Origin of the sequence: Roseovarius nubinhibens ISM (assembly GCF_000152625.1) — a bacterium.
GTDB classification, from domain to species: domain Bacteria; phylum Pseudomonadota; class Alphaproteobacteria; order Rhodobacterales; family Rhodobacteraceae; genus Roseovarius; species Roseovarius nubinhibens.
The window spans coordinates 178,114-231,613 of record NZ_CH724156.1; the positions used below are offsets into that span (position 1 = coordinate 178,114).

Here is a 53,500-nt window from a genome sequence, read left to right on the forward strand (position 1 = left end):
ATCGAGTAGCATCTGTCTGGGTTTGAAGGGGCGGTTGAGAAGTTCTTGGGCTGTCGTCGAACGCAGCTTCGATAGAGTTTTTTTAGGCATTGAAGTACTCACCATTTCTAGAGATTTAGAAGACTAACGGCTCACGCCACCAGCCGAAGAGGGACGATCCCTCTCCTAGTGAGTACATTTGTTGAAACAGGAGGAGTTGGGCTTCCCGTGGCCTGACCACCTCAGCGCCCCAACTGGAAGCCATTTCTAACGTAGGGACAAATGGAGTATTGAGTGCTGCATGGTAGGTTTCTGACGTAATGGGCCCAAAGCCATCCTTCGAGAAAAAATCTGCGTTGCGACACCGCTTCATCAAGACGGACCTTGAAGGCAACTCCAGCATGGCTATGGATTGCCCCTATATCCCGCGAGGTAAACATGAGTGAAGTCTTCCGTTTCGTTGGTCGCGTCGTTCCTGACCATAAGCCTCTTACAATTGCCTACTCGCCCAAATTCAACCGCAAGCCGAGTGTAGAGCATGAACCTGAGTGTATCTTTGAGGTATCTATTTCAGAGGGCAAGTTTCAGGTCGCGATTGAGATTGAGCGCTACACTGATCAAAATGCTATGGCCTTGTTTCAAGCAGGATGGGATGCAGCGCAGCGCTTGGCCGATACAGCAGGTTTCATCGATGCAGTTCCATACAACACCATTGTCGATTCCATCGAGAAACCGGACGGCTCTATCCAACAACTTGCTCTAGGTGATATCCACTTAAGAAACCTTGGTTCTTTCACGCATAAAGACATAGAGACCATCGCTGACTTGCTGATTGGGGATCTGGCATTTGGTCAAGCGATGTCGGACCTTCTTTCAATGCTCATCAAAACCCACTACGCACCGATAAGTTACGGCAGAGTCACGGAAAGCATCGCGCGGCTGGTGGCTCCATCTGAAAAGCCAAGCGTCATGTGGTCCAAAACACGCAGCGAGCTTAGGGTCAGCGAGGAATATTTACGAAAACTGACAGAAGTCTCCACAGATCCACGGCATGGGAAAAGGACGCCGGTTAGTGCCGCGGCGAATCGTGAATTGAGTGAAATGTCATGGCGGCTAATGAACCGTTACGTACACTACCGAATTCGCGGTACCGACCTGCCGGAAGAAGACTACCCCGAGCTCGCCGTATGATTTGGCACTTGCGATACAACAGCTTATGGCAAGTCACCGACGGCCCTGAGCTGAGCTTGGCCTCCTAGCGCTTCTGCTGCAGTCGCAGCCCAGTTTGTAGCCATTCGCAACAGTTGTGTGGCGCAGTCTAGTACTCGTCGTCAAAATCCATATCCGTCCCTTGATCCGCTTCCTCTTCATCAAACTCTAGCAAATCAATATCAAAGTCATCGAGGAAATCCTGTCGAAGAATTCTCGCTCTTGTGTTTTCAGCTCTGCGAAGCCGGAGTTCTGAACCTATTGAGGCGAAGCCACGCTCCGGATCAAAGAACTTTATGTTTCGGTTTAAAAGTGCCGAAAAGAACGGTTCATGCTCAATGAAGGAGCGATCCGTGGATGGGTTTGTTCCATTACGAATACTCTCATACGCATACAACCACATTGGCCCTTTTAAGCCCTCGGCTGACAAGTGCTGCTGCCAAGTCCCATGATCTACCGTTCCCGAAATAGCGCCCCTGCTCGAGGCAAAGGTTAGCATCAAAGCAACCATTGAGTTCTCAAGTTGAAATAGGGGCGCAATCTGACTGGCAGACAACTCAATCTCTAGCCTAACCACCAAGAATAGGAGCCAAGTAATCTCGCCCGTCCTATTTTCCTGAGCGAGCTCTGGGAGCCGACGCTCAAGGAATCCAGCAAGTTTTGCCCTATCCACATCTTGGTGTTCGATTTCACGCAAGACGAGCACTTCTACGAGAAGTGAGACCAATGTGGAATTTCGTCGATACGCATTGATGAGGTGACTTTGCAAAGCTCCCCACTCTTCTGCGTGAACAAATGCGGATCTGGCATTCTGGAAAGCGAACTTTTCCACATTTAGCTCTGGATGTTCGTTACATACTCTTCCAACTTCGTAAAAGAAACGGAGGAATGAGTTTGTCGTTCTGTCGCTACGTGGGATGTGTGCTAATGCAGCTTGCTTCCAACCTGTCGAGGGCCGCCTCGATGTCAGCTCCACTGAGGATTTATCGTTGTTGAGCTCGAGTTCAAAGCTTGCGGCCGCTTGTCTGACCGCTGCAATCACGCCGTCGCCTGACATTCCACTCGCGACGGCAATTGTGTAGTCATCGATATATCGCGAAGCGTCTAGATCACCGATTTGGACAATCTTAGAAAGTTTCTCATCGAGTGCAGACGCTATGACTTCCGCAATGAGCCTGGACGTATCAGGGCCAACAGGTAACCCAATTGTTTGACCGTCTTGGGCGTTTCGGCAAAACATATCTAGGAGGTTCCCATAGTGCGTGATTTGACGGTTCTGTTTTGCCCATGATTTGCCATAGATAGCCCACGGTATCGAATGCGTGTATATTGAATGGAAGAATGCCCTAATATCCGCCGCAACGTATCTCTCGTGACGCGTAGCTAAGTTGACGCGAAAATCATCCCGAAGATCAATACTGGGTCTGAATACTGCGCGGCTACCAACCCAATCAAACACAAGCGGCGAGGCGCTAAATTTTGATTTTCTAGACGCTGATCTCAGTGCGACGAAGTTGTCTGCAAGTACCTTCGATATCGCAAGATAGGAGATCGGATTGATCACTGCATGTTTTCGGTCGTCCCGCCCATATCTTGGAAAGTAAAACCAAGCCGGCTCTGAAACGAACTGTTTAACCCCTGAGTATCGAGCGTTTTGCAATCGCGGAACACTCTCCACAGCACTCCACAGACTCTCTCTATAGCGGGCAAGGTCATCCGAAATGAAGCACGGGGGAAGTTCAGGAGCGAAAAATCCGTGTGATATAAGACGTTTAAATCTTAATGTCTTAGTCCTAGCAGTCATCGGCTTGACCCATTATCCAGAAATTCTCTAACAGAGTTAAGGGATTGGCCACTCCGTACAACCAAAATGTAGCTACGTTCACACTTCTTTTCACCTTTGCCGGCCATTTGGGCGCAGTATATGGTGTGTTGTATCATCGGCGTCCCTCAAAGACCTGATAACTAAATGGACATCTACTCCGAGTTTATCCAAGATGAATATCTGCTTCCACTTTGCATAGCATACTCTTCGGCAAACACAGAAAATGTCCGCTTGCCTCCCCTTCCGTCAAACCTTCGCAAAAGAGTCGAAACCCTAACAAGCGTGACAAGGACCCGGAAGCTTGGTGCAGTTAGCTTTGCTTCCCGTTGGGGTGTCTGGCCCTACTCACGCATGAGCAGCAGCGCCATGCAAACTTAGCTCCTACAACGGATAGCTCAACTTCATCAGAGCATCTCGCTTCAGCTCAAAGCTTGTGCCCCCTGAATATAGCCCATAGGTCATTGTTTGCTTTTCATGCCCAAGGATGTCGGCAGCAATGTTCTCTGGCACGCCAGCGTTCTCCAGAAGCGTTGCCACAGTCTTTCTGACGCTGTGAAAGACGTAGCTACCCCCAAAGCCCATCTTGGTCTTCAACCGTGAAAACCGCTTCCCGACTGCGTTTGACCTGTCTCCGTACTTGTTAAATGTTAACCCACTCAGGACGTAACCATCTGAGCTATCTCGTCTCAACCTCTGAAGCGTTGGGGCCAGTTGAGGGTGAATGGGAATGACCCGGTTTCCTGCTGAAGACTTTGCATCCGTGATCAGCAGCCGATCATTCTTAACCTCGCTCAATTTCAGCGAGCAGATTTCCTCGATCCTGCACCCCGTCCACATTCCAATGGTGATCAGATCATGGAGCTGTTGATCTGGTAGTGCTTTCGCAGCAGCTAGGAGCTTCACGACATCCTCTCGGCTGAAGTCCCCTCTCGCCTCTTCAACCCTGGCCTTGGTTCTGGACCTTTTTCTTTCGACAGCGTCAGCAAATGGGTCGTCTTCACCGGTGACATAGGCTTTCCGTTGCAGATACCTCCAGTAACCACGGCAGTGCGTTATGATGCGCCTGACGGTGGCGGGCTTTAGGTTTTCTCTGTGTTGGGTCTCGTAGGCCCAGCGCCTTACCTCGGCCTTCTTAACGAGATGTGAGTAGGGAAAAGCCTCAACAAACCGCAAAACATCGGACCGCTTCATGTCGATTGTTTTCGGTACATTGTCGAGCGTCGCAAGCCACTCATCAATCCAGTCCCCAAGGTTAACGGACTGACATTTGGTTAAGTGATAAAAAGTATCAGCTGCAATTGGGTTTTGCTCATAAAGCTCCTCCAGCTGATCGCTTAAGACTAGGTCAAGAGTTTCACGACCATCCTTATCAGCACGCTCAAAGGCGTCTCTCGCTCGCTTAGCCTCTAGCTCCAAGGGCAAACTAATCCCCCGACGAGCAGCGTCGATCTCAGCTTTCCATTGCGCCACGACGGTCAAAACCAACCGCTCGGCTTCTGTGAGGCTCTCCGTCCCAAGTGACGTCACAAAACGCCGTTTTCCAAGAGTATCTTGGACGTCTTTAGGGACGTCTAGCACCGCATACCAACGGCGTCTTCTTCTCTCCAGATAGCGAGGCATTCCCCACACGTTTTCCCCACACGTCTGTGCCGAATATTCCCTTAAAAACAATGATGTCAAGAGGTTGCGGCCCTTTGGCAGAGCATCCCACCTCCTCCGCCAGCGTCAATTTCCCCAGATGTCCGCCGGACCGCCCCCGCCCTACTTCCGGAACAGCCGGGCCAAGAGGCTGGGTGGTTTGGGGTCGTTTTGGGCGGCGAGGATCTTGTCGACATAGGCCTGATGTTTCCGCCGTCCTGCGTCGGGGTCCTCGGCGAGGTTGAGCCAGCGGGTGGTCGACACATCGAGGAGCCGCCAGCCGGTGGCTGCCATCAGGCGCAGCGCGGCGCCGGTGGCCGCGCCTCGGGCATGGATGCCGAAACTGTTGGTCCGGGCCAGCCCGTTGAGCGAAAACTCAAAGGTGAACCCCTCGCCGATCACCACGCCCCAAAGCGGGTCGGTCCAGTCGGTGTCAGGGAAGATGTCAGAGATCTGGCGGCGGATCTCGGCCTCGCTGCCCATCGGCGGCGGCGTCCAATGGTCGGCAAACTCTGCCACCCCCTCTGCATCCATGCGCAGCGGCGTGTCGGCGGAAAAAACGATCAGATCCCAGCTCATCTCGGGCCCTCCACCGTACAGAATAGCGCAGTGCCGCAATCAGGGCCAATTGTTACTGATTTACCGCAGTTTCGCCGCAATTTTTCCGCAGCACAGGAAGAGATTGCGTCTGTGCACCAATGCAGAGAGTAAGGGGGCACATAAAAATCATGTGCGATTTCATCCTTGTGTGTGCCAATTCAACTCTTGGGGACACCATGCACTTCCACCACAAAAGCTTTCTCGCCGCCGCGCTGACGCTCGGCCTTGCCACGCCCGCCCTCGCCGCGCCCGCCTTTGAGGTCACCCATGACGGGGTGATCGATGGGTCGCAAAGTTTTGGCAGTTCATACTATATGGACGAGCTCGAACTGCGGATCACCAATCCGTCCAGTTTCCTCGCCCAGATTTCGGCTATGAACATCCAATCGACCAACAATATCGCTCTCTTTCTTTATAATGAAGGTGAGTTCACTCCCGCAGATTACTGGCAGAACAATCTCGCGGTCACCTCCGGCTATCTGCCAGGCCTGTCCGGGGCAGGTGCCTATCCTGAGGGCAATTACATCCTCGCCGTGGTCGGGAATTTGCCGGGAAATACCGGCACCTACACCCTGGGCCTCATCGGCGCTATCCTCGGCTGGGGACCGACGCAGCAGCAGCTTCTTGAAGAGATGCAAAGCGCCGGGATCACCTTGGGCCGTCTCGCGCTGCGGCAATCGGCGGGCAACACCTCGCAGGGTGCGCGCGGCTCTTTCGTGGCCCGCGATCTGCAATCGCCGCTCAGCTTTGGCGATTTCGAGGATGGCGAAGCGCCGGTGATCTCGACCAAGAACGGTCAGCTGATGGGCAATGTCTATGCCTGGGTCAATTTCAACGGGTTCATTGCCCGTGGCTCGGCCAATGATTACAGCGGCAGCGGTGTGCAGCTCGGCGCCGATATCTCGGTCAGCCCAAACATGGTGCTCGGCCTGTCGCTCGGTCATGACGATCTCAACGCCAACACCGCCACCACCTCGACCAGCGGCGATTTCACCTATGTGCAGCCCTATCTCGGCTATCGCTCGGGCGCGTGGTCGGGCGAGCTGGCGCTGCTCTACGGGCAGGCCGATTACAAACAGACGAGCGCCGGTGGCGTCGGCCGCGCCGACAGCGATGTCTGGGCTCTCAGCATCGCCGCCCAGCGCGACATCGCGCTGAGCGACATGCTCACCTTCACGCCGATGGCCTCGGCGCGCTATGGCGAGGAAAAGATCACCGGCAAATCCGGCACGCTGGCCGGGACCGGCTCGACCACGGTGGATTATAGCGAGCTGTCGCTCGGCGCGCGCTGGACGCGCTCGGTGCGCGACACGCTGGTCTATACCGGTCTGCATCTCGACTATGTGACCACCGACGCGCCCGCGGCGCTGGCGGGCGGCGGCTATGATCCCGACGGGCTGAGCGGCCGGGTCGAGCTTGGCGGCGCCTTCCCGATCACCGCCAATGGCGATCTGATGATCGGCGCGGAAATGGGCGGCATCGGCAGCGAGCTGACCAATTACAGCGGCCAGATGCGCTTTGTCTTCAGTTTCTGAAGAGGCGATGAACGGATAGGAATTGGGCGGCCTTCGGGCCGCCCTTTTTCATGTGGGGCATAGCGCATTCAGAGCGCATCACAGGACCGCGCGCGGAGCCAGGGCGAAGCCCGCCGCGCATCGCCGGGCCGCCCCCCGGCACGGCGATTTGGCCAGCCACAGGCTGATACGGCGGAGCGACGCGGCACTTGGCCGGGATAAAGCGTCAGGGCGCGGACCAAGGCACGCCGCACCGCGGCCCTGCGCTGCGCGTCTCAGCGCCTCAGAGCACCAACCGCACGAAGATCAACGCCAGCCCGCCGAAAAACAGCCCCGCCCGCAGCGCCCAGCTCCGTTTCGAGATGATCGCATGCGACATGAGACCCAGCCCCAGCCCGATCTGCAGCGCCGCCAGCACCGCCGCCAGCGGCGTCTCGGCCAGCGCGATGAGCGACGGGTTGGCAATCATCGCCAGCGGAATGACATAGAGCCCGAACCCAAGGCTCATCGCCGTCAGCGCCACCTTGAGCCAGCTCTCGCCAATCATCCCCGCCGCGATGAACACCGCGCCGCAGACCGGCGGCGTGATCGTCGACAAGAGCGCGAACCAGAACACGAAGAGATGCGCCTGCAACGGTGCCAGCCCCAGCTGCGCCAGCGCCGGACCCGCCACCGAGATACAGATCACATAGGCCGCCGTCGTCGGCACCTCCATCCCGAGGATGAGACAGGCCAGGGCGGTGAGCAAGAGCGCGGGCCAGAGCATGCCCCCCGATCCCGACAGGATCAGCGAGGTGATCTTGACCCCCAGCCCGGTGACCGACAGCACGCCGATGATGATCGAGGCACAGATGATGATCGCCGCGATCATCGACACCTGCCGCGCGGCGGTCAAAAGCGCGGTCTCGAAGCGGCGCACCGTATCGCGCCACGGGTTGAGGCCCCGCCCGTTAAAGATCAGCAGCACAAAGCCCGTGAGAATGGCGAGGCTCGCGGCATATTGCGGCGTCACCCCGACCCAGAACATGCCCAGAAGCAGCACGGCAAAGGGCACCGCGAAAAACGCCGAGGTCACCACCACATCGCGCAGCGCCGGCCGGTCTTCGGCCGCCACGCCGCGCAGGTCCATGCGGCCCGCATAGGCGTTGACCCCGACCCAGACCGCGAGGAAATAGAGGATGGCGGGCAACAGCGCCGCCGCCATGATCGAGGTATAGGGCACGCCCGTCAGCTCCACCATGACAAAGGCCCCGGCCCCCATCAGCGGCGGCATGATCTGGCCGCCCGACGAGGCCACCGCCTCGACCGCCGCCGCCAGCCGCTTGGGATAGCCGAGCCGCGTCATCGCCGGCAGGGTGATCGCCCCGGTCGAGGCCACATTGGCCGAGGCCGAGCCCGAGATCGAACCAAAGAAGGCCGAGGACAGGACCGACACCTTTGCCGCCCCGCCCTTGAGCCGCCCGGCGGCGGCCGAGGCGAGGTTCATGAACCCCTGCCCCGCCTCGCCCGCGTTGAGCACCGCGCCAAAGATCACGAAAATCGCCACCACATTGACCGAGACGCCGGTGAGACTGCCCCAAAGCCCGCCCTCGGCAATGGTCAACGTGCCCAGAAAACTTGCCAGCGGCGTGCCGGAATGTCCGAACTCGCCGGGGATATGCTGACCGAATAGGCCGTAGAGCAGCGCCAGCAACGCCACCAGCGGCAAGGGCCAGCCGATCGCCCGCCGCGCCGCCTCGAGCACCACGCCAAGAAGGACAAAGCCCACCACGGTCTGAAACGGTGTCTCGAGAAACCCGTATTGATCGATGAGCGCTTCATGCGACAGCGCCACCCAGAGCGACGCCGCCACACCAAGCCCCATCAGCGCCACGCCCGACCAGCGCATCCAGCCGCTCTGCCCCGGCACGATGAGAATGAACGGCAGCGCCAGCGCCAGATGCAGCGGACGGCTCACCAGATTGGGCACCAGCCCGGAAAAGATCAGGCCAAGATGGAAAACGACCAGCCCGAGGGCCAGCAAAACGGGAACCAGGCGCATGACGGGGCTCATCTCATTCTCTGGGAATTGTGTCTGGGAATCGTGTCTGGGAAGCGTGTTTGGGGACGTCTTTAGCGGTCAGCGCCTCGGGAAAGAAACGACCCCGGCGTGACGGGCACGCCGGGGCCTTTGTCCAAGGCTGGCACAGTTTACATCTGCGCGTCGCTAAGCGTGAAACCCGCTTCCTTGTAGTAGCGGATCGCCCCGGGGTGGATCTGGCCGGTGATGGTCTCCATCAACGCCTGATCAACGGCAAGCCACCAAGGCGCTGCCTCGCCCATCGCCTCGCGCTGCTCCCAGAAGGTCTTGGTGAGCTCATAGGCCACGTCGTCGCTCATCTTGGTGGTGGCAAACGCCACCACGGGCAGCGAAGTGGTCACGATATCGGCATCCTGACCGGCATAGGTGCCCGCCGGGATGACCAGACGGGTGCGCTTGGTCTCGGCGATCTGTTCGTCGGTGAGCGACAGGATGTCGACCTCGGTGCTTGCCGCCGCCTCGATCACGTTCGGCGCGGGATAGGACCCCGCCGTCACGAACCCGTCGATCTGGCCGTTCTTGAGCGCCGCGACCGCGTTCGACAGCTCCACCTCGGCCAGCTCGACCTTGCCTTCAAGCCCGAACATCTCGAGATATTTCTGGCCTTCACGCGCCCCGAAAGAGCCTTTGCCCAGCAGGATCGTCTTGCCTTCGAGATCGGCAAAGCTTTCGACACCGGCGGATTTGGCGGTGACGAAATGCATGGTCAGCGACGGGATCGGAAAGAGCGCGCGGATCTCGTCAAAGGACGGGTCCGACTTGCCCTCGAACATCGCCTTGCCCTCTTGCGCCAGACGCACCAGCGCCGGCGGCGTGGTAAAGACGTAATCGGCACCGCGCGCGCGGACCTCCATCACGTTCTGCACCGAGCCTTGGCTCTCTTCGACCGTGACGATGACATTGCCCTCGGTCCCGGCCTTCATCGCCTCGGCGATCTGCACGCCCATTTGGTAGTAGGACGAGCTCGATTTCGCGGACTTGTAGGTCACGCGTTCTTGCGCCTCGGCTTGCCCGCCTGCGAGACCGGCAGTCACGGCCAGCGCCGCCGCCGCGATGGTTGCGGTAAATTTCATGACATCCTCCCTGGATCATCAACCAACTTAGATCGGGGCTGTCTTACAATGGATCTGCGCCGGGTGCCACTGGGCCGTGGCTTTTGGCCCATAGGTTTTTTCGCGGCTCAGCCGGGAATGACCACCGGCCGCCCGGCATGGCGCACCACATCAAAGCGCAAGCCGAACACCTCCCAGAGCCGATCAGGCGTCAGCACCGCGTCACAGGGTCCCGCCGCATGGACCCGGCCATCGCGCAGCGCCACCACGTGATCGGCCCAGCGCGCGGCGGCGTTGATGTCATGCACCACCAGCACCACGCTGCGCCCGGTCTGGCCCGCGCGCCCGGGCCGCGACAGCGCATGCAGCCGCGCCATGAGATCATGCGCATGGCGCGGATCGAGCGCATTGAGCGGCTCATCGAGCAAGAGCCACGGCGCCGATTGCGCCCAGACCATCGCCACCAGCGCCCGCTGCCGCTGCCCGCCCGACAACGTATCGAGCGCCCGCCCCGCGAGATCGTCGAGCTCGAACGCCGCCAGCGCCTCGGCCACGATGGCGCGATCCTCCGCCCCCTCGCGTCCGCCATGATGCGGCCAACGGCCAAAGCCCACGAGATCGGCCACGCTCAGCCGCGCCACGATGCTCGGCGATTGCTGCAAGAGCGCCACGCGCCGCGCCCGCGCCCGGTCCTCCATCGCGAACGGGTCCTCGCCATCGATGCCGACCGCGCCCGCGCCGGGCCGGTTGAGCCCCGCCATGCAATGCAGAAGCGTCGATTTCCCGGCCCCGTTCGCGCCGATGAGCGCGGTGATCCCGCCGCGCGGCAGGATGGCACTCACATCCCTCAGGATCGGCGTGCCGCCCGCCGCATAGCTCAGATTTGTCAGCTCGATCACATCCGCCTCCGTCGCAACACAAGGCCGAGAAACACCAGCCCGCCAAAGAACTCGACCACCACCTCGAGCGCCGATTGCTGCCCCAAGAGCCGCTCGAAGAGGAACTGCCCCGCCACGAGGATCAGCGCCCCGGTCATCGCCGCCGCCGGCAAGAGAAGCGCATGGCGATGGCTCGGCACGAGATAGCGCGCGAGGCTCGCCGCCAGCAGCCCGAGAAACATCAACGGCCCGACAAGCGCCGTGGCCACCGCCACCAGCACCACCACCAGCCCCAGCGCCCGCCGCACCAGCCCGTCATGGTCAAGCCCCAGCCCCCGCGCCACTGGCCGGCCAAGCCCCGCCACATCGAGCGCCGGCACCATCCGCCACGCCAGCCCCAGCGCCAGGATGAGCGCCCCGGCCGCCACCGCCAATTCGCCCCGGTCCACCCGGCCGAAACTCGCCACCACCGCCTGCTGGACGACGCCGAACTCTGACGGATCGATGAGCCGCCCCATCAGATCCGAGAGCCCGCGCAGCAAGAGGCCAAGCACCACCCCGGTGAGCACCACCCGCGTCACATCGCTGACCCCGCCGCGCAGGAAGAGATGAAACACCGCCAAGACCACGATCAGCAGCACCGAGACATTGAGCGCAAAGCCCCAGCCCGGCCCGATCCCGGCATAGCCCGCCGCGCCAAAGACAAAGACCAGCGTCATCTGCAGGAAGATATAGAGCGCATCGAGCCCCATCAGGTTCGGCGTCAAAAGCTGATTGCCGATCACCGTCTGAAAGATCAGCGTCGCCGCCCCGGCCGCAGCGCCCACCACCAACAGCGCCACGAGCTTGCTGGCGCGCAACCCAAGGATGATCCCCACCGGCCCGTTGAGCTGCCACAGCAGAAACCCCGCCGACACCAGCGCCAGCACCAGCCCGAGCCAGATGAGACGCCGCTCAGCCATGCACCCGCCCCCGGCTACGACCCAAGAGCCACAGGAACACCGCCGCCCCGGCCACCGCGAAAATCGTCCCCGCCGGCACCTCATAGGGCGCGCGGATCACCCGGCCCAGAATATCCGCCGCCAGCACCGCCGCGCCGCCAAGCCCCGCCACCAAGGGCAGGTTGCGGCGCAGATTGTCGCCGCGCCAGTGCGACACGATATTGGCCGCCACCAGCCCGACAAACGGCAGGCTGCCCACCGTGACCACCACCACCGCCATGATCAGCGCCACCGCCATCAACCCGAGCATCCGGGTTTGCCGATAATCGAGGCCAAGGCTGCGCGCCTGCGTCTCGCCCAGACCCAAGAGCGTGATCCGATCCGCCAGCGCATAAAGCCCCAGCGCCAGCGCCGCGATCAGCCACAAAAGCTCATAACGCCCCTGCACCACGCCGGAAAACTCCGCCAGCCGCCAGGCCCCGATATATTGCACAAGGTCGGTCTGCCACGCGATATAGACCCCGGCGGCCCAGAGGATACCGCCATAGATCAGCCCCACGATCGGCAAGAGCATCGGGTCCTGTCGCGGCACCGCGCGGGCGAGCATCAAAAAGGCCGCCATGCCGACCATGGCCGCCCCCGCGCCGCTCAGCATCTTGAGCCAGAGCGCCGCGCCGGGGGCCAGAAGCGTCACCGCCAACAGGCCCAACATGGCCGATTCCGGTGTCCCGATGAGCGACGGCTCGACAAGCCGGTTCTGCACCGATTTCTGCACCACCACCCCGGCCAGCGCGAGGCCGATCCCGGTGAGGATCGCCGCCGCCGTGCGGGGAAAGCGGCTCACCAAGATGAGCCAGCCGGCATCCATCTCGCCCGAAAAGAGCGGCGCCGCCCCGATCACGAGGCTGAGCGCCGCCAGCCCCGCCAGCGTGGCCCAGATCAGCACCGCATCGCGCATGGCCTAGCCCTTGGCCCCGAACCCGGCGATGATCTGATCGAGAATGATTGTGAGCGATTGCACCCCGCCGCCGCCGATATAGAGCGCCCCGGCGTCGAGATAGAGGATCTGATCCTGTTTCGCTGCCGTGGTCCGCGCCACCAGAGGATTGTCGAGCGTCGCCCGCGCCGCCTCGCCGCCCGCGTCAATCGCCGCGCCGCGATCCACCACGAGAATCCAGTCGGGGTCGATCTGGGCGATGAACTCAAAGGACACCGCCTCGCCATGGGTCTCGGCCTTGACCTCCGGATAGGCCTCGGGCAGGCCGAGCTCTTCATGCAGCCAGCCAAAGCGGCTATTGCGCCCATAGGCGGAAATCTTGCCGCCATTGGTCAAGAGGATCAGCCCCCGGCCCTTACCCGCGACGGCCGCCTTGGCCTCGGCGATCCGCGCGTCGAGATCCTGCGCCAGCGCCTCGGCCTCGGCCTCGCGATCAAAGAGCGCCCCATAGGCCGCCAGCCGCGCCTTGGCCTGCGCCGTCACATCCATGCCCCAGATGGTCATGTCGATGGTCGGCGCAAACGCGCTCAGCGCCTCGCGCTGCGGCGACGACCGGCCGCCCGCGATGATCAGTCCAGGTGCCATGCGCGCCAGCGCCTCGAAATCCGGCTCAAAGAGCGTGCCCACCGGTGCCGCCGCCTCGGCCACATCCGCCAGATAGGGCAGGAAGAGCTTCTCGGGCACCCCGTCCATCTCGACCCCCAGCGCCTCGAGCGTGTCAATCGCCGCCACGTCATAAACGACGAGCGGCGGCGTCGCACCGCTGACCTCCACCGGGCCGGTGGCCGTCTCGACTGTGACGGGATCGGCCTGCGCCGCCATCGGCAGGGCAACGGCCAGAGCGAGCGCCGGCGCAAGCGCCAGCACGGAGGACGGAATGAGACGCATGGGTCCACCTTTCGACATCAGGTTTCTCCCCTCTCGGCTTGCGTCTGGCTGGCGGCGGGGCTGTTGGCCTGTGCAATACGCCCTTGTCGTCCCGGACCGCAAGCCCTAAATCTTATCAAAACAATCAGGATAATAGCATGACCGAGACATTGACCTATCAGACCGGCACCTTCACCACCGACCATGCGAGCAAATATCTGCAACAGCTCTGCAAGCATTTCGCCCATAAGATCGAGGTCGAGTATGACCCTTCGAGCGCCCGCATGGCGCTGCCCACCGGCCCGGCGACGCTTGCCGCCGATGGCGACCGTCTGACCGCCCGCATCTCCGGCGCGGATGACGCAGCGCTCGACCGGGCGCGCCATATCATCGACGACCACCTGAAACGCTTTGCCCATCGCGAAAACTTCGAGGCGATGGACTGGCAAGCGGCCTGAAACCCGCACTGTCGGGATACTGCCGCAATACCGACGTCTTGCCGACAGTCAAAAAGGGCGCCTCTCGGGGCGCCCTTTTCCATGGTCAAACGCCGGGCGTCATACCCCGCCGGGACCGACCGTTTGGATCAGCTGGATCAGATTGCCACAGCTATCGTCGAACACCGCCATCCGCACCGGTCCGGCATCCATCGGCTCTTGGACAAAGACGACACCGCGCTCTTTCAATGCCTGACACTCCGCATCGAGATCCTCGACCTGAAAGGAATGCGCAGGAATCCCATCCGCAACCAGCGCTTGGGTATAGGGCTTCACCGCCGGGTGATCACTCGGCTCCAGAAGAAGCTCCGGCCCGTCAGGCTGGTCCTTGGACACCAGCGTGAGCCAGCGATGCCCGCCCAAGGGCACATCGTGCTTCACCTCAAATCCCAGCTTGCCACAATAGAACGCTTGGGCTTTTGCCTGATCCTCCACGAAGATGCTGGTGATATAGATCTTCATGGCCCTATCCTCCCCGCCGCATTGCCCATTGGCCCGGTCAGCCGTGGCCATTGCGTCAAATAGATCGACGCCGTGAGACATCAAAAGCCGCGCTGCTGTAATGGAATGCGGAGATAGGCCCCGTGGCAAGGGGCCTGAAACCTGCACTGTCGTCATACCGCCGCAATACCGACGTCCTACCGACAGTCAAAAAGGGCGCCCCGAGAGGCGCCCTTTCCCATGGTCAGAACTTGATCTTCGCGGTCAGCGCGAGGGTCCGCCCCGGCTCGTTGATGGGCACCACATTGGCAAGCCCCACCCCGTCCGAGCTGCGCGACGCATAGGTCTTGTCGAAGAGGTTATAGACGTCGAGCCGCAGCTCGAGATTGTCCATCTGACGCGGCGTATAGGTGCCGTAGACATTCACCACCTCATAGCTCGGCAGGGTCGTCGGCGTGTCGTCATTCTCGAGCGCGATCTGCGCCGTGCCGCCGACGCGCCACTGGTCGCTGATGTCATATCCGGCCTCGAGACCAAAGATATGACCCACCGGACGGCCCAGGTAATAGGCGGTCGAGGCGATGGTCGAGCCGCTGCTTTCGACATCGGCATAGGTGTAGTTGACCTTCACGAACCCTTGGCTGCCGCTATAGGCGACCGAGCCGTCAAAGCCCTGCGAGGTGACATCGGCAATCGCGCCACGATCCCCGCCCGTGGGCAGTACCGCGTTGATATCCTTGACTTCCGTGTAGAAGAGCGCGCCGCTCACCTCCCACGGGCCAGAGGCATAGCGCAGACCCACGCGCGCCGCATTGGCCCGCGATGTCGTGGTGCCATTATAGGTCCAGGCCCCGCCGAAATTGACCAGCGCCGCCTCGCCCAGCTCATAGCCGCCCCAGCTCGACGCGACACCGGCGTTGAAGGTCAGCGTGTCGGTGAGGATCACATCCACCGCCGCGTTGACGCTCGCCCCGGTGTCGGTGAATTTCGACCCGTCCGCGCCTTTGAACTCTTGCGTATCGACCCGCGCCCCATAGGAGACCGAGACCCGGTCGCTCAGATCCTGACGGGCCTGCGCGAAGATGCCAAAGCTGGTCAGCTCTTCCTTGCCGCTGCTGCCATAGAGACCGGTGCCCCGGCCCAGACCGCGGGCGGTTTCGTGGAAAAAGTCGAGCCCCGCCGTCAGCGTGCCATTGCCAATGTCGAACTCGTTCTTGGCTGTGCCGCTCAGGCTCTCGTTGATGCCCCAGACACCAGAGGCGTCGATTTCTTGTTCGTTATAAGCGAGTTGCAAGGTGGGGTTCAACCAGCCCTCGGGCGTCTCATCGGTATAGGTGAGCGTGTAGGACCGCCGCCGCGACAGCGCGTCGACCATGGTCGAGGTGCGGCCCACGACCGAATCGAAATCGGGCCGGATGAAGAGAATACCGCCCGGACCCGCCTGCGCCGAACGCGCACCGGTGTCTTCGGTCTGCGAGGCCGAAAACGCCAGCCGCCCGCCGCCCTCGGCGGAATAGGCGAGCTTGACCATGTAATCGGTCAGATCGGCCTCGGTGCCCGGCACGGTATGGCCCGAGCCATCTTCGTAATCGTCGCCCTTCTGCCGGGTGCCGCTGAGCAGATATTCGAACCCGCCCTGACGGCCAAAGACCGTGGTGCTGGCCCGCACGCCGGTGCCATTGGTGCCGCCGGTAATGCTGCTCATGCCGCCGAAATTGTCGCCCTCTTCGAGCAGGTCGCGCGCGTCCTTGGTCTCATAGGCGATGCTGCCCGCCAGTGCGCCGGGGCCCGCATCCGCAGGCGCGATGCCCTCGCTCACCTCCACCCGCTTGAGCAGCTCGGGATCGAGCAGCACGTTGCCGGTATGGTGGAAGGCCGATTTGTTCTGCCGCGCGCCGTCGATGGTCACCGACAGCAGGCTTTCTTCGATGCCGTTCACGTAGATCTTCTGCGCGATGGGCGCGCCACCCCCGGCGGTGACCGAGGATTCGCCTGCGAACACATCCTTGGCGGTCTGCGGGTTGCGGTTGTCGAGATCCTCTTCTGTCACCACCTCATTGCCGAGAAGCGCCTGCGCCTCTTCGGTTTCAATGCGCAGCGTGCCGAGGAAATAACTGTCGCTCTCTTGAGCATAGAGCGTGCCGGCCCAGGTGCAGGCAGACAGGAGCAGAAGGCTCCGGGCGGTACGGGTCATGGTTTGTCCTTCCAAAGTCCGTGATATTGGCTGGAAGGCACGTCAGGGCGGCGATCTGGCTTTGGGATGATTGAGCAGAAATGCTAGGCCGCGCGTTACCTGAGTCTTTTACTCAGGGCAAGGGGGCCGCCCCATCTTCCCCGCAACCCGTGCAGGAATGCCACGCAAACCCCGCGACTTAGCCGTGATCGCGCTGCCAGATCTGCCAGCGGAACTTGGCCTCGCGCAGCGCATCCATGAAGGCAATCGCATGGATCATGAAACCGCCAGCATAGCGGCCCACGAAACTATGCTCGGGCGTGGTCAGGTTATAGCTGACCCAGGCCAGCGACAGCGCGGTAAAGGCCATCATCAGCCCCCGCCCCGCCTGCCCGTTGAGCACCTGCCCCATGCCGGTGAGCCCGGCCGCCACAATGCCGACGATGAGCGGCCGGTAGGGCCGTGGCTCTGCGATCCTGTCGGTCATGCCGCGCCCTCCCCCAGCTCTGCCAGATCCGCCGCCCGCGCCAAAAGCGCCTGCGCGCCGGCCCGGTCGATCTCGGCCCGCTCGAACCGCGCCAGCCGCGTGGTGAGGTAATGCCCGCGCTCGGTCTCGGCCACCCGCCATGTCAGGCGCACGCCCTTGGGGGTCATGAGCAGCTCCTTGGCCCGATCCTCCGCAAAAAACTCCAGCGCCGGATCCGCGAGACGCGCGGCCCAGTCCTCAGCGGCCCCCATATTCGAGGCCTTGAGGCTCAGCTCGGGCGGAAAGCCCGGCGGCGGTCGCATGTGATGGTCAAGCTCGCCATGCGGCGAGAAAAATTCGGTATTGGACGCCCGTTTCATCAGGCTCAGCACGCCACCAATGGCGACAGGGCGATGCAGCGTCGCCTGCAGCCAGAGCACCGGCAGCTTGCGCAGCTGGATCATATCGACCACCAGCCGCAGCTCGGCCCGATGGCCCGCATAGGACCCGATGAGCGACGGATAGCCCGCGTGATCATGCTGCAGAACCTCGCCCTCGAGCGCCCCCCGGCAGCCCCCCAACAGATCATGGCGGCGGCTCTTCTCCTGACGCTGATCGCGCAGAAAGGCCGCGCCGAGACCGACGATCCCGACCGAGGCAATGGCAATGGCGGCGGCAGTCATGATGGCAATCTCCCCCTTGAATTTGCTGCGCGGCCCCGCCTTATGACAGGGCCGCGCCTTGGCTCAATAGCCCTGCGGTTTCGGCCAGTTCATGGTGAACTGATCCGCCCGGCGCACGTATTTGTAACGATGCATCGAGAACCACAGCGACACCACCACATAGAACAGCATCATCGCCAGAAGCTGTGTCCCAAAGCCGAGATAGGTGGCAAAGAAGGTGGTGATACAAAGCAGCATCAGCACGATTGCCGGGATCGGGTGGAACGGGTGGACATAGCCGCGCCGGATCGAGCCCAGCGGCCATTTGCGGCGGAACATGATCATGTTGATCGGCATAAACGTATAGCCCAAGAGACCCGACAGGATCGAGAAGGTGATCACCTGATCCAACAGCCCGGTGAAGGCAAAGCTCACCGCGATGGGAATAAGGAACAGGATCGACCGGTAGGGCGTGCGATAGCGCGGATGCACCGCGCCGAACCAATGCGGCATATAGCGGTCACGCCCCATCGAGAACCACGCCCGCGACGCATCGTTGATACAGCCATTGGCCGAGGCCGTGGCGGCAAAGAGCGTGCCGACAAAGAGGAACACCTGCAATGTGGTGCTGCCCGTCATCCGCGCCGCATCATAGAGCGGTACGGTGGCCTGACCGAGATACTCCCACGGCAGCAGCCCGGAACAGACATACCAGGTCAGCGTCGCCGCGATGAGCAGCGTCATGATCCCGGTCATCGTGCCCAAGGGCAGCGAGCGGCTCGGCGAGCGGACCTCTTCGGCGGCCTGACAGGTGCCTTCGATGCCGAGATAATACCAGATGCCGAACTGAAACGCCGCGATGACCCCGATCCAACCATAGGGCAGATCGGTGAGCAGGTCGCTGTGCTTGAGCACCGCCCCCGCCGTCCAGGGCTGAACCCCAACGAACAGGATCACGATGGTGACAAAGGCCGCCGCCGTGATGATGAAGTTGAGCGTCAGCGTCATGAACACGCCGCGATAGTTGAGAAAGGCCAGCATCGAGATGATCAGGATCACGAAGGGCTTGGGATCCAGCGCGTCATAGCCTGTCTGCTCGGCCAGAATGGTCAGCAAATCGCCCACGATAAGCGCATCCGCCGCCTCGAGCATCGTGTAGGCCATCACCAGATAGAGCCCCACGTTAAAGGCCATGAGCGGCCCCATGATATGCTTGGCCTGGGCATATTGCCCACCGGCGGCGGCCACGGTCGAGGTCACCTCCGAGTCGATCATCGCAACGCAGGTATAGAGCAGCCCGATCACCCAGCAGGCGATAAGCGCGCCCATGGCGCCGCCCTTGCCCACCGAAAAGTTCCAGCCCATGAATTCGCCCACCAACACGATGCCGACGCCGAGCGCCCAGACATGCACCGGCCCGAGCACCCGCAACAGTCCGACGCGGTCGGGCTCGGCGGCGGCGCCTGAAACGGCGGCGGGATTTGACGTTTGGTCTACCATCGATCAGCCCTCCCGCGCTTCGGGGACATCCCCATGTTCGAGCAATTCATCAATGCCTTCGCGCGACGACAGAAGCGTGTCCTCGTCATATTCGCGATTGACCCTGGCCGCATCGACCAGCATCCACAGCAAGAGACAGGCCGAGGCCGCCCAGGCTGCATATTCAAGTAAAATCCACATTGGGTTTCCTTTTCTCAGCCCGGGTTCAGTGATCGAATTTTTCGGCAATCACGTCGCGATATTCCTTGTCGGAGACGCGCACGAGAAAGACGAAATAGCCGATGATGACCGCCGCGGTGAGCAACAGCATCAGCGGATCGATGGAATAGTCGAACTTGGTGGTGATGATCTCGGCGGCGGTGTCGGGCGTATAGCCGAGCTTTTCCCACTGCCCCTGCATCACCTCATTCTGTTCGAGCGTTTCCCAGCTCACGGTGTCGGGCATGACATTGGTGCTGCCGGCACCTGTCAGGCCAAGGATCAGCGGCGTGAAAAGCGCCACATAGACCAGAACCAGCAGGAAGGCGGAATCGAAAAACTGCCCCGCTCCAGACTGTTTCGGGGGTTCATAACGAGGTTTCATCTGTGTCTCCCTCAGCCGCGCTTTTTGGCGGTGCGCATCTCGTCGAGATGGCGAATGTCGAGCCCGTAGATAAAGCTCTTTTCATGGCTGTAATGGCGGATCATCGCGGCGATGGCGGCGGTGTTGAACAACAGGACCAGCGCCCCCGCGATGATGAGAACGGTGGCGATGGGACCACCGCCGATGATGGCGTAGATCTGGACAAAGACAAAGAGCACGACCGCCCAGAGAACCACCACAAACGCCCAGGCGAACAGCCTGTCCCCCGCAAACATCCGTTCTATTCGGATCTTCATATCGTCAGACATCCAATTCCTCCCTTTGGATTTTCTCTGTTGGAAACTTTTTTTATTTAGAAGAATAGTTTTGCTTTGCTTAAAAAATCAACGTTTTTCTCGCAAAGCGGGCGAGACAAACGTGTCACACAGCCCATCCGCGGGTGAGGAAACGCAAGCAACCCACTGTAACAAAAAGAAAACGGCCCGGAAACTCCGGGCCGCTCTGCGATCTCATTTGAACACAAACTGATTAAGGATTGACCAGTTAGACCCCGGCTGGATTGTCGATATCATGGCCCATTTCGCGCAGATCGGCATAGCGGTCGCCGATCCGATGGTTCGGATGGCCGCCGATCGACGCGCCGAGCGCCAGGATGATCTCGTCATCGGCGGGCGCGTCCGGCACCACCGTGTGAATGGTCTGGTAATGCGAACGCCGCCCGCCATCATCCTTATCCATCAAGGGGATGATAAGCGAAGTTCCTGCCGCGCCGCGCGTGTTGGCAAAGGCGAGATAGGATTTCGCCTTGACCGCATCGCGGAATTTATTGCCGAACCACAGCGTATGGGTGAGCCCCTGCCCATGCTCCTGCTCGCCACCCATTCCGACCACCGAGGCCTTGCCATAGCCTTCGAGCCGGTCGCCCGTCACCGCGAGAATCATCTCGGTCAAAAGCTGGCCCAACACCGGCCCATGTTCACGGATCTCGGGGCTGAGATCCTCGACATGGCCGCGCCCGTACCAAGGGTTGCCGATGATCGCCATGGCCGCAACCAGCGTGGTGGGCTCGGCCACCTCTTTCCAGCCTTCCTTATGGGTGGTCTGCACCGTGGTCAGGGTGCGGCGGATATCAATCGGCATGAACGAGTTCCTTGTCGGCAAAGGCGGGCATCACCCGGTCGATGAAGAGTTGCAGCGAGCGTTTCTGCTGCGCCATATCGAGCCCCATGGAGGCGTAATAGATGAAGGCATCGACGCCGAGCGCCTCATAGGCGCGCAGCTTTTCGGTCACCGCCTCGGGGCTGCCGAAGGTGAGGTTCTCCTCCAGCATCTCGGGGTTGACCCGCGCATTGCCCTCAAGGCTCTCGAGCGCCACCCGCTCGGGGAAGCCATTTACCACCTCGCCCGATTTGGTCATCAGATTGCCGAATTGCGCCAGCGCCACGCGCAGGCTGTCGAGGGCGTTTTGCCGGTCGGCCTTGGTCTCATAGACGCAGGTGTGCCGCATCAGCGACCAGCGCCCGTCATAGCGCCCGCCGTTCTTGGCAATCGCCTCGTCGAGCCGCTGACGATAGGCCACGGCCTCGGACATCGGCATGGTCAGCGGCCAGCTCATGATGTTGCAGCCATGTTCCACCGCATAGTCAAAGGTGATCGGCGCCCGCGCCGCGACCCAGACCGGCACCTCGTCCTGCACCGGCTTGGGACAGGCGGTGGCGGTCGGAAACTGCCAGAACTCGCCGTCATGGGCGTAATCCCCGGCCCAGAGCTTCTGGATCACCGGCAGCGCCTCTTGCATGTAGCGATAGCTGTCGCGCTGATCGAGCCCCGGTTTCATCCGGTCGAACTCGCGCTGATAGGCGCCAGAGCCGATACCGAACTCGAGCCGCCCGCCGCTGATCAGATCGAGAAACCCGGCCTCGCCCGCCAGGTTGATCGGGTGCCAATAGGCGGCGTTGGCCACGCCCACGCCAAGGCGGATGTTTTCCGTGTGCTCGGCCCACCATGTCAGGATCTGGAACGGGTTCGGCGCGATGGTCATCTCGATCGCATGATGTTCCGCCGCCCAGACGATCTCGAACCCTGCGGCATCGGCCATCTTGACCATCTCGAGCGTATGGTCGCGCACCGCCGCCATATCCGTCTCCGGCGTCATCCTTTCGAGGTTTATGGCCAGGTGAAATTTCATCCCTTAATCTCCGGTCAACTCACGGCTGCCTCATGCGGCCCTCGGCATCGCAGCCCGTGTTGGCCTTTAAGGTGACACAGGCGTTGACTTCTTGAAAACGAAATGTTTTGCGGTATTAATTCGACAAATCCGAATTGAGGTCCCTCCCCCATGAACATCGTCTCGCTGCGCACCTTCATCGCCATCGTCGACACCGGCAGCCTCGTGCGCGCCTCGCAAAAGATGAACGTGACCCAATCCACCGTCACCGCGCGGCTCAAGACGCTCGAAGAGGGGCTGGGGCAGATCCTGCTCAACCGCCACAAATCCGGCATCACCCTGACGCCTGCGGGCACCAAGCTCTTGCGCTATGCGCGGATCATGTCGGGGCTCTGGCGGCAGGCGCAATACGAGACCGCCCTGCCCGCGGGCCTCAGCTCGGTCTGCACCTTTGGCTGCGACCGCGAGCTTTGGCACGGGCCGGGGCGCGCCTTTCTCGACGGGGTGGTGTCGGGCCATCCCGACATGGCAGCCTCGGTCCAGCAGGGCAGCGGCCGCGATCTCGAGGATTGGCTCAATTCGGGTCAGGTCGATGTCATCATGACCTATGAGGCGGTGACAAGGGGCCGCCAGACGATCCACCCGCTGCCCGCCGAGGAACTGGTCCTCTATGCCGACAGGCCGGACGCGCCAATCGACTGTTATCCCAAGTATATTTTCGTGGATCACGGCGAGGATTACCGCCGCCAGCATGCCGAGACCTATCACGACGCGGGCATCGCCCGGATCAGTTTCGACAGCTCATGGTGGGCGTTGCAGCACCTTCTGGAGCGCGGCGGCTCGGCCTATCTGCCGCGCCCTCTGGCCGCGCCCTATGCCGCGCGGGGCGAGATACACGAGCTTTCCGCCCCGATCTATGAGCGTAAGAAATACCTGATCGTCTCGGATGAGGCGGCGGCCAGTTGGGACTGGTTCCCCGGTCTGGTAGAACGGCTCGGCACCGGGGGCTAAGCCCCGGCGCGGCAGTGCGAGGACATCGGCGCTTACTCGGCCTCGTCCATTTTGGTCGCGTTGAGATGGGCGTAATTCTGCGGCCCGATCTTGTCGAGCAGGTCGAGCTGCGTCTCGAGAAAATCGATATGCCCCTCTTCGTCGCGCAGCAGATCGTCAAAGAGATCCTTGCTCACGTGATCGCTCACCTCGGCGCAATATTCACGGGCCTCGCGATAGAGCTCGCGCGCCTCATGTTCCGCCGCCAGATCGCATTCGAGCGTCTCTTTCGGCGTCTCGCCAATGCGCAGCGCATCGAGCTTTTGCAGGTTCGGATGGCCCTCGAGGAAAATGATCCGCTCGATGAGCCGGTCCGCGTGGTTCATCTCTTCGATGCTTTCCTCGCGGCTTTTCTTGGCCATATGACCAAGGCCCCAGTCTTCCTGAAGCTTGTAATGCACCCAGTACTGGCTGATCGCCGTCAGCTCGCTGCGCAGTGCCCGGTTCAGATAATCGATGACTTTCGCGTCGCCTTGCATGTCTGGTCGTCCTTTGTTGTCCGCGCCCGAAGACCGCGGAGCTCCATGGGAACTTCTAGATTAGCGTTCTTGCGCATGGTGGCAAGAAAGAGCGGCATGCACCCGCCGCAATCGGCCTGTTTCCCCAAGGCGCGATAAATCTTGCCCGGCGTGATCAGCGCGGCGCTGTCCGAGGCGCGCATCCAATCGATGGCAGAGTTGATATCGCGGTCAGAGATGTTCTGGCACTGGCAGACGATCATGCGGGGCTCACTTGGTCAGGATCAGCTTTCCGGCGCGGGTGATCCGCAGCGTATAGAGCTGATCGCCCAGCTGGATACGCGCCTGATCGCCGCCCTCGGTGAGGTCGGTGGCTTTGTAGACGGGATAGGTCTCGATCGGTTCAGAGAGGATTTGCTTGGCCATCATTGTGTGACCCTTTCGGTTTGTGTCTGGCGTATCGAGATGATCCAGAAACCGTTCCAGCCCCTCCCCGGAGGCCATGCAATCGCAGGCCCCGATAAGAAGATCGGCTCGGCTGTGAGAGGTCATCTGATACTGTGTCATTTCAGGCCTCGCGGCCTCCTTGCATCACTGGCGTCTCATCGGGCTGAGCCGGTCCCCGGGGATCGCCCCCGGGCAGCTTGGCTAGACGATTCCTTTTCTGATTTATTCTGTCAGATATGTCAATCCGACTTTTTTAGTCAGAATTGAAGCGTGCCAAGGTTTTCGCACCCGCCCGCACGCGCGGGGATTTGCGCGCCCGCCGCGATGCGCTAAGGCTGCGACATGGTATCGCTGTCCCAGATCGAACTGCTCCTGCCGGAGCTGCGCGCCTTTGCTCAGGCGATCGGAGACACGCGCGACGATGCCGAAGACCTCGTGCAGGATGCCATCGAACGCGCCCTGCGCGCCGCCGACCCGCCCGGCAAACTCTCCGAGCTGCGGCCCTGGCTTTTCCGGGTGATCCGCAACCTGCATTATGACGAGCTGCGAAAAAGACGGGTGCGGCGGGAATATTTGGCCGATGCCATACGTCAGTCAGATATCGCCGCACCGCAGGCCGAGACCGAACGCGATGTGCTGTTGCGGCGCGCCTTTGACCGGCTGCCGGCGGAGCGGCGGGAGATCTTGTTTCTCGTCGATGTGCTCGGGTTGAAATACAGCGAAACGGCTGAGGTGCTCGGTCTCGCCCCCGGCACGGTGATGAGCCGTCTGAGCCGCGCCCGGCGCGCGCTTCTGGCGCTGGTCGACGGCGATGAGGCACCACAGGATGAAACACCAGCTACGGGAAAGAGCGCAGAACATGCACGGTCTGAGTGACAAGGATTGGGAGGCGCTGAGCGCCTATCACGACGGCGAATTGCCGGCCCCCGCCCGCGCCGCGCTCGAGGCGCGGCTCGCCCAGGAACCCGCCCTCGCCCGCGCCCTGGCCGAGATCACCGGGCTGAGCGATGGGCTGCGCCGCCTGCACCCGGTACAACAACCTGCCGCCGTTGCGGAGGCTCTTACGCCCGCCATCGCGCCCCCGGCCAACCTGCCCCACGCTCCGTCCCGCCTGTTGCGGTTCGGCGCGACGGCCACGGCGCTTGCCGCCTGTCTCACGCTGGCCATCGGGCTGGCCTCGCTGCTGCATGACACCACCCCCGGCCCCCGCGCGCTCCATCAAGAGCTGAGCACGCTGGACCTCAGCCCCGAGGCCCAGCTCACCCCCGCCGCCCTGGGCGACTGGCCCGATCTCGGCGCGGCGCGGCTCGCCCCCGTGGCACAGCGCGACCTCCCCGGCGGCACCATGGCCCATTACAGCGGTCTCAACGGCTGTCGGCTGAGCTATTTCCGCGGCCCAAACCTGCCCGCGCTGGACCGCACAGACGGCACGCCGCCTCAATCCGCCACCTGGCAAACCGCCGACGGGCTCTATCACCTGATCCTCGCCAGCGGCATGGACGCGGCCCGGTTCGACGCCATCGCCGCCTATCTCGAACATCTGAGCCGTGGCGAGGCCGGCGGCTCACAGCTCGCCGCGCTGTCGGACAAAACAAAAACCGCCACCCCATGTCTGGGGTGACGGCTCTGCCTCTGGCGCGAACAGGCTAACAGGGACACTCACCAAACGCGCCCGCGACATCTCGGCCCGAACCGTTACTCCGGCGTCGGGAAATTCGGGCGGTCCTCGCCGTAATTGGTGGCGAGATAGTCGAGAACAGCGCTGAGATCGGGCTCTTCGAGTGCGCTCATCCCCTGTTCTTCCACCATCCAGTCGAGCATCTCTTCCCAGCCCTTCCGGGTCAGCCCCTGCTGCGCCACGATCATTTCCGAATGACACGCAGTGCAGGCATAGAACGTCTCTTCCGCACCGGGACCCGCGACCAGCAGGCCGAACTCCTCCGACCCGGCTTCGGCGCCGGTCTCGGCACCGGTTTCAGCACTGGCCTCTTGCGTCGCCGCAGCCGCGCCAAAACGCATCGGCTCCTCCGAATGGCTCGCCAGATAGGCGATCAGCGCCGCGCGATCCTCGGGCTTCTTCAGCCCCGGAAAGCTCATCCGCGTGCCTTTGACCTCATCCTTCGGCTTCTCCAGAAACGCATCGAGCCGCTCGGGCGACCATGCGCCGCCATACTCGCTCAGCGCGCCGGAATATTTGAACCCTTCGCGCGCTGCCACCGGGCCGCCCACGATGTCATAAAGGTTCGGACCGCTGCGCGATTTGCCGTCTTTCTCGACCGTGTGGCAGGCCTTGCACTTGCGGAAAATCTTCTCGCCCTCGGCCACATCCGCCGCTGCGAGCAATTCGTCCAGACCGGCCTGCGCGGGCAGCGCCGGCATCAGCAGCACCAGCGCGGCAAGCGCCGGGCGCGACATGGAAAACATCATCGTCATCTCCTTTGAAATGGGTGGGCGGCCGGGCCCCTATGCGACCTGACCGCCTTACCTGTCTTGCAGCTCAGGGGCTTAGCTCACGCGCAGCCCGACCCGATGCATCGTGTTGTTGAGATAGCCCTTGGGGTTCCAGTCGATGGCAAAGGGCTGCATTTCGCCGGCGCTGTCCTTGGCGCGGGCCCAGACCTCGTAATAGCCCGCCTGCGGGAATGTCACCTGCGCCCGCCAGTTCTGCCAGGCCCCGGAATTGACCGGAGCATCAAGCTCGGCCGCCTGCCATGTGGTGCCGAAATCGATGGAAATCTCGAGCGCCTCAACCGTCCGGTCGCCCGACCAGGCATGGCCGCGCACCTCGGTCTCGGTGCCGATCTCGGCCCCGTTCGCCGGGTGGGTGATGAGCGATTTGACCGGCATCCGCTCGATGATGACGAAATCCTCGGTCTCGACCTTTTCGCCGGGCGCCACCGGACGGTTCGGCAGGCGATAGGCGGTGCCGGTCATCTTCGGCCCGTCATGCACCACATCGCGCAGCTCGATCCGGGTGAGCCATTTCTGCGCCGTCGACGCAGGCCAGCCCGGCACCACGAGACGCAGCGGCGCGCCATTCATCGGATGCAGCTCGGCGCCGTTCATCTCGAAGGCGATCAGGATATTGTCGGTCATCGCCTTGGCAATCGGCATGCCGCGCGAAATCGGCAGCTTCTCCGGGTCGCCCGAGAGATGCGTATCGGCGCCGTAATGCGCGGTATAGACCACGTTCGATTGCACCCCCGCCTTCTCGAGCACATCCTTGAGCCGCACGCCGGTCCACTCGGAACAGCCGACCGCGCCATAGGTCCATTGGTTGCCCTTCGCCGGCGGATCAAAGGCCGCGCGCCCATTGCCCCCGCATTCGAGCGTCAGCGCCATGGTGACCACTTCGAACTGATCGCGCAGGTCCTGAATGCTGAGCTCGAGCGGCGTGTCGACAAACCCGTCGATGGTGAGCGTCCAGCTTGCCGCATCCACCTCTTCGGGCGGGATGCCGTTGTTGCGGATGAAATGCCGGTTCGTCGGCGTGATCGCATCGTCGAGCAGCTCGGGCGGCGTCTCGGCATTGACCGGCCGGTCATTGAGCAGCGTGAGACCGTCCTTGCCGACGAGGACATCTTCCTGCGCCATGGCGGCGGGGACAAAGCCGATGGGCATGTTGCGATGGAACGGGATCGAGGTGCCGACCATGGCCGCCATTGTGGCGAGCCCGGTGTTGCGCAGAAAGCCGCGCCGGTCGGGATTGGCCACCCGGCCAAAGAATTCGCGATCCGCGCGCTCGGGGTCTTGGGCGAAAAACTCGCGCAGGCTGCGGGGTTTCTGATCTTGGTCTGACATGGTCACCTCCCTGAATTGATCCCTGACGGCATGCCATCGGATACCGCCATTCAGGTAAGAGACGCCCCGCCCCCCGTGATTATTCCGCGCCCTGCGATTTTTTTTCGCATTCCGCCGTTTTTTTGGGCGCACCTCTCCGCAGGCCCCCCGCAGCACGCCGATCCCACCAACGCAAAAGGCCGCCGGATCGCCCCGGCGGCCCCAAAAAACCCACTGACCGCGATCTCAGTCGCAGGCGGCGGTCACGATCATCTCGACCTTGAGCGTCTCCCGCGCAAGCTTGGCCTCGCCACAGGCGCGCGCCGGCGCATGACCCGCAGGCACCCAGGCGTCCCAAACCGCGTTCATCTCGGCAAAATCGGCCATATCCGACAGCCAGATCACCACCTGCAGCATCTTCTCGGGCGACGAGCCCGCCTTGTCCAGCAGCGTCTCGATGCGCGAGATACAGTCACGGGTCTGTTCGGCCACGGTGTCCCCGTCGCCCACCTGACCACAGAGATAGGCCACGCCATTATGCTTGACGATCTTGCTCATGCGGGTCGCGGTGTCGATACGTTCGATCAATGGGTCTCTCCTTGAATTGGGGCAAATCCTTCGCCCTCTTGCATCTGCGCCAACTCGCCCAGGGTGACGGGCTTGATCGGCGCGCGAATTCGGTAATAGCCGGTCTCATCCTCGGACCGCCCATGCGCCTCGGCCAGTAGCGCGGTCACGGTCAAGCCGCAATAGCGCCCCTGACAGGGGCCCATGCCCGGACGGCCAAAGGCCTTGGCTTGGTTCGGCCCGAGACAGCCGAGCCGCGCATAGGCGCGAATGTCGCCGGCGCTGATCTCTTCACAGCGGCAGATGGTCACCGCATCCTCGGGGCGCAGCGCGCCCGCGTAGGGCGGATAGGCCGCGTCGAGAAAGGGCCGCGCCGCCAATTCCCCCCGGCTCGCCCGGCGCAGCGGTACAGCCCGCAAATCGCGGTCGCCCGTCGTGATCTTACCCGCCGCGCAGGCGATATCGAGCGCCGCCAGACGCCCGGCGATCTCGGCCTGTTTCGCGCCGCCGATCCCCGTGCCGTCGCCCGCCATCCAGATGCCCGGCTGCTCTGTCGCGCCCCAGGCGTCGCATTGCGGCAGAAATGCCCGCTGCGCCCGGTCCCAGCGATGCGCGATGCCAATCGACCGCGCCGCCTGCGTGTTCGGCACCACCCCGTGATGCAAGAGCACCGTGCCACACGCAATGCGATGCGCCTGCCCGCCTGCGGTGAACCGCACCGCCTCGGCGGCCTCGCCCCCCTCGATGGCAATCTCGCGCGCGCCGCGATAGCGCACCACCCCGGCGCGGCGGATCTCTGCGAGCATCCTTGCCCCCTTGAGCAGATAGCGCCAACCGCGCAGCGCCCCCGGCAAATGCCGCAGCGCCCCGGTGAAATCCTCTCGCGTCTGGGTCTCGACCAGCGCCAGCGGCGGCACGCCCGCCCGCACCATCTGCGCCGCGATGAGATAGAGAAGCGGCCCCGATCCCACCAGAACCGCGCGCCGCGCCACCATCCCCGACGCCTTGAGCAGGATCTGCCCCGCCCCGGCGGTCATCACCCCCGGCAGCGTCCAGCCCGGCATCGGCATCGGCCGCTCCAGCGCCCCGGTCGCGATCAAGAGCCGCGCGCCATGGATCTGCGTCGCCCGCCCCTCACGGGTGCAGGAAACCGAAATCCCCTCTGCCGCCTCCTCGATGGCCCAGACCACCGTGCCCGCCATATGGCGGATCCCCGCCGTGTCGATGCCGCGCACGAGATCAATGCCGTGCATGTAATCCGCCCCGAGGATATCGCCGCGCCGCGCCGCCGCCCGCTCCACATCGCGGTAAATCTGGCCGCCCGCACGCGGCTGTTCATCCAACAGCGCCACCGAAAGACCGGCCTCCGCCGCCTCACGCGCCGCCGCCAGCCCCGCAGGCCCGGCCCCCAAGACGATCAGATCATAGCGCATCCTGGCCCTCCCGGCTTTGATGCGCGGGCCGGATATCGAGCCCCGCGCGCACCTCGATCATGCAGGCCTGCCGCGCCACGCCCTCGATCTCGACCAGACAGTCGAAACAGGCGCCCATCATGCAAAACGGCCCGCGCGGCGCCCCCGACACCGGCGTGTCACGAAACCGGTCGATCCCCGCCGCCAGCAGCGCCGCCGCCAGGTTCGCCCCTTCAGGCAGATCGAGCGGCGCGCCGTCCCAATGCACGGTGACGGTGTCGCCCGCCTCAAACCTCTCAAAGCGTGAAACGGTCTTCACTGAACACCTCCAGATTGGGCGCGGCCTCGGTCGCGTCGAGCCACTCGGGCAGGAACCGCGCATGGGCCGCAGAGAGCGTGATACCGCTGTGACAGGTGACCAGATAGGCCCCCGGCATCTCGCGGCTCTGTTGATAGATGGGCAGCCCGTCCGGCGTTAGAATGCGCAGCGCCGCCCAGCTCCGGACGAGCTGTGCCCGCGCCAGAAACGGATAGGCCGCCACCGCCTCGGCGGCGAGATGCGCCACCCCCGGCGTGGTCACCCGGTCGTCATGGCCCACCTCTTCATTGGTGGCACCGATCTGAATACCGCCCTCATCCACCTGCCGCGCGATGAGCGAGGGCCGATTGATCATCTTTGGCAGTTTCTCGGTGATGAGAACCTGCCCGCGCTGTGGCCGAACCGGCGCCTTGAAGCCCAGCTGCGGCCCGATCTGCGCCGCACCGAGCCCGGCGGTCACCACCACCTTGCCCGCCTCAATCACCGTGCCATCGTCGCAGGTGAGACGAAACCCATCGGGCTTGGCCGCCTCGACGACCCGTCGGCCATTGACCACCCGGCCGCCCCGCTTGCGCACCCCATCCGCCAGCGCCACCAAGAGGCGCAGCGGGTTGGTATGCCCGTCCTGATGATGCAGGATCGCCGCCGCCACCTTGGGGCCAAGATGCGGCTCTTCCCGGCGCAGCGCATTGCCGCGCAAAATCTCATAGGGGTAATTGCCGCCAAGCTTGGACTTGAGCGTCTCATATTGCGCGACGGTTTTCTCCAGCGTTTCATCCGAGAAATGCAGGTCGAGCCCGCCTCTCTGATCGAGCGGAATGTCGCGCCCGGTCTCCTCTGCGAGCTCTGCGGCATAGCCCGCCCAGGCCGCCGCCGAGCCTTGCGACCATTCGGCATAGCGCGGCTGGGTCATGCCCTTGGACTGCACCCAGACGAGACCGAAATTGCCCCGGCTCGCGCGAAACGCCCCGTCCTCGCCGTCGATCACGATGACCTTGTGCCCCCGGCCCAACAGGCCCCAGGCCACCGACAGCCCGACGATGCCCCCGCCAATGATCGCGTAATCCGCCTGCATTCCGGGCGTCCCCCCAGCTTGACCTTGATTGAAAACGGGACGGCATGGTGCACACCGCCCCGCGTCTCTTATGGCTTACTTGTTGATCTGATCAAGAATGCCCTGGCCCCATTCGGCCCCCACATCCTCGAGAACCACGGGCCAGACCTCGGCGCGGATTTTGTCGGACATCGCCTTGAGCTGTTCATCGCTGAGCGTCACCACCTCGGCGCCCAGCTCATCTGCGAGCTTGGCTTCCCACGTGCCCTGATCTTCCTCGGCCACGGTCCAGCGCTTGGCTTCGAACTCGGCCGCCGCGGTCTTGAGCGCCTCTTGATCCTCGGCATCGAGATCGGCCAGCGACGCGTTCGAGATGATCATATACCAGACCTCGAAATGGGTGTTGGCGGGGATATAGGTCTTGGTCACATCGCGGAACGAGGCATAGTAGCCCTCGGCCCCCGACCCGATCACCCCATCGACGACACCGGTCTGGATCGAGGTGAAGGCCTCGGAGAACGGAATGGGCGACGGGATATAGCCCAGCGCCTCACCGGTGAGCTGAAAGCTCTTGATCCCCGGCACCCGCACCTTGATGCCGTTCTTCTGCGACGGATCGCCGGGATGCACCGCCTCGGTGTTGAGGGAAATCCCGCCGAAATAGACCGGATAGGCCGCCAGCATGGTGATGTCCTGCGCCTGGTAGAGCTCGGCCATCACATTGCGCACCGGGCCATCCGGCCCATAGATCGCCCGCGCCTCGTCCCAGGTGTTGGCAAGATAGGGGAACGAGCTGATCTGCATCCGCCGGTCGGCCCCGGCCCCGGCGGGCTGGGTCGCCATGTCGATGGCACCGACGCTCACCCGCTCTTGCACCGTGGTGTAATCGCCGAGCGCCGAAGCCGGGAAAATACGGATCGTCACATCGCCTGCGGTGGCCGCTTCGACATCGGCGGCAAAGGCGCGCAATTCCTTGTCGATCGTGGTGTCCTGCGGGCGCACATGGCTCATCTTGAGATCGGCCGTCTGGGCCATCCCCGCCAGCGCCATCAGCGCCGCCACAGCCGTTCCAGTCATAAAGCGTTTCATGGGTATACCTCCTGTAGGTGTTGGTTTTCTTTGCAGATCAGTAGCCGAACAGCCGCGGCAAAAAGAGCGACAGATCGGGCCAAAGAGACGTGAGGAACACAACCGGCACATATCCGGTGACAATCAGGATCATCGCGGGCTTGATCACCTTGGTGACCTTCACCTTGCCGATCCGCGCCCCGAGATAGAGGATCGAGGCATAGGGCGGCGTCACCCCGCCCATCGCCGTGTTGACCCCCATGATCGCGGCGAACTGCACCGGGCTCACCCCGATGGCATTCATCAAGGGCAGCAACAGCGGCGCAATCAGGATGATCGCGGTCACGTCATTGACCACCATGCCGACGAGAAAGAGCAGGATGTTGATGAGGATGAGCAGCAGAACCTTGTTCTCGGTGATGCCGAAAATGGCGCTGACGAGCTGTTGGGGAATGCTCTCATAGACATACATCTGGCCGAGGATCATCGAGAAGAGGATCATCACCATGATCGCCCCCACCGCCGTCGCGGCCTCTTTGCCCGACAGAAGGAAGGTCTCCCAGTTGAGCCCCTTGTAGACGAAGAACCCGACCGGGATCGCATAGATCACCGAAATCGCCGCCGCCTCGGTGGGCGTCATGATGCCGCCATAGATGCCGCCCAGGATGATCACCGGCATGAAGAGCGCCGGCATCGCATAGACGCCGCGCCGCCCGACCTCACCGGCGAACTCGCCGAAATTGGGCTTTTCATCCAGCTTCAGGTCGAACTTGCGCGACATGAAGATGTTGACCACCGAAAAGTTGAACATGATGAGCAGCCCCGGCCCCAACGTCGCCAGAAAACAGGCAAGGATCGAGGTGTCGGTGACCCAGCCATAGACGATCATCGTGACCGACGGCGGGATCAGCAGGCCAAGGATCGAACTGTTGGCAATGAGCGCCGTGGCATATTCCCGTGGGTAGCCGCGCTTTTCCATCTCCGGGATGAGCAGCGGCCCGATGGCCGCAATCCCGGTGAGACCCGAGCCCGAGATCGCGCCAATGACCGCACAGGACACCGCCGCCACCACGCCAAGCCCGCCCCGGACATGGCCGATGAACGCGTTGACGAATTTGAGCAGCGCCGCCGCGATGCCGCTCGCCGACATGATCGTGCCCGCCAGGACAAAGAGAGGAATGGCCAGAAGCACCGGGTTGCCCAGCTGCTGCACCCCCCAGAGCATCATGCCCCGCATCGTCACATCGCCGATGAAATACATCACCATCAGCGCCGCGCCGAAACAATAGGGCAGCGGCACGCCCAGCGTCAGGGTGATCACCAGGACCGCAATGGCCAAAAGTGCGATCTCGATCATTGCGGCTCTCCTTTGGCCAGGTCGCGGATATGGCGGATCATGTGCCAGACCGTGTAGACCATCATCAGCGTCAGCCCGACGACCAGCGCCACATCAGAATAAAAGGTTGGAATGTAGAGCGTCGGGCTCTCCTTCCAGATGCGCCAGGCATAGCGGGTGAACTCCCAGGCCCAGCTCAGCAGCCAGAGCCCGACGATCAGGCTGATCACCTCGCCGATGATCGCGAGGATGCGATGCTGACGCGGCGTGGTGAGCCAGATTTCAAGGACATTGGCGCGGATATGCGTGTTCTCGCGCGACGCGTTCACCGCGCCGAGGATATAGAGCCAGACGGTCGGATAGAGCATCGTCTCTTCCAGCCCCATCACCGGCACCTGAAAGACATAGCGGGTGATCACCTGCACGAACTGGCCGAGCGCCACAAAGACGATCAGCCCGGTCAGCAGGTATTTCGAGAATTGATCCATGGCCCCTCCGATTCCCCGTTGGCGCTCTGCGGCGCTGGTTGTCGGCGATATCACTGGACGAGGCCCATCAAATCAATTTAAAAAATATTGTGAATCCATCAACTCAATTTATGGGGTGTCATGAACCTGTCGATCCGCCAAATCGCCACCTTCCGCGAAGTCATGCGCAGCGGCTCGATCTCGCAGGCCGCGCGCAGCGTCGGCCGCACCCAGCCCGCCGTCTCCGCCATGATCGGCACGCTCGAGGACGCGCTGGGCTTTGCCCTCTTCATCCGCGAACATGGCAAGCTCACCCCGACCCCCGAGGCCCAGTTTTTCCTGGAAGAATGCGACGCGATCCTCGCCCGGCTCGACCGCACCAAGGACACGCTGCGCCGGATGAAAACGTTAGAGACCGGCACGCTGCGCATCGCCTGCCACCCCGCCGCCTCGAGCCGCTTTCTCCCCGGTCTGCTCACCCGGTTTTTGGCCGACAAGCCCGAGGTCGAGACCGCCTTCATCATGCGCTCCTCCGGGGTGATCGAGGATCTCATCGCCTCGCAGCAATATGATCTGGCCCTGGCCGAAACGCCCCAGCCCCGCGCCTCGATCCGGCAGGTGGATTTCGATATGGATCACGTCTGCATCCTGCGCCAGGACGACCCGCTCGCCGCCCGCGACGAACTCACCCCCGCCGATCTCGCCGACCGTCCGCTGGCGCTGCTCTTTGACGACCACCCGGCCACCATCGCCACCGACGCGGTCTTCCGCGCCTGCGCCATCCGCTACCGCCGCCGGTTCGAGCTGCGCACCTATCAATCGGGCCTGCCCTTCGTCGAGGAAGGGCTCTGCTACATGATCTGCGACCTGATCACCGCCTATAGCCAGATCCACCAACGCCCCGAGAGCAACCTCACCATCCGCCGCTTCCGCCCCCGCGTCCACGGCAGCATCTCGATCCTCTCCCCCGGCTACACCACCCCCACCCTCCTCGCCCGCAGCTTCCACCAATCCCTCACCGAAGCCCTGCACCAAATGCAACGCGAGATGTCCGAAGTGGTGGGGGGATGAGGCCACCTCTATGAAGGGGAGAAAGCCAAGCGCCAGATTGGCGAAGCTTGGGCCGAGGCCAGCAATGGCCACTGCTTGTTCTGCATGCCGACTGAAAGAGGCTTCGATCTGATTGATCGGACGATTGCTCAAGAGTGTGGGCAGGAAATACCTGCCCTCTCCTTAATTTAACAATCCATCTTCCTTGAGGCGACCATAGGCGGCACGAATTGCGTCCTCACCGAAGGTGTTTCTCTTGTTTTCGTTCCAACTCATCATTTCGTCGATGATCTTTTCGACTGGGTAGTGCCCTTCATGATGTGCCAGCCAATGAACAGAGGAAAGCAGTTCAAGCCCATACGGGCTTTCGTAGCCTTGAATGAGTTTACTCAAACGATCAATGATTTGTTCGCTGCCATGATCAGATTCACTCAAGAACTCATCAGCTACGGCGCAGCCGCTGGGGGTCACATGAGCTTGGCGATCTCCCGTCAGAAAACCACTGATCATTCCGTGGTTCTCGAGGGCAACGTAAGCCTTCTTTAAGTTTTCAGAGTAGGGTCCATAGAGATTTCGGGCGAACTTCAGCTTAAAATCAACACCAAAGGCTTGCAGGAAATACGCGATTTTCTGCAACGAAACTCTATCGAACGAACCGTCAAAATATCTCTCCAGGTCGCTCAAGCCCCTCAACAGCATGGCCCGCGCATAAGTCATGGGTAAGTTGGAATGAAGATGCTCAGGTTCATCCATTGAATCTTTCGGAGGAAAAACCACGATTTCAACGTCTTCTAAGTCCGACAGCTTCGATAGAATTAGCGGTTTCACGTCGGACCAGTCGAGGCCACCATTGCCACACCCAAGAGGAGGGATAGCAATAGACTTGATACCGTGCGTGGTTATCTCTCCTCGAAGAGCATCCAACCCATCTTCCACATAAGAGATTTTTGACTTCGAGCGCCAATGTGCCTTAGTTGGAAAGTTGACAAGATATCGGGGGCCTTCCGATGGAAAGAGTTCCTTCGTGTCGAAGATGAACATTCGACCCGGTATCAGCTCTTTGTTCTCACATAGTTTCCTGTAGGCCTTGAAGTTTGCTGGCCAGCGCTTTTTGAACTCCAGCGCGACTCCCTTCCCCATCACGCCAACACAGTTCACTGTGTTGACCAAAGCCTCGACAGGCTCGGAGAACAGATCACCGCGTTTGAATGTAATGGTCATCGAACAAAGCACCCTGGTTTCTCCAAGACGGGGGTTCCCCACCCTGAGGTGTCTACTTGCGCCTGAATTGTCCTCTTCATGCCATCCGAAGGCACAACAATGCAAGTTACTTGCTGAAGCGACACCGCGTCCTTCACCAAGAACTCAGCCATGCGCTGCTGCTTGCGGAGCTGGTATTTAGGAGGTGGGAACTTGTTGAAAAAGAACTTGCAGACACCATCATATCCAATCTCCGGAATCCGGGCGGTAAGCGGGTAGTCATCAAACACACTCCAATGAACATGCGTTTCTAACTGGCCAATGTCTGCGCTGAGCGTCGGCAGAGGTGCCATGGAATTCAGAGGATAGTCACTGAAACAATATGGGGCACCTGAAGCTGGAAACCCATCCGTGCGGCAAACTATAAAGGCTCTATCGTCCAACTTGGACATACCCAATTTGACACCATTTGGGTCGATCACTTCCACGCTCTCTCGATGGATGGAGCAAGTGAACGATGTCAAAGGGGAGAAGTAGAAAGCGACATAGTCATTAACTACACCACCGTATGGCAGTGTGAATGCACCAGTGCTACGCAATCCAACCAAGCCGGGTAGGCTTGTTTGGTGACACCTTTGCGGCGCCCCATGATTCTTGGATCTGATTTCTCCATCCGCCAGGAAGGTCGGGATGTCCCTGTAGTCAACTTGGCGAAATGCAAATCGATCAGGCATGAAAATGACTCACTTGTTTCAATCACCGAGACAACACATTGTTTTTCAGCCACCTTCAACCCAGAGTGATTGTCGCTGGTGTCTTTCTCAGCCTCCTCGCAGACGATGGTCAGCCTGTTCTTCGAAACTGGACTTGGAATTACTCCGGTCCAAGCGAAGACTGTCAGTCTCGACCACCACACAATCCTGAAATAAGCTCTTTGCAGTCCCGGGCAATCAACCGATGAGGTGCAATAACAGACAAACCGCCAACACATTGCTTCTCTTAGAGAAAATGGTGCCCGGGGGCGGAATCGAACCACCGACACGAGGATTTTCAATCCACTGCTCTACCCCTGAGCTACCCGGGCATGGGGAACGGTGATCCGTTCGGGTGCAGGCGTTCTAGGGCAGTGTTTCGGGGGTGTCCAGAGGGTTTGAGAAAAAAATCAATGCGGTTTCACATCGCCGTCGTCGCGGGCCTTCAGCGCGGCATCGAGCGCCTCTTCCATATCCTCCGGATCGTCCGAGGGAATGGCGTAGCTGCCCGACAGCCACTTGGCCAGATCGACATCGGCACAGCGCTTGGAACAGAAGGGGCGAAACCGCTTGTCGGTCTCTTTGTCGCAGATCGGGCAGCTCATCCCGCAGCGCCCTCGAGCAACGCGGCGAGCGCGATCCGGTCGCGTTTGCGCTGCAATTCGTAATGGCCAAGCGGCGTCCAGCCGACGAGCGCGGTTTCCACCTGATCGGCCCGGAAGGCGGCGCGCAGCGTGCTCTCAAAGCCGCGCCGGTCCTTCTTGGGCATCGGCGCCAGATCGAGCACCACCTGCCCGCCAAGCCCCCGCAGCCGCAGCTGACGCGGCAATTCCCGCGCCGCGGCGAGATTGGCCTTGTGCCCCGCCGCAGGCGAGGTGTCGCCGCCGGTGTTCACATCCACCGCCACCAGCGCGCGGGTCGGCTCGATCCACATCGACGCCCCACCCGAGAGCGGCACCGCATCCTGGCGCAGCGCCTCGAGCTGGTCGAGCACCTCTTCGCGGGCAAAGCCGCCCGGCTCGGTGATCACATCCGCCGGCATCGCCCAGTCGCGCCAGGCCAGCCCATGCGGCCCGTCGCCTTCGAGCAGGACTTCCGCCGCGCCCTCGGCATCTGCGGTGATCTCTTCGGCCAGGCTCCGCATCGCCGCGATATCCTCGGCGATCTCTTCGGCCTCCGCCTCTTCCGCCGCCGAGCGCAGGATAAGCCCCATGGCGCTGCCCTCCATCCCGGCATGGGCCAGCTCCAAGAGCGCATCGCGGCGGTCGTCATCGCGGATCGACCGGCTGATGTTGAGCCCCGGCGCCTCGGGGGTGACAATCGCATAGCGGCTCTTGAAGAGGATCTTGGCGGTGACCGGGATGGCCTTGCCCGGCTCGGCATGGCCTGTCACCTGCACCAAAAGCGTCTGACCGGGGGCGAGCCCCTTGATCTGCCGCAGGAACGCCGTGCCATCGGGGGTGGTGAGGAACATCCCGCCCTGCCCCTTGACCGGCCGCTGCGCCACGGCGCGATAGATCGTGCCGAGACGCGGCGCATCGCCGCCATCGATCAGCAGATCGGCAAGCCGCCCGCGATCCATCAGGGCCGCCGCTTCGCGCCCTTCATAATGATCGAGGATAATCGTGTGGTCCGTCATGTGCCGCTCTTCCAGATGGGATAGCCCGCCGCCTGCAGCAGGGCCGATGTTTCCGCCAGGGGCAGCCCGACCACGGCGGTAAACGACCCGCCGATCCAGGGGATCAGCGCCCCGGCCGGCCCCTGAATGCCATAGCCGCCCGCCTTGCCCTGCCAGTCGCCCGTGGCGATATAGCCGTCGATCTCGTCTTGCGAGAGGGATTTCATCCGCACCGAGGTCACCACATCGCGATGCCAGAGCCGCGCCCCCTTGCGCAGCGCCACCGCGGTGATCACCCGATGCCGGCGCCCCGACATGGCCGCCAGAAAGCCGCGCGCCTGCGCCTCATCCTCGGGCTTGCCAAGAATGCGCCGCCCGAGCGCCACGGTGGTATCGGCGGCGAGCACGATATCGCCCTCGCCCGCCGCCACCGCACGCGCCTTTTCACAGGCCATACGCAGACAATAGGGGCGCGGCAATTCACGCGGCTGTGGGGTTTCGTCGATATCGGCGGGACGGATGTCATCCGGCACCACGCCGATCTGTGCCAGAAGGTCCCGTCGGCGCGGGCTGGCGGATCCAAGGATCAGCTGCATGACTGCCCCCGCGCCGGACGTGGATTATTTGAAACGATAGTTGATCCGACCCTTGGTCAAATCATAGGGGGTCATTTCGACCTGTACCTTGTCGCCAGCCAGAACACGGATGCGGTTCTTGCGCATCTTGCCTGCCGTATGTGCGATGATCTCATGGCCATTCTCTAGCTCGACCCGAAACGTCGCATTGGGCAGGAGTTCCTTCACGACACCGGGAAATTCGAGCGTATCTTCCTTGGCCATGTTGTCTCCTCATAGACAGTTCTCCGCTGAATTCCGCGGATCGCGCTCTACATGGTCCTGTTTCCGCAGTTTTTCAAGCGGATTGTCACCCAAGGGTCACTTCTGTGACCTCGCGGACGCGCTCGGGCTGCTCGTCCCAGTGGCTCCGGTTGAGAACCCCGCCATCGGCGCGCACCTCCGCCACCCGGCCAAGATCGACCTCGCCCACCGTCCAGCCCGGCGTGTTGAGCGTGCCTTCGGCAATCACCCCGGTCGAGGGAAACCCCCGGTCCGGCGGGCCGAAAATGCCCCCCATGCCGACGTTTTCATCCACCGCGGGGCACCAGGGCGCAGGTCCGACGATCGACGACATGGCGGTGACGCATTGCTGTTCCAGCGCCCGCGCCATCGATCCGATCCGCACCCGCCAATAGCCCGCCAGCGCCTCTGTGGCCGAGGGCACGAGGATCAGCTCCGCTTCGCTGAGCGCCCGCGCCAAGAGCGGATATTCGCTGTCATAGCAGATCAGCACGCCGATCTTGCCAAGCCGCGTGTCAAAAAGCTGCAAGGGCCCGCCCGGCACCACGTCCCAAGGGTCGCGTTCGAATCGGGTCATGATCTGCTTGTCCTGCACGCCGACGCCGCCCGTCGGCGAAAAAAGCCGCGCCCGGTTCACCGGACGCGCGCCATAGGCCTCGTCAAAGACCGGGGCAGACGCCGCGAGAATATGCACCTTGTAGCGGCTCGCCAGCTCGGAATGGAGCGCGTCCGCCTCGCCGATCCGATCCGACACAGCGTGCAGCGACCGCTCCAGATCGCCCGCCGCCTCCGGCCCGTCGAGCATCGCCAGCTCCATCGCGCCATATTCGGGAAAGACGAGGATCTCCGCCCCCGTCTGCGCCCCGCGCGACACCCAATCCTCGAGCTTGGCGGCATAGGCGGCCCAGTCCTTCAGCGGGTCGAGCGAATAGGCGGCGGTGGCGACTTTCATATCGGGCTCCTCGGCATGGCGCGTCCCCCCTGAGGTAGCCCGCCACCGCGCCCCATGCAATGCCCGCCGCGCCGAAAACCCGCACGAGGATCGGCGCCCCAAATCCCGCTCAGGGCCACATCTGCGCCGCATGCAACACACGCAGCACCATCACCGAGGTCGCGTCTTCGGCATAGACCACGATATAGTTGGGCCGAACGACCAGCTCCCGCGTCCCCTCAACCCGGCCCATACGGCCGCGTTTGGGATGCGCCGAAAGCTGGCCGACCTTGTCTTGAATTTCCGTCATCACGGCGAGGGCTGCGTCCGGGTTGTCATCCGAGATGTAATCGACAATCGCCATCAGATCATCGACCGCCGGAGCCAGCCAGCTCAGGTCAGGCACCGCGCTTCCCGTCGATCAGCGCCCGCGCCTCTTGCATCACCTGATCCTGCGGCTTTGCCGGGCGCGGATCGGCCAGCGCCTCCTGCACCTTGGCCCGGAACCACGCGTCATAGCTGTCCGGATCGGCCGTCAGACCGGCAGGCAACCCGCCCTCCGCCGCCACCCGCGTCAGCAGGATGCGAACCGCATCCGAGAGCGTCAAACCGACACCCGACAGCGCCTCGGCGGCCTGCGCCTTGAGCTGATCATCTACGCGAACATGAAGCATCGAGGTTTGCGTGGCCATGGCACGATCTCCTGTATCTCCACCCAATATAGGTCTCAATTGAGATACACTCAAGCCAGCTTGGGAACATGCCCATGCCCATAGAAAAACCCCGGACGCGCAGCGCGTCCGGGGCCTGAACACAAGAACACTCTTAAGGTCTTCACACAGAATTTCGGTTACACCGCCGATGACAATCTGCCGTTGAGACAGGATGCACTGGCTCCGAAACACCAAGTACAGGCGCGCCATACTTGGCGCCCTCCCCGCAGCGCTTCCACATCTCCGGGTTGGTTCATATCTAGGGCCCCCACCGGAGAGATTGCAGGGGGAAACGCCTAGACGACTTCCCCATCGGTGAATTGCAGCCGCGCCAAACGGGCATAGAGCCCGCCTTCCGCCACAAGGCTGTCATGGGTGCCGCTGGCGACAATCCGGCCCTCTTCCATGACGATGATCCGGTCGGCCTTTTTCACCGTGGCCAGCCGATGCGCGATGACGATGGTGGTGCGGTCGCGCGACATGGTCTCGACCGCCTGCTGCACCGCCCGCTCGCTCTCGGCATCGAGCGCGCTGGTCGCCTCATCCAACAACAGCACCGGCGCATCGCGCAGGATCGCCCGGGCAATCGCCACCCGCTGCTTCTGCCCCCCCGAGAGCATCACCCCCCGCTCGCCGAGATAGCTGTCATAACCCTCGGGCAGCGCGCTGATGAACTCATGCGCCGCCGCCAGCCGCGCCGCCTCTTCGACCTCGGCATCGCTCGCGTCCAACCGGCCAAACCGGATATTGTCGCGCGCCGAGGCGGCAAAGATCACCGGGTCCTGCGGCACCAGCGCGATATGTTTGCGAAACGCCTGCCGCGCCATCTGGTCGAGCGGCACACCATCGAGGCTCACCGTGCCACTGGCCGGATCATAGAATCGCTGGATGAGCTGAATGATCGTCGTCTTGCCCGCCCCCGAGGGACCGACCAGCGCCACGGTTTCTCCCGGCGCAATCGTCAGCGTCAGATCGTCGAGCGCCGCCCGGTCAGGCCGCGACGGATAGGCGAAATTGACGTGATCAAAGGTGATCCCACCGCGCACCGGGGTCGGCACCGGCTGGGGCACCTCCGGGTCGCGCACCGCATCCTCGGCATGCAACAGATCAACCAGCCGCTCGGTCGCCCCCGCCGCGCGCTGCAACTCGCCCCAGATTTCCGACAGCGCCGCGACGGACCCGGCGACCAGCACCGCGTAGATCACGAATTGCACCAGCATCCCGGCGCTCATCGTCCCCAGGCGCACATCCCGCGCCCCGATCCACAGCACCGACACCACCCCGGCGAAGATCAGAAAGATCACGATCACCGTCATCAGCGCCCGGGTGAAAATCCGCCGCCGCGCCGCGTCATAGCTCTGCTCGGTCACCGCGCCAAACCGCGCCCGGCTCTGATCCTCATGGGTAAAGGCCTGCACCGTCTGCACGCTCAAAAGCGCCTCGGACGCATTGCCCGAACTTTCCGCGATCCAGTCCTGATTCTCCCGGCTCAGCCCCCGCAGCCGCCGCCCCAGCGTCAGGATCGGCACCAGGATGAGCGGCACGATCAAGAGCACCAGCCCCGCCAGCTTGGCCGAGGTAAAGAGCATCAAGGTCAGCCCACCGATGAAGATGAGCGCATTGCGCAGCGCGATCGACACGGATGAGCCGATGACACTCAGGATGAGTGTCGTATCGGTGGTGATCCGGCTCAGAACCTCGCCGGTCATGATCCGCTCGTAGAAGGCCGGGCTCATCCCGATCACCCGGTCGAACACCGCCTTGCGAATATCCGCCACCACCCGCTCGCCCAAGCGCGTCACCAGCGCATAGCGCAGCCCGGTGCCCAGCGCCAAGAGCGCCGCGATGAGCAGCGCCGCGGTGAAATAGCGATCCAGAAGCGCGCCATCCTGCGCGTTGAAATTATCCACCACCCGGCGCACCGCCATCGGCAGGATGAGCGAAATGCTCGCCGTCAGGATCAGCGCCCCGAGCGCCGCCACCAGCAACAGCCGATAGGGCCGCAAAAAGGGCCAGAGCGCCGACAGGCCGCCGATCCTTTTCGAGCTTTCCCGCTTTGCCAGCTCCGCATCCAAACCGCCACGCCGCGCCATATGTCGTCTCCCATCAATTGCCGGTCTTGATGGCGGGTGCCGCCGCAAGGGTCAAGCGCGTTCCCTGAGACATAAACGCCGAGGGGCCCGCGACATCTGCGCGGGCCCCAGGGCGAAAATTCGGACTGTCGTGTTACCGTCGCAATACCGACGTGGTACCGACCCGCTATTGATTGGCCCGTTCGGCCTCGATCTGACGCCAGCGGGCGACATTGGCGTTATGCTCTTCCAAGGTCTCGGCAAAGGCATGTCCGCCCGTTCCATCGGCCACGAAGAAGACGAAATTCGTCTCCCCCGGATTGGCCGCCGCCTTGAGGCTGGCGCGTCCCGGATTGGCAATCGGCGTCTTGGGCAGACCGTCGATCACATAGGTATTCCAAGCGGTTTCCTTGCGCAGCTCAGACTGTCGCAGCCCCCGGCCCAGCACGCCCTTGCCCTCGGTGATGCCATAGATCACCGTCGGGTCGGTCTGCAGCCGCATGCCACGGTTGAGCCGGTTCACAAAGACGCTCGCCACCTGTTCGCGCTCTTCCGCGACGCCGGTTTCCTTCTCGATGATCGACGCCAGCTTGAGCAGGTCCTCCGGCGTCTCGATCGGCAGGTCCTCATCCCGGTTCTGCCAGGCCTCGGCCAGCAGAACCTCTTGGGCTTGCTGCATCTTTTTCAAAAGCTCAACCCGGCTCGCGCCCTCGTTGACCTCATAGCTGTCAGGCGCCAGCATGCCTTCGGCGGGGATCTCTTCGACCTCTCCGGCCATCACATCCACCGACTTCAGACCTTCCACGATCTGCCAGCTTGTCGTGCCCTCGGCAATCGCGATCCGGTAGCGCGTATCCCCCGCCTGCCGCACCCGCGTGAACTCTGCCGGCACCTCGCCCTCGCCGGGCGTGAACTCGGCAATTTCGACAAAACGGTTGGTGGTGGGATCCAGCTCGCGCACCTCGACCTCGGACCGGGTCACCCCGATGCGATAGACCACTTCCGTGCCACAGGTGCTGGCCCCGCCGCGGGTCACGAGATCGACGATCTCGCCCATGCTCGCCCCTTCCGGGATGAGCCAGCTACCGGCCTTGAGCTGTCCGGTCTTCTCGGCGTAATCCGCCCCGATCCGCAGCAGCGCCGGATGCGTCACCGCCCCGTCTTTTTCCAACTGCAACGAGACCTTACGCATGTTCGACCCGCTCGGTACCCGCAGGCAGATCGGCTCAGCGAGAGGCCCTTCGGCATGATAGGTCGACTGCCCCCAGAGGATCACGCCCCCCAGCAGGAAGGTGATCACAACGAAAAAGGTCAGCGCGTTCGAGGCGATATGCCGCCACATTATCGAAGCTTCCCGATACAGAGGCTGGCATTGGTGCCGCCAAAGCCAAAGCTGTTGGACATGGCCACGTCGACCTTGCGCTCCTGCTTGACGTTGGGCACCAGATCGATCGGGCTTTCCACCGCCGGATTGTCGAGGTTGATCGTCGGCGGCACCACCTGATCGCGCACCGCGAGGATCGAAAAGATCGCCTCAATCGCCCCCGCCGCGCCGAGCAGGTGCCCGGTCGCCGATTTGGTCGAGCTCATCGCCGCTTTCGACGCCGCATCGCCCAGAAGACGTTCCACCGCCTTGAGCTCAATCGTGTCGGCCATGGTCGATGTGCCATGGGCGTTGATGTAATCCACCTCGGACGGGTCGATCCCGGCATGGCCGAGCGCCATTTTCATCGCGCGGTAGCCGCCATCGCCATCCTCAGAGGGCGCGGTGATGTGATAGGCATCGCCCGACAGGCCATAGCCGAGGATTTCGGCATAGATCTTGGCGCCCCGCGCCTTGGCATGTTCGAGCTCTTCGAGCACGACAACCCCCGCGCCCTCGCCCATGACAAACCCGTCGCGGTCTTCGTCATAGGGGCGGCTTGCGGCCTTGGGATCATCCGCGCGCTTGGTCGACAGCGCCTTGCAGGCGTTGAATCCGGCGATGCCGATCTCGCAGATCGCCGCCTCGGCGCCCCCGGCCACCATCACATCGGCATCGCCGAACATGATCAGCCGCGCCGCGTCGCCAATCGCATGCGCACCCGTCGAACAGGCGGTCACCACCGAATGGTTCGGGCCTTTAAAGCCATAGCGGATGCCCACCTGACCGCTGATCAGGTTGATCAGCGCGCCGGGAATAAAGAAGGGCGACACCCGCCGCACACCCTTGTCCCGGATGAGAAGCGTGGTCTGTTCAATGGATTGCAGCCCGCCAATGCCAGAGCCGAGCATCACGCCGGTGCGCAGACGGCTTTCCTCGTCCTCGGGCATCCAGTTTGCATCCCGCACCGCCTGATCGGCCGCCGCGACACCGTAGAGGATGAAATCATCCACTTTGCGGCGCTCTTTCGGCTCCATGTAATCATCGGCGTTGAACGTCCCGTCAGAGCCATCGCCCATCGGCACTTCGCAGGCATATTTGGTGACCACGTTCTGCGGGTCGAAACGGGTGATCGTTCCAGCACCGGACTGACCGTCCAGAAGGCGGCTCCAGGTTTCTTCCACGCCATCCGCAAGAGGCGTGACCAATCCAAGACCCGTAACAACGACACGACGCATAATGCTGCCCTTTATCTTGCCAAGTTCCGCGCCTCATACCCCGGCTTGGCCCCGATGGGCAAGTCCGGGACTGTGCAGATGCGCGACAGCCCCGAAGTTTACCCCTTTTTTCGCTTATTGGAAGGCCGCGACCGGCCCTTTCGTGGCGCTCGCCAGCGCCAGCGCCTCGCCGAGATCGACATCGCGCGACAACAGCGCCCGCCCGATCAGCGTGCCGGCGATATTCGGCACATATTTGAGCCGCGCCACATCATCGGCACTGCGCACCGTGCCGCGCGCGATGACCGGATGCCGGGTCTGTGCCGCGAGCGAGGTGATGAGCCCGAGGCTGCCGTCGCTGTCCTCGATATCGGCGTCCACATCGGTGAGGATGATCCCCGCCAGCGGCGCATCGTCGAACGCCTTGATATAATCGGCCGGATCAAAGGCGCTCTGGCTCTGCCAGCCCTCGGTCATCACCGCGCCCTGATAGATATCCACCGCCAGAACGATCTGATCGGGATGGTATTTCGCCAATTCGCGCAGCAGATCCGGATCATGCGCGGCCATCGTGCCGATGACGATCCGCCCGGCCCCCTGCCCGATCCAGTGCTCAACCCGTTCGCGCGACCGGAACCCGCCGCCAAGCTGCACGGGAATGCCCACCGCGCGGATGATCTCGGAGATCAGCGCCTCATTGCCCTCGCCACCAGCGAGCGCATCCATATCGGTCACATGCATCCATTCGGCCCCGGCCTCGACAAAGCTCCGCGCCGTCTCGACCGGATCGACATGCCACAGCACCGGCTCGTCAAGACGACCCCGGGTCAGCGACACGCATTTGCCGTTCTTCAATTCAAGTGTGGGATAGATAATCATGGAAGCCTGTCCTCCTTCAGAACCAGTAAGCCCCCGACATTGGGCAGCACGCTAAGCTTGTGGGAAAACACCTGGGGACCATGATCCCAAATCGGCACTCTCGCGTCAAATTCCGGCGGCCCCCGCAGAAATCCGGCGAAAGCGCGCACAAAAGAAAACCCCCGCCACTGGGACGGGGGTTTACCAAACTCGCAAGATGCGTTCGCAGCGGGGCTTAGGAGGCCTCGTTGATGAATTTCACCGCGTCGCCGAAGGTCTGGATGTTCTCTGCGGCGTCATCGGGGATCTCGATGCCGAACTCTTCTTCGAAGGCCATGACCAGTTCGACCGTGTCGAGGCTGTCTGCGCCCAGATCGTCGATGAAGGAGGCGCTTTCAGTGACCTTGTCTTCTTCGACGCCAAGATGTTCCACAACGATCTTTTTCACGCGGTCTGCGATATCGCTCATGCCAAATTCCTCTTCGTTTCACTCGGACCTTGCGGCCCATTCGCACCGGCCCGCTAAGGCTGCGGCACCGGGTTTTCTGTTCTGCCCTGCGGGCGGCGGTCACGGCCCAGTTCCCACCGGAACGTCAGAAGCCTTGAACGCCTCCTAGCCAATCTGCGCCGCCTATAGCACATGCCGCGCCATTGGCAAACGATTTGTCCAGAATGGGGACTGGCGGCAAAATTGCAAGGGGGGACCTTGCGGATCGCCGCCTTAGATCATCGCCATTCCGCCGTTCACATGCAGCGTGCTGCCGGTGACATAGCCCGCCTCGGGGCTCGCCAGATAGAGCACCGCCGCGGCGATTTCCTCGGGCGTGCCCATGCGGGCGGCGGGAATCTTGCCATTGATGGCGGCCTTTTGATCATCGTTGAGCTTTTCGGTCATCGCCGTGGCAATGAACCCCGGTGCCACGGCATTGGCCGTGATGCCCCGGCTCGCCACCTCATAGGCGATGGATTTGGTCATGCCGACCATGCCCGCCTTGGAGGCGGCATAGTTGACCTGCCCGGGATTGCCGGTGGTGCCGACGATGGAGCTGATGTTGATGATCCGGCCCCAACGCGCCTTCATCATCGGGCGCATCACGCCCCGGCACAGGCGCATCGTGCTGGTCAGGTTGACGTCGAGCACCTGCTGCCACTCCTCGTCCGACATGCGCATGAAAATCTGGTCGCGGGTGATCCCGGCATTGTTGACGAGAATATCGAGCCCGCCCATCGCCTCGATCGCCTGTTTCGGCAGTGCATCGACCGCGTCGCCATCCGACAGGTTGCAGGGCAGCACATGCGCCCGCTCGCCGAGCTCGGCGGCCAGCGCCTCGAGCGGCTCAACCCGCGTCCCGCTCAGCCCGACGGTCGCCCCCGCGCCATGCAGCGCCTTGGCAATCGCCCCGCCAATGCCGCCCGACGCGCCGGTGACCAATGCGTTTTTCCCAGTGAGATCAAACATATCCTAAACCTTCTTTTTGTGCCCTCGGGCACGGCATCCTGTTGTGGCGCGCTCTTCTGGCGATCAGCCCTGAAGCGCCTCGGCCGCGGCTTTCACCTCATCCGGCGTGCCCACGGTCCGCGTGGCCGCCTCGCGGTTGATCCGGCGGATCATCCCGCTGAGCGCCTTGCCCGCGCCGATTTCCCAGAACTCGGTGACCCCATCGGCCACCATCTGCTCCACCGACTCGCGCCAGCGCACCGAACCGGTGACCTGGCTCACCAGAAGCGAGCGGATCGTCGCCGGGTCTTCCGCCGAACGCGCGATGACATTGGCCACCAGCGGCACTTTCGGCGCGTGGATTTCCACATCGTCGAGCGCCTCGGCCATGACCTTGGCGGCAGGCGCCATCAATTCACAATGGAAAGGCGCCGACACCGGCAGCAGCATCGCCCGCTTGGCGCCCCGCCCCTTGGCAAGCTCGACCGCCCGCTCGACCGCCGCCTTATGGCCCGACACGACCACCTGACCGGGGTCATTGTCATTGGCGGCCTGACAGACCTCTTGCTCGGCGGCCTCGGCGGCCACCTCGCGCACCGTGTCGAAATCGAGCCCCAGCAGCGCCGCCATCGCGCCCTGACCCACCGGCACCGCCTCCTGCATGGCCACGCCACGGGTGCGCAGCAGGCGCGCGGTGTCGGCGATGGACATCGCCCCCGCCGCCGCCAGCGCCGAATATTCGCCCAACGAATGCCCCGCCACGAAGGCCGCCGCATCAATGCTCACGCCTTCCGCCTCAAGCGCCCGCATCGCCGCGAGCGAGGTGACCATCAGCGCCGGCTGTGCGTTCTGGGTCAGGGTCAGCTTGTCCTGCTCCCCTTCCCAGATCAGCTGCGACAGCTTTTCGCCCAGCGCCTCATCAACCTCGTCAAACACGGCCTTGGCCGCCGGATAGGCCTCGGCGAGGGCCTTGCCCATCCCGATCGTCTGGGCACCCTGCCCCGGAAATACGAATGCTCGGCTCATGAAACCCTCTCCCAACTAGCCTTTGTCGTCGGATACCGTGCATTGGCCGGCAAGGCAACGCTCACATCCGTGCACATGTCCCGTGCAATGGCGGTGATTGTGCTGTTACGCGAATAGATTACCATGGCGGCAACCTGAGTTTCGGAGACGATATATGTCCACGTCCAACACTGCCGCCAGCTACGGCTCGGTCGCAAAAACCTTTCACTGGCTCACCGCCCTGCTGATCCTGTCGAACATCGGCTTTGGCCTCGTGGCCTCTTGGCAGGCCGAGGCGGTGCAGGCCGCCGGGGCCCAGCCGAGCGCCGCCGATCTGGCCCGCGCCGCCTGGCTCTTTTCCACCCACAAGACCCTTGGGGTGACGATCTTTTTCGTGGCACTGGCCCGCATCCTCTGGGCCGTGACCCAGCCCAAGCCCGGTTTGCTCAACGGCGACCACCGGGCCGAGGCGATCCTAGCCGAGCTTGTGCATTGGCTGCTCTATGGCTCGCTGGTGCTCGTCCCGCTCACCGGTTGGATCGACCACGCGGCGACCACCGGCTTTGCGCCGATCTGGTGGCCCTTCGGCCAAGGCCTGCCCTTCGTGCCCAAAGACCCGCATGTGGCCGAGCTCTTCGCCACGCTGCATTATATCCTGCAATGGGTGCTGATCGGCGCGATTGCGCTGCATGTCATGGGCGCGCTCAAACATCATGTGATCGACAAGGACGCGACGCTGCGCCGGATGCTGCCCGGCAACACCCGTGGCGAACCCACGGCCAAGCAACCGGGCCATGCCCTGCCGATCCTCGGCGCGCTCGCGGTCTGGGCGGTGGCGCTGCTCGGCGCGAACCAGCTCGGCTGGTTCCCCAGCACCCATGACGCCCCCGCCGCCCAGGTCACCCAGGCCGAGGCCGAACCCGGTCAATGGCAGGTCACCTCGGGCGAGCTCTCCATCGCGATCCAGCAGATGGGTCAGGAGGTCTCGGGCCAGTTTGCCAATTGGACCGCCAATATCACCTATGACGAGACCCCGGATGCCGAGGGCAAACATGGCGCGGTCGAGGTCAGCATCGACACCGGCTCGCTCAGCCTCGGCAGCGTCACGGATCAGGCCACCGGCCCCGATTTCCTCGCCAGCAGCAGCTTTCCCACCGCCAGCTATGCCGCCGTTTTGCGCCAAAATGAGGACCGACTGGTTACCGACGGAATACTGACCATTCGCAGCATCGAGGTTCCGCTGTCTTTTCCGGTCACTCTCAGCATCGAGGGCGACACCGCCACAGCCCATGGCAAGACCAGTGTCGACCGCCGCGCCTTCGGCATCGGCGACAGCGTCTCGGACGAAGGATCGCTCGCCTTCGACGTGGTCATCTCCTTCGACCTGACCGCCACCCGGGCCGAGTGACGAGCGGGCAAAAGAAACCCCTGCGCAGATCGCTCCGCGCAGGGGTAAACACTCGCAAGTTGAGGGGCTTAGCCCTCTTTCTGCGCCTCGATCGAGATCATCACGTTGAGCTCGTCACCCACATTCGGGGCGAATTTGCCAAGACCGTAATCCGACCGTTTGATCGTCGTCGTGGCATCGAACCCGACCCAATCCTTGCCCGCCATCGGATGCTGCGCCGCCTTGTTCAGCTTGGTGTCGAGAACCACCGACTGCGTCACATCATTGATCGTCAGATCACCCGTGATATTCGCCGTATTCTCCCCCGTCACCTCAATCCCGGTTGAGGTAAAGGTGATCATATCGCCCTCTTCCGCCCCGAAGAAATCATCGCTCATCAGGTGGGCCACACGCTTTTCCCAGCCGGTCAGCATCGACATCACGGGGATTTCCACCGACACGGACGAGGCCTCGGGCGCGTCCTGATCGAACATGATCTCGCCCTCAAAGCCGCCGAACATGTTGTAAGTGGTCGAAAATCCCAGGTGGTCATAGCTGAACACAACTTGGGAATGGCTGGCGTCGAGCGTGTATTTCACCGGCTCTGCCATTGCAGTGGTTGCCATCATGGCCATTGCGGCCGCTGCCATCGCACGGGGTAGATACGTCATTTTGTTTACTCCTGGTAAGACCAACGTCGCCGATGATCTTACGGTGCTGCGGGGATGCAGCAACCCTGTAGAAGTCAACATTCTGTGTGGAACGGCGAACAGAGCGGGGCACGGCGGAAATCCGCCATTTTCCCGCCGCTTTTCAAGAGGGTTACGCCGCTTATCTCAGGCGCTTAGCGAAAGGCCGCACGCAACGCCTTGACCGCACGCGGATCACGCACCGGCAGCGACACCAGAAGCCGCCCATGGCCATCCCGCGCGGTCAGCCAGTCATCCCGCAGCACCACATCGCTCAGATCGTCAAAGCGATGCGACAGCTCCGACCGCACCCGGCCCTTGGCGTCAAATTCGGTCATGCGGATCTCGCGACGCTCGGGATCGATGGTGATATCGGGCAGCCCTGCATCGACCTGCCACGTCAGCCCCAACAGGCCAAGCCCCACGAAGGCCAGCGAAAACAGCAGCTTGGTCATCTGCATCAGGCCATCGCCCGGCGCGACCGGCACCAGCCACACACCGGCGGCCGCAATGATGAGCGCCACCCCGAGCCCGCGACAGGCCAGCCGGATGAGCACATGTTTCGTGCCCTCCTCATCGGCCATGGAAATCTCGGGCAGAACAGGCAGAGCGCGGTCAGGCATGATCGTATCGGGCAAGGCGGTCATCGGGCGATCCTTTTCATATGTCGCCTCTCAGTCTCCGCGGCAAATGGGCCGTGATTTGGGCAATGCTGGGGTCAATTCTCGTTCTTTCTCTCGCGTTTGATCTATCGCCACCGCAGACCTACCACCCGGCAAAAGACCGCGAGCCCTTGTGCCCTGCCCTGATCCGGGGTAAACGCCCGCGTCCGGTCGCATCTTTATGGAACCGCGCAGTCTCTCGTGGATGGGCCGCAACCGGACATCATAAGCCCGTCCTATGAAATGCGCCTTGATAGAAATGGAGCACACATGCCGCTTTATGAGCATGTCTTTATCTCGCGTCAGGACCTGTCGAACACGCAGGCCGAAGGACTGGTCGAACATTTCGGGACGGTCCTCTCGGACAACGGCGGCAAAGTCGTCGAGAGCGAGTACTGGGGCGTCAAAACGATGGCCTACAAGATCAACAAAAACCGCAAGGGCCATTACGCCTTTCTGAAATCCGACGCGCCTGCCGCAGCGGTTCAGGAAATGGAACGCCTCATGCGCCTGCATGACGACGTGATGCGCGTCCTGACCATCAAGGTCGACGAGCACGCAGAAGGCCCCTCGGTGCAAATGCAAAAACGTGACGAACGTGGCGAACGCCGCGAGCGCCGCGCGTAAGAGAAGGAGACTAACCCATGGCTGCAAAACCATTTTTCCGCCGTCGTAAAGTTTGCCCCTTCTCGGGTGAGAACGCGCCGAAGATCGACTACAAAGACACGAAACTGCTGCAACGCTACATCTCTGAGCGTGGCAAGATCGTGCCCTCGCGCATCACTGCCGTCTCGGCAAAGAAGCAGCGTGAACTGGCCCGTGCCATCAAACGCGCCCGCTTCCTCGCCCTGCTGCCCTACGCTGTGAAGTAAGGAGAGAACCATGCAAGTTATCCTTCTCGAACGCGTGGCCAAGCTCGGCCAGATGGGCGAAGTGGTCGACGTCAAAGCCGGCTATGCGCGCAATTACCTGCTCCGTCAGGGCAAGGCGCTGACCGCCTCGAAAGAGAACATCGCCAATTTCGAGGACCAGAAAGCGCAGCTCGAAGCGCGCAACCTGGAAACCAAGAAAGAAGCCGAAAGCCTGGCGGCAAACCTCGACGGTCAACAGTTCGTCGTGATTCGCCAAGCGGCGGATTCGGGCGCGCTCTACGGTTCGGTCACCACCCGTGACGCCGCTGACGCCGCGACCGAGAACGGCTTCTCGGTCGACCGCAAGCAAGTGTCGCTGACCTCGCCGATCAAGGAACTGGGCCTGCACGAAGTCATCGTCAGCCTGCACCCCGAAGTCGAAGCCACCGTTGTCCTCAACGTCGCACGTTCGCCCGAAGAGGCCGAGCTGCAAGCGTCGGGCAAATCGATCCAGGAACTGGCCGCGGAAGAAGAAGCCGCAGCTGATTACGAGATCGCGGAACTCTTCGACGATATCGGCGCTGCCGCATCGGACGACGAAGATCTGGCCGAAACCGTGGAAGAAGTTCTTCCCGAAGACGCCGACGAAGACGACAAGGCCTAAGCCTCTGTCCTCAGCAAAAAAGAAAGCCGCGCAACATCTTGCGCGGCTTTTTTCATGTCTGGTGAGGCGCGAGGCCGCCCCTGCGCGGGGCCTTACCCCATGCCGAGCGCTTCTTTGTACATCTCGAGCACGGCCTCTTCTTCGGC

62 protein-coding genes and 1 tRNA gene (2 of these 63 running past the window's edge) are annotated in these 53,500 nt (G+C 62.4%); 11 read left to right on the forward strand and 52 right to left on the reverse strand.

Features of this window, described 5'->3' with window-relative positions:
- On the reverse strand, positions 1-105 hold the start of the coding sequence (locus ISM_RS00885) for an AAA family ATPase (protein ID WP_083780866.1). The gene continues 987 nt to the left of window position 1, outside the view; the window shows 105 of its 1,092 coding nt (coding positions 1-105); its start codon is at positions 103-105; the stop codon falls past the left edge of the window.
- A gap of 312 nt (positions 106-417) precedes the next feature.
- Here ISM_RS00885 and ISM_RS00890 point away from each other — a divergent pair, with 312 nt between their 5' ends.
- Positions 418-1,170, forward strand: coding sequence for a DUF8168 domain-containing protein (locus ISM_RS00890; protein ID WP_009812205.1), 753 nt, complete (start codon positions 418-420; stop codon positions 1,168-1,170).
- Positions 1,171-1,297: 127 nt separating this feature from the next.
- Here the strand turns inward: ISM_RS00890 and ISM_RS00895 are convergent, their stop codons facing one another.
- From ISM_RS00895 to ISM_RS00905, 3 genes are all read right to left on the reverse strand, one after another.
- On the reverse strand, positions 1,298-2,752 hold the full coding sequence (locus tag ISM_RS00895; protein WP_198011637.1) for an RNA-directed DNA polymerase: 1,455 nt from the start codon (positions 2,750-2,752) through the stop codon (positions 1,298-1,300).
- Between the two features lie 642 nt (positions 2,753-3,394).
- A complete protein-coding gene (locus tag ISM_RS17620) occupies positions 3,395-4,633 on the reverse strand; it encodes a tyrosine-type recombinase/integrase (protein WP_009812207.1) in 1,239 nt (412 codons plus the stop codon).
- A gap of 141 nt (positions 4,634-4,774) precedes the next feature.
- Entirely contained in the window at positions 4,775-5,230 is a 456-nt protein-coding gene (locus tag ISM_RS00905; RefSeq protein ID WP_009812208.1) for a hypothetical protein, read from the reverse strand.
- Between the two features lie 197 nt (positions 5,231-5,427).
- Between ISM_RS00905 and ISM_RS00910 the strand changes: the two genes are divergently transcribed.
- On the forward strand, positions 5,428-6,786 hold the full coding sequence (locus tag ISM_RS00910) for an autotransporter outer membrane beta-barrel domain-containing protein (protein ID WP_009812209.1): 1,359 nt from the start codon (positions 5,428-5,430) through the stop codon (positions 6,784-6,786).
- 262 nt (positions 6,787-7,048) lie between these two features.
- Here the strand turns inward: ISM_RS00910 and ISM_RS00915 are convergent, their stop codons facing one another.
- The 6 genes from ISM_RS00915 to ISM_RS00940 all read right to left on the reverse strand — a co-directional run bounded on the left by ISM_RS00915 (position 7,049) and on the right by ISM_RS00940 (position 13,601).
- The gene (locus tag ISM_RS00915) at positions 7,049-8,806 is read right to left on the reverse strand and encodes a TRAP transporter permease (protein ID WP_254655626.1); all 1,758 of its coding nucleotides are present in this window, start codon (positions 8,804-8,806) and stop codon (positions 7,049-7,051) included.
- A 149-nt stretch (positions 8,807-8,955) separates the two neighbouring features.
- The gene (locus ISM_RS00920) at positions 8,956-9,918 is read right to left on the reverse strand and encodes a TAXI family TRAP transporter solute-binding subunit (RefSeq protein WP_009812211.1); all 963 of its coding nucleotides are present in this window, start codon (positions 9,916-9,918) and stop codon (positions 8,956-8,958) included.
- Between the two features lie 107 nt (positions 9,919-10,025).
- Positions 10,026-10,796 (reverse strand): iron ABC transporter ATP-binding protein, encoded by a 771-nt coding sequence (locus tag ISM_RS00925; RefSeq protein WP_009812212.1) that lies wholly within the window; start codon positions 10,794-10,796, stop codon positions 10,026-10,028.
- Positions 10,793-11,737: an iron chelate uptake ABC transporter family permease subunit gene (locus ISM_RS00930; RefSeq protein ID WP_009812213.1), complete on the reverse strand. Its 945-nt coding sequence runs from the start codon at positions 11,735-11,737 to the stop codon at positions 10,793-10,795. Before ISM_RS00930 ends, ISM_RS00925 begins: the two co-directional genes overlap by 4 nt.
- Positions 11,730-12,674 carry an iron chelate uptake ABC transporter family permease subunit gene (locus ISM_RS00935; protein ID WP_009812214.1) on the reverse strand — a complete coding sequence of 315 codons (945 nt, stop codon included), beginning with the start codon at positions 12,672-12,674 and terminating at the stop codon, positions 11,730-11,732. The genes ISM_RS00930 and ISM_RS00935 overlap by 8 nt, the downstream gene beginning before the upstream one ends.
- A gap of 3 nt (positions 12,675-12,677) precedes the next feature.
- Positions 12,678-13,601 carry a siderophore ABC transporter substrate-binding protein gene (locus ISM_RS00940; protein ID WP_009812215.1) on the reverse strand — a complete coding sequence of 308 codons (924 nt, stop codon included), beginning with the start codon at positions 13,599-13,601 and terminating at the stop codon, positions 12,678-12,680.
- A 137-nt stretch (positions 13,602-13,738) separates the two neighbouring features.
- Between ISM_RS00940 and ISM_RS00945 the strand changes: the two genes are divergently transcribed.
- The gene (locus ISM_RS00945; RefSeq protein WP_009812216.1) at positions 13,739-14,038 is read left to right on the forward strand and encodes a DUF2218 domain-containing protein; all 300 of its coding nucleotides are present in this window, start codon (positions 13,739-13,741) and stop codon (positions 14,036-14,038) included.
- Between the two features lie 99 nt (positions 14,039-14,137).
- On the opposite strand, the gene ISM_RS00950 is transcribed toward ISM_RS00945, so the two are convergent.
- From ISM_RS00950 to ISM_RS00990, 10 genes are all read right to left on the reverse strand, one after another.
- Positions 14,138-14,539: a VOC family protein gene (locus ISM_RS00950; protein WP_040617743.1), complete on the reverse strand. Its 402-nt coding sequence runs from the start codon at positions 14,537-14,539 to the stop codon at positions 14,138-14,140.
- 223 nt (positions 14,540-14,762) lie between these two features.
- Positions 14,763-16,712, reverse strand: a complete 1,950-nt coding sequence (locus ISM_RS00955; protein WP_009812218.1) for a TonB-dependent receptor domain-containing protein — start codon at positions 16,710-16,712, stop codon at positions 14,763-14,765.
- Positions 16,713-16,890: 178 nt separating this feature from the next.
- Positions 16,891-17,178, reverse strand: a complete 288-nt coding sequence (locus ISM_RS00960) for a hypothetical protein (protein ID WP_009812219.1) — start codon at positions 17,176-17,178, stop codon at positions 16,891-16,893.
- Positions 17,175-17,840: a hypothetical protein gene (locus tag ISM_RS17625; RefSeq protein ID WP_009812220.1), complete on the reverse strand. Its 666-nt coding sequence runs from the start codon at positions 17,838-17,840 to the stop codon at positions 17,175-17,177. The genes ISM_RS00960 and ISM_RS17625 overlap by 4 nt, the downstream gene beginning before the upstream one ends.
- A gap of 63 nt (positions 17,841-17,903) precedes the next feature.
- Positions 17,904-19,319, reverse strand: a complete 1,416-nt coding sequence (locus ISM_RS00970) for an APC family permease (RefSeq protein WP_040617744.1) — start codon at positions 19,317-19,319, stop codon at positions 17,904-17,906.
- 3 nt (positions 19,320-19,322) lie between these two features.
- On the reverse strand, positions 19,323-19,499 hold the full coding sequence (locus ISM_RS18345) for a hypothetical protein (protein ID WP_009812222.1): 177 nt from the start codon (positions 19,497-19,499) through the stop codon (positions 19,323-19,325).
- A 25-nt stretch (positions 19,500-19,524) separates the two neighbouring features.
- Positions 19,525-19,902, reverse strand: a complete 378-nt coding sequence (locus ISM_RS00975) for a hypothetical protein (RefSeq protein ID WP_009812223.1) — start codon at positions 19,900-19,902, stop codon at positions 19,525-19,527.
- An 11-nt stretch (positions 19,903-19,913) separates the two neighbouring features.
- Entirely contained in the window at positions 19,914-20,210 is a 297-nt protein-coding gene (locus tag ISM_RS00980) for a hypothetical protein (protein ID WP_040617745.1), read from the reverse strand.
- Positions 20,211-20,445: 235 nt separating this feature from the next.
- Positions 20,446-21,042 carry an amino acid synthesis family protein gene (locus ISM_RS00985; RefSeq protein WP_009812225.1) on the reverse strand — a complete coding sequence of 199 codons (597 nt, stop codon included), beginning with the start codon at positions 21,040-21,042 and terminating at the stop codon, positions 20,446-20,448.
- Complete coding sequence (locus tag ISM_RS00990; RefSeq protein ID WP_040617746.1) at positions 21,032-22,090, reverse strand: LLM class flavin-dependent oxidoreductase; 1,059 nt, start codon at positions 22,088-22,090, stop codon at positions 21,032-21,034. Before ISM_RS00990 ends, ISM_RS00985 begins: the two co-directional genes overlap by 11 nt.
- 150 nt (positions 22,091-22,240) lie before the next feature.
- Here ISM_RS00990 and ISM_RS00995 point away from each other — a divergent pair, with 150 nt between their 5' ends.
- Positions 22,241-23,080 (forward strand): LysR family transcriptional regulator, encoded by an 840-nt coding sequence (locus ISM_RS00995; RefSeq protein ID WP_009812227.1) that lies wholly within the window; start codon positions 22,241-22,243, stop codon positions 23,078-23,080.
- 32 nt (positions 23,081-23,112) lie between these two features.
- Here the strand turns inward: ISM_RS00995 and bfr are convergent, their stop codons facing one another.
- The 3 genes from bfr to hemP are packed head-to-tail and all read right to left on the reverse strand — an operon-like array spanning position 23,113 to position 24,006.
- Complete coding sequence (gene bfr, locus ISM_RS01000) at positions 23,113-23,598, reverse strand: bacterioferritin (RefSeq protein WP_009812228.1); 486 nt, start codon at positions 23,596-23,598, stop codon at positions 23,113-23,115.
- Positions 23,565-23,840: a (2Fe-2S)-binding protein gene (locus tag ISM_RS01005; RefSeq protein WP_009812229.1), complete on the reverse strand. Its 276-nt coding sequence runs from the start codon at positions 23,838-23,840 to the stop codon at positions 23,565-23,567. The genes bfr and ISM_RS01005 overlap by 34 nt, the downstream gene beginning before the upstream one ends.
- A 7-nt stretch (positions 23,841-23,847) precedes the next feature.
- Positions 23,848-24,006, reverse strand: a complete 159-nt coding sequence (gene hemP / locus ISM_RS17875) for a hemin uptake protein HemP (RefSeq protein WP_083780950.1) — start codon at positions 24,004-24,006, stop codon at positions 23,848-23,850.
- A gap of 360 nt (positions 24,007-24,366) precedes the next feature.
- Between hemP and ISM_RS01015 the strand changes: the two genes are divergently transcribed.
- Together ISM_RS01015 and ISM_RS01020 are read left to right on the forward strand one after the other, a co-directional pair.
- Positions 24,367-24,900, forward strand: coding sequence for an RNA polymerase sigma factor (locus ISM_RS01015; protein ID WP_009812231.1), 534 nt, complete (start codon positions 24,367-24,369; stop codon positions 24,898-24,900).
- The gene (locus ISM_RS01020) at positions 24,884-25,645 is read left to right on the forward strand and encodes a hypothetical protein (protein ID WP_009812232.1); all 762 of its coding nucleotides are present in this window, start codon (positions 24,884-24,886) and stop codon (positions 25,643-25,645) included. The genes ISM_RS01015 and ISM_RS01020 overlap by 17 nt, the downstream gene beginning before the upstream one ends.
- Before the next feature lie 74 nt (positions 25,646-25,719).
- Here the strand turns inward: ISM_RS01020 and ISM_RS01025 are convergent, their stop codons facing one another.
- The 9 genes from ISM_RS01025 to ISM_RS01065 form a co-directional block, all read right to left on the reverse strand.
- A complete protein-coding gene (locus ISM_RS01025; protein WP_156783282.1) occupies positions 25,720-26,451 on the reverse strand; it encodes a c-type cytochrome in 732 nt (243 codons plus the stop codon).
- Between the two features lie 78 nt (positions 26,452-26,529).
- Positions 26,530-27,825, reverse strand: coding sequence for a sulfite oxidase (locus ISM_RS01030; protein ID WP_009812234.1), 1,296 nt, complete (start codon positions 27,823-27,825; stop codon positions 26,530-26,532).
- A gap of 225 nt (positions 27,826-28,050) precedes the next feature.
- On the reverse strand, positions 28,051-28,392 hold the full coding sequence (locus ISM_RS01035; RefSeq protein WP_009812235.1) for a RidA family protein: 342 nt from the start codon (positions 28,390-28,392) through the stop codon (positions 28,051-28,053).
- Positions 28,389-29,804 (reverse strand): FAD/NAD(P)-dependent oxidoreductase, encoded by a 1,416-nt coding sequence (locus ISM_RS01040; RefSeq protein WP_009812236.1) that lies wholly within the window; start codon positions 29,802-29,804, stop codon positions 28,389-28,391. The genes ISM_RS01035 and ISM_RS01040 overlap by 4 nt, the downstream gene beginning before the upstream one ends.
- On the reverse strand, positions 29,794-30,102 hold the full coding sequence (locus tag ISM_RS01045) for a (2Fe-2S)-binding protein (RefSeq protein WP_009812237.1): 309 nt from the start codon (positions 30,100-30,102) through the stop codon (positions 29,794-29,796). The genes ISM_RS01040 and ISM_RS01045 overlap by 11 nt, the downstream gene beginning before the upstream one ends.
- Entirely contained in the window at positions 30,080-31,177 is a 1,098-nt protein-coding gene (locus tag ISM_RS01050; RefSeq protein ID WP_009812238.1) for an NAD(P)/FAD-dependent oxidoreductase, read from the reverse strand. Before ISM_RS01050 ends, ISM_RS01045 begins: the two co-directional genes overlap by 23 nt.
- A 75-nt stretch (positions 31,178-31,252) precedes the next feature.
- Positions 31,253-32,245, reverse strand: coding sequence for a TRAP transporter substrate-binding protein DctP (dctP, locus tag ISM_RS01055; protein ID WP_083780869.1), 993 nt, complete (start codon positions 32,243-32,245; stop codon positions 31,253-31,255).
- Positions 32,246-32,282: 37 nt separating this feature from the next.
- Entirely contained in the window at positions 32,283-33,581 is a 1,299-nt protein-coding gene (locus tag ISM_RS01060) for a TRAP transporter large permease (RefSeq protein WP_009812240.1), read from the reverse strand.
- Positions 33,578-34,048, reverse strand: coding sequence for a TRAP transporter small permease (locus tag ISM_RS01065; protein ID WP_009812241.1), 471 nt, complete (start codon positions 34,046-34,048; stop codon positions 33,578-33,580). The genes ISM_RS01060 and ISM_RS01065 overlap by 4 nt, the downstream gene beginning before the upstream one ends.
- Positions 34,049-34,168: 120 nt before the next feature.
- Between ISM_RS01065 and ISM_RS01070 the strand changes: the two genes are divergently transcribed.
- Positions 34,169-35,098 carry a LysR family transcriptional regulator gene (locus ISM_RS01070; RefSeq protein WP_009812242.1) on the forward strand — a complete coding sequence of 310 codons (930 nt, stop codon included), beginning with the start codon at positions 34,169-34,171 and terminating at the stop codon, positions 35,096-35,098.
- Positions 35,099-35,260: 162 nt separating this feature from the next.
- Here the strand turns inward: ISM_RS01070 and darG are convergent, their stop codons facing one another.
- The 17 genes from darG to fabD all read right to left on the reverse strand — a co-directional run bounded on the left by darG (position 35,261) and on the right by fabD (position 49,122).
- Positions 35,261-36,298 carry a type II toxin-antitoxin system antitoxin DNA ADP-ribosyl glycohydrolase DarG gene (gene darG, locus ISM_RS01075; RefSeq protein ID WP_009812243.1) on the reverse strand — a complete coding sequence of 346 codons (1,038 nt, stop codon included), beginning with the start codon at positions 36,296-36,298 and terminating at the stop codon, positions 35,261-35,263.
- Positions 36,295-37,011, reverse strand: a complete 717-nt coding sequence (locus ISM_RS17880; RefSeq protein ID WP_083780870.1) for a DarT ssDNA thymidine ADP-ribosyltransferase family protein — start codon at positions 37,009-37,011, stop codon at positions 36,295-36,297. Before ISM_RS17880 ends, darG begins: the two co-directional genes overlap by 4 nt.
- Before the next feature lie 275 nt (positions 37,012-37,286).
- A tRNA-Phe gene (locus tag ISM_RS01085) sits at positions 37,287-37,361 on the reverse strand.
- 78 nt (positions 37,362-37,439) lie between these two features.
- Positions 37,440-37,634 carry a DNA gyrase inhibitor YacG gene (locus tag ISM_RS01090; RefSeq protein ID WP_009812245.1) on the reverse strand — a complete coding sequence of 65 codons (195 nt, stop codon included), beginning with the start codon at positions 37,632-37,634 and terminating at the stop codon, positions 37,440-37,442.
- On the reverse strand, positions 37,631-38,668 hold the full coding sequence (locus tag ISM_RS01095) for a ribonuclease E/G (RefSeq protein WP_009812246.1): 1,038 nt from the start codon (positions 38,666-38,668) through the stop codon (positions 37,631-37,633). The genes ISM_RS01090 and ISM_RS01095 overlap by 4 nt, the downstream gene beginning before the upstream one ends.
- Positions 38,665-39,243 (reverse strand): Maf family protein, encoded by a 579-nt coding sequence (locus ISM_RS01100; protein WP_009812247.1) that lies wholly within the window; start codon positions 39,241-39,243, stop codon positions 38,665-38,667. The genes ISM_RS01095 and ISM_RS01100 overlap by 4 nt, the downstream gene beginning before the upstream one ends.
- Positions 39,244-39,267: 24 nt before the next feature.
- On the reverse strand, positions 39,268-39,486 hold the full coding sequence (infA, locus tag ISM_RS01105; protein WP_005978431.1) for a translation initiation factor IF-1: 219 nt from the start codon (positions 39,484-39,486) through the stop codon (positions 39,268-39,270).
- Positions 39,487-39,571: 85 nt separating this feature from the next.
- Positions 39,572-40,456: a carbon-nitrogen hydrolase family protein gene (locus ISM_RS01110; protein WP_009812248.1), complete on the reverse strand. Its 885-nt coding sequence runs from the start codon at positions 40,454-40,456 to the stop codon at positions 39,572-39,574.
- 109 nt (positions 40,457-40,565) lie between these two features.
- The gene (locus ISM_RS01115) at positions 40,566-40,841 is read right to left on the reverse strand and encodes a type II toxin-antitoxin system RelE/ParE family toxin (RefSeq protein ID WP_009812249.1); all 276 of its coding nucleotides are present in this window, start codon (positions 40,839-40,841) and stop codon (positions 40,566-40,568) included.
- Positions 40,834-41,127: a type II toxin-antitoxin system RelB family antitoxin gene (gene relB, locus ISM_RS01120; protein ID WP_009812250.1), complete on the reverse strand. Its 294-nt coding sequence runs from the start codon at positions 41,125-41,127 to the stop codon at positions 40,834-40,836. The genes ISM_RS01115 and relB overlap by 8 nt, the downstream gene beginning before the upstream one ends.
- Before the next feature lie 317 nt (positions 41,128-41,444).
- Complete coding sequence (locus ISM_RS01125; protein WP_009812251.1) at positions 41,445-43,241, reverse strand: ABC transporter transmembrane domain-containing protein; 1,797 nt, start codon at positions 43,239-43,241, stop codon at positions 41,445-41,447.
- A 166-nt stretch (positions 43,242-43,407) separates the two neighbouring features.
- Positions 43,408-44,562 (reverse strand): endolytic transglycosylase MltG, encoded by a 1,155-nt coding sequence (gene mltG / locus ISM_RS01130; protein WP_009812252.1) that lies wholly within the window; start codon positions 44,560-44,562, stop codon positions 43,408-43,410.
- Positions 44,562-45,821 (reverse strand): beta-ketoacyl-ACP synthase II, encoded by a 1,260-nt coding sequence (fabF, locus tag ISM_RS01135; RefSeq protein WP_040617748.1) that lies wholly within the window; start codon positions 45,819-45,821, stop codon positions 44,562-44,564. The genes mltG and fabF overlap by 1 nt, the downstream gene beginning before the upstream one ends.
- A gap of 114 nt (positions 45,822-45,935) precedes the next feature.
- The gene (locus ISM_RS01140; RefSeq protein ID WP_009812254.1) at positions 45,936-46,679 is read right to left on the reverse strand and encodes a 1-(5-phosphoribosyl)-5-[(5-phosphoribosylamino)methylideneamino] imidazole-4-carboxamide isomerase; all 744 of its coding nucleotides are present in this window, start codon (positions 46,677-46,679) and stop codon (positions 45,936-45,938) included.
- Between the two features lie 214 nt (positions 46,680-46,893).
- Positions 46,894-47,127 carry an acyl carrier protein gene (locus ISM_RS01145; RefSeq protein ID WP_009812255.1) on the reverse strand — a complete coding sequence of 78 codons (234 nt, stop codon included), beginning with the start codon at positions 47,125-47,127 and terminating at the stop codon, positions 46,894-46,896.
- 252 nt (positions 47,128-47,379) lie between these two features.
- The gene (gene fabG, locus ISM_RS01150; RefSeq protein ID WP_009812256.1) at positions 47,380-48,117 is read right to left on the reverse strand and encodes a 3-oxoacyl-[acyl-carrier-protein] reductase; all 738 of its coding nucleotides are present in this window, start codon (positions 48,115-48,117) and stop codon (positions 47,380-47,382) included.
- A gap of 63 nt (positions 48,118-48,180) precedes the next feature.
- Complete coding sequence (fabD, locus tag ISM_RS01155) at positions 48,181-49,122, reverse strand: ACP S-malonyltransferase (protein WP_040617749.1); 942 nt, start codon at positions 49,120-49,122, stop codon at positions 48,181-48,183.
- Positions 49,123-49,276: 154 nt separating this feature from the next.
- Here fabD and ISM_RS01160 point away from each other — a divergent pair, with 154 nt between their 5' ends.
- Positions 49,277-50,509: a cytochrome b/b6 domain-containing protein gene (locus tag ISM_RS01160; RefSeq protein ID WP_009812258.1), complete on the forward strand. Its 1,233-nt coding sequence runs from the start codon at positions 49,277-49,279 to the stop codon at positions 50,507-50,509.
- 68 nt (positions 50,510-50,577) lie between these two features.
- On the opposite strand, the gene ISM_RS01165 is transcribed toward ISM_RS01160, so the two are convergent.
- Both ISM_RS01165 and ISM_RS01170 read right to left on the reverse strand, forming a co-directional pair.
- Entirely contained in the window at positions 50,578-51,123 is a 546-nt protein-coding gene (locus ISM_RS01165) for a YceI family protein (protein ID WP_254655627.1), read from the reverse strand.
- 209 nt (positions 51,124-51,332) lie between these two features.
- Entirely contained in the window at positions 51,333-51,824 is a 492-nt protein-coding gene (locus tag ISM_RS01170) for a hypothetical protein (protein WP_009812260.1), read from the reverse strand.
- Between the two features lie 285 nt (positions 51,825-52,109).
- Here ISM_RS01170 and rpsF point away from each other — a divergent pair, with 285 nt between their 5' ends.
- Genes rpsF through rplI form a run of 3 tightly spaced genes read left to right on the forward strand, consistent with a single transcriptional unit; the run spans position 52,110 to position 53,354 of the window.
- Positions 52,110-52,466: a 30S ribosomal protein S6 gene (gene rpsF, locus ISM_RS01175; RefSeq protein ID WP_009812261.1), complete on the forward strand. Its 357-nt coding sequence runs from the start codon at positions 52,110-52,112 to the stop codon at positions 52,464-52,466.
- A 17-nt stretch (positions 52,467-52,483) separates the two neighbouring features.
- On the forward strand, positions 52,484-52,711 hold the full coding sequence (gene rpsR / locus ISM_RS01180) for a 30S ribosomal protein S18 (protein WP_009805008.1): 228 nt from the start codon (positions 52,484-52,486) through the stop codon (positions 52,709-52,711).
- A gap of 10 nt (positions 52,712-52,721) precedes the next feature.
- Positions 52,722-53,354, forward strand: coding sequence for a 50S ribosomal protein L9 (gene rplI, locus ISM_RS01185; RefSeq protein ID WP_009812262.1), 633 nt, complete (start codon positions 52,722-52,724; stop codon positions 53,352-53,354).
- A gap of 92 nt (positions 53,355-53,446) precedes the next feature.
- On the opposite strand, the gene ISM_RS01190 is transcribed toward rplI, so the two are convergent.
- Positions 53,447-53,500, reverse strand: partial view of a DUF2312 domain-containing protein gene (locus ISM_RS01190; RefSeq protein WP_009812263.1) — the final stretch only. 201 nt of this gene lie beyond the right edge of the window; only the last 54 of its 255 coding nucleotides appear in the window; its start codon lies beyond the right edge, outside the window — the gene reads right to left on this strand; its stop codon occupies positions 53,447-53,449.

What these genes read in the sequence shown, in the direction of transcription:
- ISM_RS00995 (WP_009812227.1), top strand. Translation starts at nt 22,241, where the DNA reads ATGAACATCGTCTCGCTGCGCACCTTCATCGCCATCGTCGACACCGGC.
- ISM_RS00930 (WP_009812213.1), bottom strand. Translation starts at nt 11,737, where the DNA reads ATGGCTGAGCGGCGTCTCATCTGGCTCGGGCTGGTGCTGGCGCTGGTG.
- ISM_RS01020 (WP_009812232.1), top strand. Translation starts at nt 24,884, where the DNA reads ATGCACGGTCTGAGTGACAAGGATTGGGAGGCGCTGAGCGCCTATCAC.
- ISM_RS01050 (WP_009812238.1), bottom strand. Translation starts at nt 31,177, where the DNA reads ATGCAGGCGGATTACGCGATCATTGGCGGGGGCATCGTCGGGCTGTCG.
- ISM_RS00970 (WP_040617744.1), bottom strand. Translation starts at nt 19,319, where the DNA reads ATGGTAGACCAAACGTCAAATCCCGCCGCCGTTTCAGGCGCCGCCGCC.
- ISM_RS01030 (WP_009812234.1), bottom strand. Translation starts at nt 27,825, where the DNA reads ATGTCAGACCAAGATCAGAAACCCCGCAGCCTGCGCGAGTTTTTCGCC.
- fabD (WP_040617749.1), bottom strand. Translation starts at nt 49,122, where the DNA reads ATGAGCCGAGCATTCGTATTTCCGGGGCAGGGTGCCCAGACGATCGGG.
- ISM_RS01140 (WP_009812254.1), bottom strand. Translation starts at nt 46,679, where the DNA reads ATGATTATCTATCCCACACTTGAATTGAAGAACGGCAAATGCGTGTCG.
- ISM_RS01060 (WP_009812240.1), bottom strand. Translation starts at nt 33,581, where the DNA reads ATGATCGAGATCGCACTTTTGGCCATTGCGGTCCTGGTGATCACCCTG.
- ISM_RS01025 (WP_156783282.1), bottom strand. Translation starts at nt 26,451, where the DNA reads ATGATGTTTTCCATGTCGCGCCCGGCGCTTGCCGCGCTGGTGCTGCTG.
- ISM_RS00975 (WP_009812223.1), bottom strand. Translation starts at nt 19,902, where the DNA reads ATGAAACCTCGTTATGAACCCCCGAAACAGTCTGGAGCGGGGCAGTTT.
- mltG (WP_009812252.1), bottom strand. Translation starts at nt 44,562, where the DNA reads ATGTGGCGGCATATCGCCTCGAACGCGCTGACCTTTTTCGTTGTGATC.
- ISM_RS18345 (WP_009812222.1), bottom strand. Translation starts at nt 19,499, where the DNA reads ATGTGGATTTTACTTGAATATGCAGCCTGGGCGGCCTCGGCCTGTCTC.
- ISM_RS00945 (WP_009812216.1), top strand. Translation starts at nt 13,739, where the DNA reads ATGACCGAGACATTGACCTATCAGACCGGCACCTTCACCACCGACCAT.
- ISM_RS00985 (WP_009812225.1), bottom strand. Translation starts at nt 21,042, where the DNA reads ATGCCGATTGATATCCGCCGCACCCTGACCACGGTGCAGACCACCCAT.
- ISM_RS00935 (WP_009812214.1), bottom strand. Translation starts at nt 12,674, where the DNA reads ATGCGCGATGCGGTGCTGATCTGGGCCACGCTGGCGGGGCTGGCGGCG.
- ISM_RS00910 (WP_009812209.1), top strand. Translation starts at nt 5,428, where the DNA reads ATGCACTTCCACCACAAAAGCTTTCTCGCCGCCGCGCTGACGCTCGGC.
- ISM_RS00990 (WP_040617746.1), bottom strand. Translation starts at nt 22,090, where the DNA reads ATGAAATTTCACCTGGCCATAAACCTCGAAAGGATGACGCCGGAGACG.
- fabF (WP_040617748.1), bottom strand. Translation starts at nt 45,821, where the DNA reads ATGCGTCGTGTCGTTGTTACGGGTCTTGGATTGGTCACGCCTCTTGCG.
- rplI (WP_009812262.1), top strand. Translation starts at nt 52,722, where the DNA reads ATGCAAGTTATCCTTCTCGAACGCGTGGCCAAGCTCGGCCAGATGGGC.
- fabG (WP_009812256.1), bottom strand. Translation starts at nt 48,117, where the DNA reads ATGTTTGATCTCACTGGGAAAAACGCATTGGTCACCGGCGCGTCGGGC.
- ISM_RS00980 (WP_040617745.1), bottom strand. Translation starts at nt 20,210, where the DNA reads ATGTCTGACGATATGAAGATCCGAATAGAACGGATGTTTGCGGGGGAC.
- dctP (WP_083780869.1), bottom strand. Translation starts at nt 32,245, where the DNA reads ATGAAACGCTTTATGACTGGAACGGCTGTGGCGGCGCTGATGGCGCTG.
- ISM_RS01165 (WP_254655627.1), bottom strand. Translation starts at nt 51,123, where the DNA reads ATGGCCATGATGGCAACCACTGCAATGGCAGAGCCGGTGAAATACACG.
- ISM_RS00890 (WP_009812205.1), top strand. Translation starts at nt 418, where the DNA reads ATGAGTGAAGTCTTCCGTTTCGTTGGTCGCGTCGTTCCTGACCATAAG.
- rpsR (WP_009805008.1), top strand. Translation starts at nt 52,484, where the DNA reads ATGGCTGCAAAACCATTTTTCCGCCGTCGTAAAGTTTGCCCCTTCTCG.
- ISM_RS00905 (WP_009812208.1), bottom strand. Translation starts at nt 5,230, where the DNA reads ATGAGCTGGGATCTGATCGTTTTTTCCGCCGACACGCCGCTGCGCATG.
- darG (WP_009812243.1), bottom strand. Translation starts at nt 36,298, where the DNA reads ATGACCATTACATTCAAACGCGGTGATCTGTTCTCCGAGCCTGTCGAG.
- ISM_RS01090 (WP_009812245.1), bottom strand. Translation starts at nt 37,634, where the DNA reads ATGAGCTGCCCGATCTGCGACAAAGAGACCGACAAGCGGTTTCGCCCC.
- ISM_RS00955 (WP_009812218.1), bottom strand. Translation starts at nt 16,712, where the DNA reads ATGACCCGTACCGCCCGGAGCCTTCTGCTCCTGTCTGCCTGCACCTGG.
- ISM_RS01065 (WP_009812241.1), bottom strand. Translation starts at nt 34,048, where the DNA reads ATGGATCAATTCTCGAAATACCTGCTGACCGGGCTGATCGTCTTTGTG.
- ISM_RS00940 (WP_009812215.1), bottom strand. Translation starts at nt 13,601, where the DNA reads ATGCGTCTCATTCCGTCCTCCGTGCTGGCGCTTGCGCCGGCGCTCGCT.
- ISM_RS00950 (WP_040617743.1), bottom strand. Translation starts at nt 14,539, where the DNA reads ATGAAGATCTATATCACCAGCATCTTCGTGGAGGATCAGGCAAAAGCC.
- hemP (WP_083780950.1), bottom strand. Translation starts at nt 24,006, where the DNA reads ATGATGGCCAAGCAAATCCTCTCTGAACCGATCGAGACCTATCCCGTC.
- rpsF (WP_009812261.1), top strand. Translation starts at nt 52,110, where the DNA reads ATGCCGCTTTATGAGCATGTCTTTATCTCGCGTCAGGACCTGTCGAAC.
- infA (WP_005978431.1), bottom strand. Translation starts at nt 39,486, where the DNA reads ATGGCCAAGGAAGATACGCTCGAATTTCCCGGTGTCGTGAAGGAACTC.
- ISM_RS17625 (WP_009812220.1), bottom strand. Translation starts at nt 17,840, where the DNA reads ATGACTGCCGCCGCCATTGCCATTGCCTCGGTCGGGATCGTCGGTCTC.
- ISM_RS00915 (WP_254655626.1), bottom strand. Translation starts at nt 8,806, where the DNA reads ATGCGCCTGGTTCCCGTTTTGCTGGCCCTCGGGCTGGTCGTTTTCCAT.
- ISM_RS01095 (WP_009812246.1), bottom strand. Translation starts at nt 38,668, where the DNA reads ATGACGGACCACACGATTATCCTCGATCATTATGAAGGGCGCGAAGCG.
- ISM_RS01100 (WP_009812247.1), bottom strand. Translation starts at nt 39,243, where the DNA reads ATGCAGCTGATCCTTGGATCCGCCAGCCCGCGCCGACGGGACCTTCTG.
- ISM_RS01170 (WP_009812260.1), bottom strand. Translation starts at nt 51,824, where the DNA reads ATGACCGCCTTGCCCGATACGATCATGCCTGACCGCGCTCTGCCTGTT.
- ISM_RS01070 (WP_009812242.1), top strand. Translation starts at nt 34,169, where the DNA reads ATGAACCTGTCGATCCGCCAAATCGCCACCTTCCGCGAAGTCATGCGC.
- ISM_RS00960 (WP_009812219.1), bottom strand. Translation starts at nt 17,178, where the DNA reads ATGACCGACAGGATCGCAGAGCCACGGCCCTACCGGCCGCTCATCGTC.
- relB (WP_009812250.1), bottom strand. Translation starts at nt 41,127, where the DNA reads ATGGCCACGCAAACCTCGATGCTTCATGTTCGCGTAGATGATCAGCTC.
- ISM_RS01005 (WP_009812229.1), bottom strand. Translation starts at nt 23,840, where the DNA reads ATGATCGTCTGCCAGTGCCAGAACATCTCTGACCGCGATATCAACTCT.
- ISM_RS00920 (WP_009812211.1), bottom strand. Translation starts at nt 9,918, where the DNA reads ATGAAATTTACCGCAACCATCGCGGCGGCGGCGCTGGCCGTGACTGCC.
- ISM_RS01015 (WP_009812231.1), top strand. Translation starts at nt 24,367, where the DNA reads ATGGTATCGCTGTCCCAGATCGAACTGCTCCTGCCGGAGCTGCGCGCC.
- ISM_RS01110 (WP_009812248.1), bottom strand. Translation starts at nt 40,456, where the DNA reads ATGAAAGTCGCCACCGCCGCCTATTCGCTCGACCCGCTGAAGGACTGG.
- ISM_RS01040 (WP_009812236.1), bottom strand. Translation starts at nt 29,804, where the DNA reads ATGCGCTATGATCTGATCGTCTTGGGGGCCGGGCCTGCGGGGCTGGCG.
- ISM_RS01145 (WP_009812255.1), bottom strand. Translation starts at nt 47,127, where the DNA reads ATGAGCGATATCGCAGACCGCGTGAAAAAGATCGTTGTGGAACATCTT.
- ISM_RS01125 (WP_009812251.1), bottom strand. Translation starts at nt 43,241, where the DNA reads ATGGCGCGGCGTGGCGGTTTGGATGCGGAGCTGGCAAAGCGGGAAAGC.
- ISM_RS17620 (WP_009812207.1), bottom strand. Translation starts at nt 4,633, where the DNA reads ATGCCTCGCTATCTGGAGAGAAGAAGACGCCGTTGGTATGCGGTGCTA.
- bfr (WP_009812228.1), bottom strand. Translation starts at nt 23,598, where the DNA reads ATGCAAGGCGACGCGAAAGTCATCGATTATCTGAACCGGGCACTGCGC.
- ISM_RS01160 (WP_009812258.1), top strand. Translation starts at nt 49,277, where the DNA reads ATGTCCACGTCCAACACTGCCGCCAGCTACGGCTCGGTCGCAAAAACC.
- ISM_RS17880 (WP_083780870.1), bottom strand. Translation starts at nt 37,011, where the DNA reads ATGCCTGATCGATTTGCATTTCGCCAAGTTGACTACAGGGACATCCCG.